Origin of the sequence: Blautia sp. HCP3S3_C12 (assembly GCF_052064155.1) — a bacterium.
GTDB lineage: Bacteria > Bacillota > Clostridia > Lachnospirales > Lachnospiraceae > Blautia_A.
The window spans coordinates 1-56849 of record NZ_JBQHWC010000022.1 but is presented as its reverse complement, the minus strand read 5'-3'; the positions used below and the strand labels follow the sequence as shown (position 1 = coordinate 56849).

The window sequence follows — 56849 nt, the reverse complement described above, 5'->3', positions numbered from 1 at the left end:
TGTACTTGGACCGAAAGGTTTAATGCCTAACCCTAAAGCTGGTACAGTAACTATGGATGTTACTAAAGCAGTTCACGATATCAAAGCTGGTAAGATTGAGTACCGTCTTGATAAAACCAACATTATTCATGTTCCGGTTGGTAAAGCATCCTTTACAGAAGAACAGTTAAGCGACAACTTCCAGACGCTGATCGATGCTATCGTTAAGGCTAGACCTAGCACACTGAAGGGCCAGTATTTAAAGAGCGTTGTTATTGCTCCTACTATGGGACCTGGTGTGAAGATCAATCCTATGAAGTTAGCACAATAAATGTATTTTGGGAAATCCCCTCGGAGTTTGAGACTCTGGGGGGATTTTTTTGGTGAAGGGGACGCGCGGGGAAATGTTTGTGTCCGGACACGGCTTCGGTGTCTGTAACTCTAAGCTTTCGGGAATTTGCTAAAAGCATGGCAGAAAAATTCAAACTCGCCTTTGGGGCTCAGACAGTGAATTTTTCTGCCATAACGCAAATTTCCGAGAGCTAAGAGTTACGACGACGCCTGCAGATATGTCCGGACACAAACATTTCCCCGCGCTGCGCGTCACAAAGGGCATGAGGGGGGAGGGCTCGGCGCAGCTTTGGCTGCGCCATCGTGAGTTTGTTGGGGCGGGTATGGGGGATGAGGGTGGATGGGATAGAGGGGAATAAGTGTGGATGGGGGGAAGTAGGAAATGGGGGATAATATAATAATGGGGTTACAGGGGGTGGGGGTGGTGTGGTATAGTTATACAAGTAAAAATTTATGCGATGAGCATAAACTCTGTGCATCGCGAAGCGCGTTGCTGGGAACGGAGTGAATAGTAACATTTGGAATGTTGGGAGGGGAGTGTGTTGGTAGTGAGAGACAGGAAGCAGAGTCGGAAGAGGAGATCTGGGAGTGGCCGGAGTCGCAGGGGGACGAATCTGGGGCGGATTGTGCTTTGTGTGTTTGTGGAGATTATTGTGATCTGTGCCATGGTGATTATGATTGGCTGGGATAAGGGTGTGAAGGAGTGGTTTGCGCAGTTTGAACAGCCGGTTTTGAGGGAGGTGGATATTACCGGGATCAATAGTCCTGATGCTGTTTTGATGCAGGCGCGGGGTGGGAAGATCCTGGGGGAGATTAATGGGGAGGAGCGGATTTATCCGGCTTCTATGACGAAGATTATGACGGTGATCCTGGGGATTGAGGAGTTGGATGATCTGGAGGAGAAGATTACGTTGACGGATGATATGTTTGCGGGTTTGTATGAGGAAGGGGCTACGCAGGCCGGGTTTCAGCCGGGGGAGGAGGTTCGGGTTATGGATCTGCTTTATGGGGCTATGCTTCCTTCTGGTGCGGAGTGCTGTATTGCGCTGGCGGATACCATCAGTGGATCGGAGGCGGATTTTGCGGAGTTGATGAATAAGAAGGCGAAGAAGCTGGGGATGGTTGATACTCATTTCTGCGATTCTACGGGGCTGCATAATCCGGATCATTACAGTACGGTGAAGGATATTGCAGTGTTGATGAAGTATTGTATTAAGAATGATACGTTCAGGGAGATTATTGAGACTGCCAGACATTCTACGGGGATTACCAATGTCCACCCTGATGGCATTACTTACTACAGTACAATGTTTAAAAATCTGTCAGATCCCACAGTTACAGGTGGAAAAATACTTGGCGGTAAGACTGGGTATACCAGTGAGGCAGGACATTGTCTGGCGAGCTTTGCGGAGATTGAGGGCAGGGAATATATTTTTGTTACTGCAGGGGCACCTGGAAGTGAAGTGAATAATATTCCTCATATTCAGGATGCGGTGACCGTTTATAACCGGGTCGGTGCGGCCATTGAGGAAAAAATGAACGACAGTAAAGAATGAGGGGATTTTGCTGGACGGATTGGGAGGACGATGGTATAATCATTTTTATACAAAAGAACGATACGGGCTATAAGGAGGTGAAAAATGGTGACAGATAGAGAAATACTGGAAGCTGTGCTGGCAGAAGTCAGAGGTCTTGGGACTCGTATGGATGGACTTGAAAGCCGTATGGATGGGCTGGATTCCCGGATGGATGGGTTGGATTCCCGGATGGAGAGAATGGAGAAGCGCCAGGAGCGGTTTGAGGAAGAGACCAGAGATAATTTTGCGGATCTCAGGCTGCATCTGGAAAACATAACAGACCGGAATCTTTCTATTCTCGCAGAGAATCATCTGAACCTTATTAATAAGATGGACGTATCGGCTACATGGATGAACAGGATAATGATCAATGAGGTCAAAATCAATGCTCTGGCAGATCAGGTTAATCGACTTCAGTTGAAACACAGTTAAGCTTCCCAAAATAAAGTACGTGCAGATAAAAAAACGGAGTCAAAGAAGGCTCCGTTTCTTTATGCAAAGAAGGATAGGATTTTATGAAGGGAAGCAAATTTTTTATAAATAACTTGATAAAAACACTCCAATATCGTATGATAACAATATCAGTAATGATTATTAATATTGAACAGGATGCTAGTACAGAGTTATCTGTTACAGTAAATAATCAGAAAGGAGGAAAATTGTGGCTACTTTGAAATACAGCCGCCAGAGAGAATCTATCAAGGAATTTCTGCAAACCAGGACAGACCATCCTACGGCTGATGTAGTTTATGAGAATATGAAGCTGATTTATCCCAATATCAGTCTGGGAACTGTGTACAGGAATCTGTCTTTGCTGGCAGATCTGGGAGAGATCAAGAAGCTGTCCTCCTTTGCCGGTGCGGATCATTTCGACGGATGTACGGAGCGGCACTGCCATTTTATGTGTACCCGCTGCAACCGGATCATGGATCTGGAAAGTGAGGGGATTCATCATATTATGGACAATGCCGGTGAGAACTTCGGAGGGAAAATCACAGACTACAGCGCCAGATTTTTTGGACTCTGTGAGGATTGTCTGAAAGAAACGCAAAAGGAAACGGCGGAAGAAAAAAATAAAAATAAAACTTGATTTTTATTATCAAGTATGTTAATCTAAGTGCGTAGAAAACAGTAACGATTACTATTATCAAAGAAAAGTAAAAATCATCTGTTTTTTATAAGGCAGAAGGCAATGCCGGAACTGGCCTGAATTTTTGGGGACAGGTTCTGAAACAATAAATATTACTGTGATCTATAAGACAGTAACCAAAACAAATTAAAATAAGAAAAGGAGATCTTAATTATGACAAAATGGGTATGTAGTGTATGTGGATATGTTTATGAAGGCGAGCAGGCTCCGGAAGCCTGTCCAGTATGTAAAGCACCGGCTTCCAAATTCGTGAAACAGGATGCTGAAATGTCATGGGCTGCAGAGCATGTAGTAGGCGTAGCTCAGGGATCCAGCGAAGACATCATGGCTGATTTAAGAGCAAACTTCCAGGGTGAATGCTCTGAAGTTGGTATGTATCTTGCAATGGCAAGAGTTGCTCACAGAGAAGGATATCCGGAAATCGGTTTATACTATGAGAAAGCAGCTTATGAAGAAGCAGAGCATGCTGCAAAATTCGCTGAATTACTTGGCGAAGTAGTTACAGACAGCACAAAGAAGAACCTGGAAATGAGAGTAGAAGCTGAGAACGGTGCAACAGCAGGAAAGACAGATCTTGCAAAACGTGCAAAAGCTGCTAACCTGGATGCAATCCACGATACAGTACACGAGATGGCTCGCGACGAAGCTAGACATGGAAAAGCATTCGCTGGTCTGCTTAAGAGATACTTCGGCTAATCTGAAGGTTATATAAAACAGTAAAAAAATGCCCTGCAGGATTTTTCCTGCAAGGGCATTTCTTTTTGCTACGTCACTGTGAATATCCGCTTGACCCGAATCAAGTAAGTCCCCTGCTTCAATTGTGAAAAGCAATAAGCAGTGGGTGGGGATGTCTAAGAGATCAGGAGAGTAAGAGCTATGAATCGAAGGGAAGCAGAAGAATATTTATATTGTGCTATGTCTATTGGTGAACAGCTGCTGGTCAGCGGCGCAGAGGTAGGAAGGGTGGAGGATACCATTCGCAGGATCTGCCTGGCATACGGGGCGGAGAGGGCAGATGTATTTTCTATTACCTCCAGTATTGTTACCACCATATATGGAGCTGATTTCGGGGTCTGCACCCAGACACGCAGGGTCTCCGGCATGGTCAATGACCTGGACAGGGTAGACCAGCTGAATCAGCTTTCCAGGGAAATCTGTCAGGAAAAGCCCACCCATGAGGAGATAAAGGAAAAGCTGATACAGATACAGAACAGACCACATTATTCCTTTGGGATGCAGCTTCTGATCTATGCCCTGGTCTCCGGTTCCTTTTCTGTGTTTTTCGGCGGAGACTGGAAGGATATGGCAGCCTCAGCGATCATCGGTGTATTGCTGAAATTTATAGAAGCTCTCGTGAAAAAAGGTTCCGTCAATTCTCTGATTACAGCCCTGATCTGCTCCACTGTGGGAGGATTTCTGGCAAATCTGGCTGTATACAGCGGAATCGGTGATCATGCAGATCTGATCAGCATAGGAAATATCATGCTTCTGATTCCCGGAATCGCCTTTACCAATTCCCTGAGGGATATGTTTTCCGGGGACACCATCACAGGACTGATACGCTTTATGGAATCTATACTGCTGGCTCTGGTGATCGCTCTGGGCTTCACCTTTGCAGGATTTATATTGGGATAAAAGAGGACTAAGAAAATGAAGGAATTTATCCAGTTAATGGCAGCACTCCTTGGTTCCCTGGGCTTTGCTGCCCTGTTTAACATCAGAGGGAAAAAATTAATATTTGCCACCATCGGCGGTTTTCTGTCATGGGCAACCTATCTGGCAGCTGCCTGTATCAATGCAAACCCCTATTTCTGCGGATTTATTTCCACGGTACTGACAACTCTCTATGCAGAAGTGATGGCCCGTATGGTCAAAACACCGGTTACTGTATTCCTGGTATCTGCCACCATCCCACTGATTCCCGGGGCTGCCCTCTACCGTGCCATGAACTGTCTCATGCACAGAAACTATGCCGGCTTTTCCAAAGAAGGAACCTATACCCTTCTCTTCGCTGCCAGCATGTCTGCCGGAATTACTTTTACCACTGTGGTTTTCCGTATGATCTGGCGCCAGCTCTACAGCAGCAGAAGCATACATATCCGCTGAAAAACTGAGGTTTACAATCTCTGCATAAACCGCTATAATACAATAAGAATGATGATTTGTAATTTGTACTGAAAATAAAGGAGAAACTGATCAATGGAAAAACAGAAATATTATATTACCACTGCCATAGCTTATACTTCCGGCAAGCCGCACATCGGAAATACCTATGAGGTTGTTCTTGCCGATGCTATTGCCCGCTATAAACGTCAGCAGGGCTATGATGTATTCTTCCAGACAGGAACTGATGAGCATGGCCAGAAAATCGAATTAAAAGCAGAAGAAGCAGGTATCACTCCAAAGGAATTTGTGGACAACGTATCTACAGAGATCAGACGGATCTGGGATCTGATGAATACTTCCTATGATAAATTCATCCGTACCACAGATGAAGACCATGAAAAACAGGTTAAGAAAATTTTCAAAAAAATGTATGCAAAGGGAGATATCTACAAGGGACATTACGAAGGTATGTACTGTACTCCCTGTGAATCCTTCTTCACAGAATCCCAGCTGGTAGACGGCAAATGTCCGGATTGTGGACGTCCCTGTGTGCCTGCAAAGGAGGAAGCATACTTCTTTAAAATGAGCAAATATGCAGACAAGCTGATCGACTATATCAACACACATCCGGATTTCATTCAGCCGGAATCCCGTAAGAACGAAATGATGAACAACTTCCTTCTCCCGGGACTTCAGGATCTCTGTGTATCCAGAACATCCTTTAAATGGGGAATCCCGGTAGATTTTGATCCGAAGCATGTGGTATATGTATGGCTGGATGCCCTTACTAACTATATTACAGGAATTGGCTATGACTGTGACGGTGAGAGCACAGAGCAGTTCAAACAGCTCTGGCCTGCAGACCTGCACCTTATTGGTAAAGATATTATCCGTTTCCATACAATTTACTGGCCGATCTTCCTTATGTCACTGGATCTGCCGCTGCCGAAACAGGTATTTGGCCATCCATGGCTGCTCCAGGGCGACGGCAAAATGAGTAAATCCAAAGGAAATGTACTTTATGCAGATGAACTGGTAGATTTCTTTGGCGTAGATGCAGTCCGCTACTTTGTGCTTCATGAAATGCCATTTGAGAATGATGGTGTGATCACCTGGGAGCTGATGGTAGAGCGTCTCAACTCTGAGCTTGCAAATACCCTTGGAAACCTTGTAAACCGTACGATTTCCATGTCCAACAAATACTTCGGCGGTGTTGTGGAGAATAAGGGTGTAGCTGAGCCAGTAGATGATGATCTTAAGAACTTCATTCTCTCCGTACCTGCAAAAGTAAACGAAAAGATGGACAAGCTTCGTGTAGCAGATGCGATGACAGAGGTATTTACAATCTTTAAACGCTGCAACAAATATATTGACGAGACAATGCCATGGGCACTTGCAAAGGATGAGGAGAAGAAAGACCGCCTTGCAACAGTTCTCTACAACCTGGTTGAGGGAATCTGCATTGGTGCAACTCTTCTGAAATCCTTTATGCCGGAAACGACAGAGAGAATCCTTGCTCAGTTAAGTGCAGAAGACAGAACTCTTGAGGATCTTAATACATTTGGTCTGTATCCGTCAGGAAACAAGGTAACTGAGAAACCTGAGATTCTTTTTGCACGTCTGGACCTGAAAGAGGTAATGGAAAAGGTAGCAGAGCTCCATCCGCCAAAAGCAGAAGAGCCAGCAGAGGAAAAAGAAGATGTGATGGATATGGAAGCAAAACCGGAGATCACATTTGATGATTTTGAAAAACTTCAGTTCCAGGTGGGCAAGATTATCTCCTGTGAGGAAGTAAAGAAATCCAAAAAACTTCTTTGCTCACAGGTACAGATCGGAAGCCAGGTACGTCAGATTGTATCAGGAATTAAAGCGCATTACAGTGCAGAGGAAATGGTTGGCAAAAGAGTAATGGTAGTGACTAACCTGAAACCTGCCAAACTTGCAGGAATCCTCAGTGAAGGAATGATCCTCTGTGCAGAAGATGCAGATGGAAATCTCTCCCTCATGGTTCCGGAGAAAGAAATGCCGGCAGGAGCAGAAATCTGCTAAAAAGCTTATCTTGTGAGGCGTATTACCGAGAACGGAGTGAACGGTAATAATTATAACGAAAATCCTCCACAATTTTCAATTATAGCTTGACAAAACTTCCCAGGCAGTCTATAGTGGAATATATAACAGGGAGTAGGTGGCAGATGTAGATTTGCAGTGTCATCAGTCTCAACGGGTAAAGATTCCATCCGTATCGTGATGAAACGGCGAGACTCTTACTACACATAGCGTGTGCGGTAAGAGTCTCGCTTTTTGCTGAAAAATGTGGACAAGCCAAAGGAGGAGTTAAAAAATGATCATAGATACCCATGCCCATTATGATGATGAGGCTTTTGACGCGGACAGGGAGGTGCTTCTTGCATCTATGCAGGAGCATGGAATCGAGAAGCTTGTAAATGTCTGTGCATCTATAGATGGCTTGCAGGATACTGTGAAGCTGATTGAAAAGTATCCGTTTATATACGGAGCTGTGGGAGTGCATCCGGATGATGCAGAGCAGATGACAGAGGAAACGCTAGCAGAGATTCGCCGTATTTCCCATATGGACAAGATGATCGCCATTGGAGAGATTGGTCTGGATTATTACTGGCATAAGGAGAAAAAGGAACATGAGATACAGCAGAAGATGTTCCGTGCCCAGATGGAGATTGCCCGGGAGGAGAAGTTTCCTTTTATGATCCACAGCCGTGATGCAGCGGAGGATACCTTGAATATTGTCAGGGAATATATGCAGGGAGGCATGTATGGAGGAATTATTCACTGTTTTTCCTATAGCCGTGAGATCGCCGCAGAATATTTGAATATGGGACTTTACCTGGGAATTGGAGGTGTAGTTACCTTTAAAAATGCAAAGAAGCTGAAGGAGGTTGTACAGTATGCACCTCTGTCACAGCTGGTGCTGGAAACAGACTGTCCGTACATGGCTCCGGAGCCCAATCGTGGTAAACGCAATTCTTCTCTGTATCTGCCCTATGTAGTTCAGGCGATTGCAGAACTAAAGCAGGTGTCTCCTGAGGAGGTTATTGAGGTCACCAGGGAAAATACACACAGATTGCTGGGAATATAAAATAATTCAATAGTTATATATCTGTAAAAATAAAAAGAAAACATCTGATTTCATAGTGCTCAGCCTGCATACACCGACAAGGTAACTGCCGGATAACACAAGTGAGTGAAATCAGATGTTTATTTCATTTCACAGATTATCAATCGTTAATAGGATTCGTCATAGGATCCGTCATCATAGGAATTGTCGTAGGATTCGTCATAGGATCCGTCATCATAGGAACTGTCATAGGATTCATCATAGGAGTCTCCGTCATCCTCGGAGGAATCTCCTGTGTCAGAAGAATCTCCTGTGCCGGAAGAATCCGAAGTATCTCCCGATGAACTCAGGTATTCCCAGGAATGGATGGATTCTGTATCCTCTACCACATTTCCTGTAGTTTTGTCGATCATGTTGCCCTGCCAGTCAAATTTTACGTTCAGCAGGTTGGTGTTGGTGGACGGCTTCACATTCATGGACATGATTTCCTTGAATTTGGCCTGGAGGTTTGCCAGGGTGAATTCATCACCGATCACATTGCGGACGCTGTGCTGGGAAGCCAGCTCCTCTGTATAATCAGAGAGCATATAGGGGCCGTATTCTCCTGCATCATGGTTGTAGTGCATAACCATAGGCTTTACTTCAGGTGAAAGAATCTCAATTGTGCTCTTGCCGTTAAGAGTTGTTTTCTGAATGGTAAAGCTTGCCATACCCTCCAGCAGTTCCGGCAGCTCCTGCTGCGTGGAAACAAAATTTCCCAGAGAATAGAATACCAGTGTGCTGTGTCCCTGGTCATCTGAGAGACGGCCATAAGGCTGAAGCACGTGAGGATGTCCGCCTATGATCACATCTACGCCCTGCTCCATAAGGAAGGCAGCCCATTGCTTCTCATATTCGTTCGGCATGGTCTCATCTTCTGTACCCCAGTGAGCAACAAAAATAAGGCAGTCACAGATGGATTTGGCTTTCTGGATCATAGTGGTGATCTTGTCCTTGTCAAAGATGTCGATCATGTATTCGTAGCCTTCCCCTGCACCTGAGTTGTTGGTGCCATATGTATAATCAAGAAAAGCAATCCTGATCCCGTTTACTTCTTTGACCTTGACGATGTCTGCGTCCTCCTGGGTGGAGTGGATACCCAGCACAGGAATTGTGGGATATTTGGAACTCCAGAAATCCAGAGTGGTTTTCAGGTAATCGTATCCATAATCATCTGCATGGTTGGTGGCAGATTCCACTACATCGAAGCCTGCCTTGATGATGGCATCTCCAACCTCCTGGGGAGTTGCAAAGGAGGGGTAGGTACTGACGGAATCATGATCCGGAGCAAAGACAGTCTCCTGGTCGATCATAGCCACATCTGCAGCCTGGATCTCATCCAGAACATTGGCATAAATATGGTCATAATTCCAGGTGCCGGAATCATACTCGCCGGATTCGTACAGCTTACTGTGATAGAGATTGTCTCCGACTGCAATCACACTTGCAGTGGTGATCTCCGGGGTTTCCGCAGCTTTTTTTGCCTCTTCTTCCTTCTTCTGTGCTTCCTGGGCGGCTTTTTCCTCAGGCTTGGTGATCAGGCCGTAGTCCAGCTGATGCATCAGGAAAACCAGTACGATCAGAACTGCCGCGGAACATAGCAGACTGATCCTTGAATTATTTTTTTCCCTGAAATTAAGGGGAATATTATTTTTTTTCATAAAATCTATCCTTTGATACCATAGATAATGGCAGAATTATTATTGTAATGATTATATCAAACTTTACTATTGAAAGAAAGAGGTATTTACCAACTGTATTTTCAGATAAAAAATGGCTAAAAATGCTTTGTAAGGCAAAGTAATATAGTGTATAATGAGAGACAAAGGTTACTGAGAACTGAGACAGTGACTGATATGTGAAAGGGGGAGGACCGGATGAACCATTATGAGGCGATCAATGATGTGCTTGTAAATTTGTTTAATGAGATTCTGGATCTGGAAGAGCGGGCGCTGATCACGCCGGAGTATAAAAATATTTCTGTAAATGATATGCACATTATGGATGCAGTGGGGATCCGGGAGCAGAAAAATATGTCCACAGTAGCCAGGGCGCTGAATGTGACTGTGGGCACCCTGACCATTGCAGTGAATAACCTGGTAAAGAAGGGATATATCCAGCGTGTGCGCAGTGAAGAGGACCGCAGAGTAGTATTGATTTCTCTCACAGAGAAGGGGGAGAAGGCTTTCTGTCATCACAGGGATTTCCATGAGAAAATGGTTCTGGCAATCCTGAAGGATCTGAATGTGGAGGAGACAGAGGCCCTGACCCGGGCCCTTACCAAGCTGCAGAAATTTTTCCGCAGCTATCAGGCATAGGAAAGGAACAGATATTTTTCCAGCACCGGGAACTGTACAGGGCCGATTTCCATGATCCGGCGGTGAAAATCCTTCAGATTAAAATCATGGCCCAGTTGTTTCCTGCAGCGTGTCTGCAGATCCTGGAAATTCAGGCTGCCCCAGTAATATTTCAGGTAATTGCCGGGAGTTTCTACGATGTACTGGTAGATTTCTTTTACTGCAGATTCCTGGGTGATGCCGAAGGCTTTGAGAAAAGCTGTGGTTCTGCCCTGATCCCAGCCCTCGTAGTGGATGCCGATGTCCAGCAGGGAATAGAGACACAGGTTGGTGCTGCGGCTGAGCCATGCCAGCTGTGTAGCATTTTGGATAAGCTTCCGGTCAGGCGCAGAGTTGAGTGTGTCATCAGAGGTGGCAGCAGCGGAATTTTTCATAATATCATAGATCAGTGAGGCTGCATATCTGTATGCGTAGCCTTCCACATAGGTTGCCCAGCCCTCTATATATCCGGGACTGGTGATCAGATAGCGGATATTGTCAGGAGCGCTTCTGGCAAAGGATACGGTCTGATACAGGTGTCCGGGAAAGCCTTCGTGGGCCAGGGTGCCAAAAAGCTCCAGGCTGGAGGTGCCTTTGGAGTTGTTGATGTAGATTACATTGGGAGTCTGGGTATCCACCGGAGGAGTCAGATAAAAGGCAGGGCTCAGGAATTTTTTCATGGAGGGATGAACCTGGCGGACTTCATAGGAGATATTTTTTAATAGGGGGAAATCCTCTTTCATCAGTCCGGGAAGTTCTTTTAGCATTTGTTCAGGAGTAAGGGAAATCTGGCCGGAATATTTCTGCAGAGAAGCAACCAGGGAGGAATCTGTCTGTATGAGAGCTTTGATCTGCCTGAAATCCGCTAGAAGCTGATCAGAGAGCCGTTTCTGGATCTGCTTTACGGGAACATAGGAGCCGGTCTGGATACGCAGAAGATACTGGTAGTATTCTCTGCCTCCGGGGAAGTATGCCAGCCCACGGCTGGTCTTGCCTGTGCCTCGCAGCTTCTCCAGTCCGTCTATCAGCTCCTGGTAAGCAGGGATCACCTGCTTTGTGATCAGTTGGTGATGGAAGGCAAGGAGATGGTTCTGCTCCTTTTCTGTCAGCTTCCCGAAGGTTTTCAGGCGCTGGGCGAAAAGCTCATCCATGTAGTTGGAATTGGGGTCACGGATAAAAGAACGGCATTGAGTCAGAATACGATCCAGGGTGGCATCACTCATAAAGAGGCCAGCCTGGGATTTTTTTTCTTCAAATTGGAGAATACTATGGAAGTAAGGCCGGATGGTGCCCAGAAGCTTCAGGTAATCGGACAGATCTCTGGTGGAGTGAAAGGCATATTCTCCCAGCAGGACAGGCAGCTGAGCCTGGATTCCCAGACTTGGCCCCAGAGGTTCCTCCAGTATGTAATTTTCTCCCAGGGAAGCGCGGGTGTGGAAATACAGAAGCAGCATATCCAGTGTAAGCTGATTGTCTCTGGACAATCTGGAGTAAGAGAAGGAACGAAGTAGGTTCTCATATTCGTTACAGAGCCGGGTTGTTTCAGAAGAATCTGTGTCCAGGGCGCCCAGGGTCATTTCTGTGGGGCGGATACCTGCCCCTGCCGGGTCTGCCAGTGTATAGTGGAGGGTCAGGGCATTGGCGGAGACTTCAGTCTGGAAAAGCTTTTCTGTGAAGGCCTGGAAACGGGAATTTTCTGTGACAGGATGTTCGGACACATACCCTGCACCTATCCCCAGGGCAAAGACCAGTGTGAGGGCAAGTATTTTTTTCAGAATTTTCATAGAAACCTCGAAGGAGGACTTTTTACTATCTTATTGGAAACAGAGGGGCAGTATGCTATTATTACTATAGCGATTCCATAAAATACGGAGGTATGAGAGATGTCAGAACTTTACGATATAGCGATTCTGGGGGCTGGTCCGGCGGGGATCAGTGCGGCAATTTATGCAGTCAGGGGCAGATTGAAGGCTTTGTGGCTGGATAATCAGTTTGTAGAGGGAGGCCAGGTGCTGAATACTTATGAGGTGGATAATTATCCGGGGCTTCCGGGAATCTCAGGGATGGATCTGGGAGAGGCTATGGGAAATCACGCGGAAAAGCTGGGAATTGCTCCTGTCAGGGGGAAAGTTCTGGCTGTGGAGAATGCCGGCAGTGAGAAGATCATCCGCACAAAAAAGCATGAATACAGAGCGAAAACTGTGGTTCTGGCCTGCGGTGCCAGCCACCGTACTCTGGATATTCCGGGGGAGGCAGAATTGTCCGGTATGGGAGTTTCTTACTGTGCAACCTGTGACGGTGCCTTTTTCAAAAATAAAAGGGCTGTGGTGATCGGCGGCGGTAATATTGCAGTGGAGGATGCCATTTTCCTGGCAAGGATCTGCGAGAAGGTGTATGTTGTCCACAGGCGGGATGAGTTCCGTGCGGACAGGATCCTGCAGGATAGCCTGAGATCCTGCGAGAATGTGGAAATCATCTGGGACAGTGTTGCTGTGGAAATACAGGGAGCAGAGCAGGTGACAGGAGTGAAGCTTTCCAATGTGAAGACAGGACAGGAATCTGTGATCCATACAGATGGCGTATTTATTGCTGTGGGGATTATTCCCAATACCCAATGGCTGGGAGAGCTGGTGCCCTTGGATGAGACCGGATATATTATTGCAGGAGAGGAAGGCATTACCGGTACGCCGGGGATTTTTGCTGCAGGAGATGTCCGTACAAAGATGCTCCGCCAGGTGGTAACTGCAGTGGCCGATGGTGCCAATGCTGTGGTCTCTGCCCAGAAATATCTTATAGAGAATGCATAAGGAGCCTATGGCTCCTTTTGTTGTATTTTTGCGCAGAACAGAGATGAAAATCGAACTTTCAACATTTTGCACAAATTTTGTCGAAAAAAGAAAAAGGTGTGGAAAACCATACACATTTTTTCCACACATGAGAATTGAGGAAAAGCCTATAAAATAGAGTTATGCACAAAGTTATCCACATTATCCACATTTTATGTGTGTGGAATACTTGATTTACATAAAAAAGAAAAAAACAAATGTTTTGTATAAAGTGATAAATCGACATAAATATTAAAAAAGATATAAGAAGTCTATTGACTTTTTTATATTCTAATAATCATAGAATATTTTGGGAAAAAGATAAAATATAGAGATATATAGGATTGATTTCAGAATATTATTGAATTTGATTTGGAATCAGGCTGAATATCGGAATGAAAGAATCTGTGAGCAGGGAAAGGGTTATGGGCGATTCAGATGGATATGAAACGCAACGTAAAATATATGTAATAAGTCTGTAATATCTAATAATCCACATAGAATATAGTCTGAAAAATACTTTTCCACATAATATGAAAACTGAATTTTGCATAATTCTACAGGTCAGCAGGCACATCAGATTACTGAGAAGGGAACAGACATTAGCAATATTTCTACAGAAAAATAAAAATTGCCAGGAAATAACTACCTGGCAATTTTTTGATTCCGGATTTGCAGCTATGCTCCCTGCTTCATCCTTTTGATTACTTTTAATCTGGTGAATTCCTCACGTTCTTTTTCTTCCAGCGCATTCTGAATATCCTTGGTCAGTGTTTCATATTTTGGTATGGTAATATTCTTCAGTGCGTTGGCACGTTTCTGCGTCTTTTTGATATTGGCCGCCAGACGGATGGCTGCGTTTTCCACCATGGAAAGGCGGATGGACAGCTCTTTTACTTTTTCAAAGGCTGCCTTAGCTTCATCCAGGGACATTTTGGTACTGTAGTAAGCGTAGGTCGGCCGGTTGGTGGTGGGCTCATATTCCACCAGAGGAATCTCTGTACCCATAACGCTTCGGGTTTTGATCCGGATGGAGTTCTCAATGGGAACTGTGCCTGCAATCTGCTGTACAAAGGCGATACCGATTTCCATATTTGCCTTCTGGAGAGCTGCATATGCAGTACGGAAGGTGACGTCGATCTGTGTCTGGATATCCTTGGCCTGATTGATCAGATCCATCATTTCACGAATCAGGATATTACGCTTTTTGTCCATCAGCTCATAGCCCTGGCGGGAGAGCTTCAGGGAGTTTTTGGCAAGTATGAGATTTCCCTTGGTGGGAAAGGTATTGGGATCCATGTAATCACCTCACTTCTCTAGCGTACTGTCTCATGGTAATACTGATCCAGGATTTTGGTATCGATTCGGTCAAGTTCTTCCCTTGGAAGCAGTCCAAGAAGCTCCCAGCCTTTATCCAGGGTCTCAGTGATACTTCGGTTTTCTGTCTCAGACTGGCCTACAAATTCACTCTCAAAGGCTTTGCCAAATACCAGATATCTTTTATCCAGTGGAGAGAGCTCGTCCTCACCGATAACAGAGGCAAGGGCTCTGGCATCTCCAACCTTGGCATAGCAGGAGAAGAGCTGGTTGGCTACATCCTGATGGTCTGCTCTTGTGTAGCCCTCACCAATGCCGTCCTTCATCAGACGGGAAAGAGAAGGCAGTACATTGATAGGCGGATAGATTGCCTGGCCATGGAGCTGGCGGTCCAGTACGATCTGGCCTTCGGTGATATATCCGGTCAGGTCAGGGATCGGATGGGTGATATCATCATTTGGCATGGTCAGGATCGGAATCTGTGTTACAGAGCCTGGTTTGCCTTTTACAATACCTGCCCGTTCATACAGGGTAGCCAGTTCACTGTACAGATAACCGGGATAGCCCTTTCTGGAAGGGATTTCTCCCTTGGAGGAGGATACCTCACGCATGGCCTCACAGAAGGAGGTAATATCTGTCAGGATGACCAGAATGTGCATGCCTTTTTCAAAGGCAAGATATTCGGCAGCAGTCAGGGCGATTTTCGGTGTAAGAAGACGCTCTACTACCGGGTCATTGGCCAGGTTCAGAAACATAACTACGTGATCGGAGGCTCCGCTTTCCTCAAAGGTGCGGCGGAAAAATTCTGCTACATCATATTTAACGCCCATTGCTGCGAAAACAATGGCAAATTTCTCATCGGAATCCTCGCCCAGAGAGGCCTGCTGTACGATCTGTGCAGCCAGCTTATCGTGGGGCAGACCATTGCCGGAAAAGATGGGCAGCTTCTGGCCACGGATCAGGGTGGTCAGTCCGTCGATGGCGGAAATACCGGTGTTAATATAGTTACGGGGATATTCACGGGCTACCGGGTTCAGAGGCAGTCCGTTGATATTTAAGTTTACCTCAGGAGTGATATCGCCCAGTCCGTCAATGGGCTGTCCGATACCGTTAAAGGTACGTCCCAGGATCTCAGGGGAAAGCCCGATCTCCATGGGATGTCCGGTCAGTCTGGTGTGGGTGTTGCTTAAGGACATGCTGTCTGTTCCTTCAAAAACCTGGATAACAGCTTTGTCCTCATAGATCTCTATGATACGGCCGATCTTACGTGTTCCGTCATCCATGTGAAATTCTACGATTTCCTCATAGGAAGCGTTTTTCACGCCTTCCAGGACAACCAGAGGGCCGTTTATTTCGCTTAGTCCTAAATATTCAATTGCCATATAAACTTCTCCTCTCTGTTATCAGCCGTTTTTCTCCATGACTTTGTCATAGAAGGTATCAATGTCTTTGTGGTATTGTTCAAATCTGTCCAGTTCATTGTTTGGTACATCATATTTAATAGAAATGATCCGCTCGAAGATATTGTCCTCCTTCAGTACGGAAACCGGCATTCCACGGTTGATCAGGGCGCGGCATTTCTCGTAGAGATAGAGAATGATCTCCATCATTTTGAATTGCTTTTCCATAGGTACGCAGGTATCCTCCTGATGGAAGGCGTTCTGCTGGAGGAAGCCCAGACGGATTACTCTGGCAATTTCCAGAGTCAGCTTCTGGTCATCCGGGAGAACATCACTTCCGATCAGCTTAACAATCTCCATGAGGGAGCTTTCCTGGTTCAGGATAGCCATGAGCTGATTTCTGTCTGCTACAAATTTGGGAGAGACATGTTCTCTGTACCAGGGGGTCAGATCTTCCAGATATTCGCTGTAGCTGGTGAGCCAGTGGATAGCAGGGAAATGGCGGGCATAAGCCAGTGCCTTGTCCAGTCCCCAGAAGCAGCGGACGAATCGCTTGGTATTCTGGGTAACAGGCTCTGAGAAGTCACCGCCCTGGGGGGAAACTGCTCCGATAATGGAAACAGAGCCTTCGGTTCCGTTTAAGTTCTGCATCATTCCTGCACGTTCATAGAAAGCGGAAAGCTTGGAGGCAAGGTATGCAGGGAAGCCTTCTTCTGCAGGCATCTCTTCCAGACGTCCGGACAGCTCACGGAGAGCTTCTGCCCAACGGGAAGTGGAGTCTGCCATGATGGCTACATCATAGCCCATATCCCGGTAATATTCAGCAAGGGTCACACCTGTATAAATAGAAGCCTCGCGAGCTGCAACAGGCATGTTGGAGGTATTGGCGATCAGGGTGGTACGGTCCATCATCAGATTGCCGGATTTGGGGTCGATCAGCTTACTGAAATCCTCCAGAACCTGGGTCATTTCATTTCCACGCTCTCCACAGCCGATATAGATGATGATATCTGCGTCAGACCACTTGGCGATCTGATGCTGGGTCATGGTCTTACCTGTACCGAAACCTCCGGGAACTGCAGCAGTACCGCCCTTTGCAATTGGGAAAAGGGTGTCCAGGATACGCTGTCCTGTAACCAGCGGTACACTTGCAGGGAAGCGCTGGTGGGTAGGTCTGGGAATACGGATTGGCCATTTCTGTGCCAGTGCCAGATCCTTGGTGGTTCCGTCTGCAAACTGGATCGTTACGATGGGTTCCAGAATTGTGTATTCTCCGTCAGCTGCCGCATGGATTACGGTAGCCTCTGTCAGATTGGGAGGAACCATGGATTTATGCAGGATGGAGTCAGTCTCCTGGGTCTCTGCGATAATGGATCCAGGTCCTACTACATCCCCTTCTTTTACTGTAATATGTGTGTTCCATTTTTTCTGTGTGTCAAGGGAGTCTACGCTGACACCACGGGAAATATATTTACCTGAGGCTTTGGCAATCTCATCCAGAGGACGCTGGATACCATCAAAAATGTTGTGGATGATTCCGGGTCCCAGAAGCACGGAGATGGCATCTCCGGTACCTGTAACTGTATCGCCAGGCTTCAGTCCTGTGGTTTCCTCGAAAACCTGTACAGTTGTCATGCCTTTTTTCAGGCCAATGATCTCACCTACCAGATTTTCAGGACCTACATAGACCATCTCGGAGATTTTGAAGCCGCTGTCACCTTTCAGATAAATGACCGGGCCGTTGACACCGTAGATAATACCTGTATTACTCATGCTTTGGCCCTCCGTCAAATTTGAATTCTTTGTATACTGCCTGGAAATTTCCTGCGAAAGAATGGTCGATCAGGATATTTTTGTGGGGGATCGTTGCCTTGATCCCTCCAAGGAAGTCTTCAGCAGAAACTGTAATGAAGGCTTTTGTGCGTTCTACCAGATCCGGAAGAAGGGCACTGTCCTCAGGAGAGATGTAGATATTAATCTTATCCTGCTCTGCGAAATCCAGGGCTTCTTTGATTTTGCTTTCCAGATAAGCCGGATAATCCGGGGTATTTCGGAAATTTTCCAGCTGTGTTTTTACTTCTGCAAAAAGCTTTTCTTTTAATTCGTTCTGTTTTTTGGTCCAGTCACGTTTGATGGTAAGCTGTTCTGCAGAAAGTGCTTTATTAATCTCGCGTCTGGCATTGGCAGTTTCTGCCTTGATCTGTACCTGGGCGTTTTCCTGGCTGTCAGCCTTGTGTTTTTCTGTCATTTGTGCCAGAGCTTTTCTGTGTTCTTCCAGGATGCCGGCTGCTTTTGCCTGGGCATCCTCTATAGTAACATCATAGAAATGGCTGAGTTTTTCATCAATTGTCATGCTAATACCTGCCTGTTGTTTTTATTCATACCTTATAGCTTCAATCCGATTGCTTCATTTACATAGGATGTGATGAAATCCGGTTTTCGTCCGGTACCATGCCGGTCCGGGATTTCGATGATCAGAGGGGTTTTGTGATGGAGCTTCACATCGTCAATGATAGAGGGGAATTCTCTGCCGAATTTCTCGGTCAGGAGGATGATCCCGATCTCTTTGTTGGAGATGGCCTTTTCCAGGGCATCCTTTAATTCATTATGTGTGTGGACAACCACACCCTCTACACCTGCCAGCCGCATCCCTGTATAGGTATCGATATTGTCGCTGATCAGAAACATCTGCATCTTATAACTGTCCCAGGATCATGAAGGAGATGATCAGTCCATAGAGGGCAACACCTTCTGCAAGACCTACGAAAATAAGGGATTTACCAAGGATACTCTGATCCTCGCTGATCGCGCCCAGGGCTGCACTTGCCGCACTGGCTACGGCAATACCACCGCCGATACAGGAAAGTCCGGTTACAAGAGCTGCTGCAATGTAGCCCATACCTGTAGCAAGTCCTGCCTCAGAGCCTGCTGCTGCCTGTACGGAGGAAGCACCTGTAAACATAACTGCGATGGCGATAAGCATGGTGCCAAAGAAGAAAAATGCGTTTACACCAATGGCGGTTTTGTAACGTCCCCGGTTTTTCTCACCGATGAGATAGTAGCCGAAGGGAAGGATAATACTGAGTACCAGTGCGATTGCTAAAATAATCTGTGCTATTGTTGTCATAATTGATCTCCTTTTTATTCGTTGATTTTTTTATTATTTTGTAGGGCGGAATGGCTCAAATTTGCGTCCTGTACCTTTGTAGAAGCGGCTGAACATTTCATAGTATTCCAGACGAAGGACCTGGATACCTACGATCAGACCCTCCATACCGCTTACAAAAAGGTTTCCCAGAATTACTACTATCCAGTTCAGATGGCCGCTTTCAAAGCCGGCAAGCATGAGCACAACCTCCATCATAGCTGCATGGCTGACTGCGAAGGCTCCGATACGGACAAAGGAAAGTGTATTGGAAAAATAGCTCAGCAGGACTTCGAACATTTCGAACAGACCCTGTACAATGAACATTCCTTTTTCCTTTGGCATAACCTCAGATTTTTTTTCCACCAGAGCTGTAAGGGGCTCCTTGAAGAAGATCAGGCTCAGTGGTATGCCAAACATGATAAAGAGCAGGATTCCTCCCGGAAGTGTATGTCCTGTGAGGATCAGTGCGATGGAAACGGTAGCAGAGCCGTAGAAGACCAGACCTGCCACAGAGTTGGTGTCGAACCAGATATGCTCTGTATCGTGTGCTTTCCATGCATTGATGATATTGAAGACCATGCACAGAAGGATAAGTCCCATACCAAAACCGATGGCAACAATAAATACCGTATTCAGTTTACCGATAAAGGGTACGGTCATCATATTATTCATCGGGCGCAGCCACAATGCCGGAAACAGGTTTTCAAAGCCGAAGAAGCTTCCAAACAGGATTCCGAAGATAGTGGAAAATACACCTGCACAGCTGATGATGCCTGCCAGTGCAATGTGTTTGAATTTGTAAAGAAGGAAACCGCCGATAAACAACAGCAGTCCCTGTCCTGCATCTCCGAACATGGCGCCGAAGATAAAGGAATAAGTGATGGCCACAAACCAGGTGGGATCCATCTCATTGTAAGCCGGAAGGCCATACATATTGATATACATTTCAAAAGGCTTGAAAAGCTTCGGATTTTTTAACTTGGTTGGCGGCTGCTGGTGAGTTTCAGGCTGGATATGCTCATCGTCCTCACCATCAATAATGCAGAAAATTTTGCTGTCATCCTTGATATCTGTCTGGAAGGAATGGGCATCCTTTTCCGTCATCCATCCACATAAGATATAGAAGATATCATTTTCGCCCTTGCCCTTGGTACAGGCTGCCAGCTTGCGAATATCAAAGTTGCCGGAAAGTCTGGCAATGGCAGCTTGGGCAGCAAGAATTTCCCGGCAGTGGGAAATGAGAAAATCATTTCTCTTCTGGCTGACAGTGTTGAAATCTGACAGGATCAGGCTTCGTTTTTGGGCAAGCTGCTCAAAAGCTTCTCTTGCAGTGCCTTCATAAGAGTCCGGCATGTAAATCTTCTCGAAGTGCATAGAGGAGTATACAGCCTTTACCTTCTGGGATTCAGGTTCCGGAACAAAGTACATTCCCCAGATATACTGGTCATCTTCGTCACATTTAATAAAGATAGTATCCAGATTATCGTAGATGTATCTTTCGAATTTCTGGTAATATTCCTTTCCTATCCTTCCGAAACGGAAACGGATAAACCGGAATTTCAGGATTGAGGAAATATCAAAGTCGAGATTACGGAAAGGCCGGATCACTCGCAGGGATTCGTCCACAGTAGTCAGCTGATTCTTCAGATCAGACCGCTTTTTGTCCAGATCCTGGTAGACTGTCTGAATGCGGCGGATAGTATCCAGTGCTGTCTCCACATCCATTGTCTGAGCTGCAGCCTGTGCTGTCTCAGCTTTTACAGTATCGGCTGTAAAGCTGTTCAGTTCCTCGCAGAACAGATTGGCTGTGTTCAGTGCCTCCTTGTAAGGGTTGATCTCCAGGAAAGGAGTCAGGTTCTGAACTGTGGTCAGCTCAGAGAGAGCATTTTCCAGATGGATCTCGTATTTGGACAGGTAGGTATTTACCACCCGGTCAATATCGGCCTTGGGCCCGGTAATGCTCAGGAATTTCATTTTCTCAATCATATTGTCACCTCCTGTTTGGTTAATTGTTCTTAATATATTCTATGGCTTCTGCGGGAGCCACACCGTAGCGAACGCACTCAATGGCGATGGTCAGACGGTTTACCTCATGTTCCTTGTGGTATAAATAGGAATAGATCATAGCCACAGAGTATGGATTCCGGTGTGCTTCCTTTTCCAGGACAGTTCGCAGAATATAGTTGTAGAATTCCTCAAGGTTGGCTATAGACAGTTTGTCATATTTGGCGCCATACCAGGTCTTCCGGAAAATCCTGCGGATTTCTTCGTCAGTGGGAGCCTCTACCAGAGCGGTAATCTCTTCCTTTTTCAGTTTGTAGTTCATTGGGATCAGCAGGGCATAAATGTCTGCCGGCTGCATACCATAACAGCGTTTGGAACGCTGGATAAACTGCAGATTCAGCATATCAAATTTCTCACCGTAGGTCCGGGTAATTTCTTCCAGGTCTTTGCCGCTGAAAAGCTTCTTTTTCAGATTCCAGATCTGTGTGAAGTAATACAGATCCAGTGCCATGCCGTAATCAAAAAGCAGGGCGTTTTCATGCTCCTGGATTTTACACAGGGGATGATAGAATTCGTTTCCTTTCAGGCTGTTGATCAGCTCCTCCATAGTGGTGCAGGTGGTGAGCCGGTCCACATCAATATTGGAGTGATGTCGGAAAAAATCCCGGTAAGGGGAGACATCTACAGGGTCCGTGGCACGGTGGTCGAAAATATTGGTCATGACCTCCTTGAGTACACGGATTTCATAACGACTGGAATACAGATCCAGGAATTTGCGCTGTTCCGGATTGGCAAAATGGTAGAGCCTGGAGAAATTCTGGAAAATAGATTTCTTTAGAAGCTTTTCAATCTGCCCTCTGTGCAGAGTGGTTTCATCCAGTGAATTCCATTTGGAGGAATATTCCGGCATTCGTTTCAGATAGGCGGCTACCTGTTGGACATCTGCCAGCTGAAGGATTTCTTCAAACTGGTCCATAGTGGTCAGCCGGCTTTGCATTGCGCGGATTTTCGTGGAAAGTCCGCTGTAGGAGAGTACACCTCCCATTTTGTGTTCACTTCCTTTCCTATTAACAGCGCTTTTTACAGTTCCAGGATCTTCTGGAAAAGTTCTTTGGAAAGGCGCACGTGATTTTCATCGTAATATGTGTCCAGAGCGGAAAAGGTTGCTTCTGTTTCTGCACGCAAGGCAGAAAGGCGTGTATCTTTTTCCTCTTCCAGTTTCTGACGGATCTGCCGGATCTGGGCAGTGGTCTGAGCTTCCAGCTGTTGGTCGTAATCCTGGCAGTTTTTTTCTGCTTCTGCAGATAGCTGCTGCTTAGTCTGATTACAGTCTTCCATGATGTGCTGGGCTGTAAGTTCGATTTCAGATAATTTGTTAAGTATCTGCTCCATCTTCAACCTCCTTTGTTGGCAAAATTTTACAAAAAAGATAGATGTACTATGTGCAAAATAGTAATATCTGTTAGATATCATACACCTATTTGGAGAAAAAAACCATCTAAATTTTGCATATGGGTAAAAATTTGATAATTATTTACCGAAGCAGCGGAGCAGTTATTTGGTTATGAGCAAGTAGGGAAGTGTATTGTGAAGAAGGGAACGAACAGTAACACAGGGGATTGGTGAGGCTGACAGCAGTGTGGATGGTGGTTGACGGGAGGGGGCGGTTATGGTACGTTATAAAGATGATGTTGGGGTTTTTATCCCCATGACGATAGAAAGGGTATCAGGAGGATTTATGAGATTAAGAAATATACCGGGAGCGCAGGATGCGATTTTGGAGAGTGCTTATGTAGTTCAGGAGCCGGAGAAGCATAAGGGAAGTTGGGGAGATGTGTTTGAGAAAAAGCAGCCCCTTCATATTGAGGTTGGTATGGGAAAAGGACGTTTTCTTATGGATCTGGCCAGGTTGCATCCGGAAATTAATTATGTAGGAATTGAGATGTACGATAGCGTGCTTCTGAGAGGGCTGCAGAAGAGGGCGGAACTGGAGCAGGAGGGGATCACTTATCCGAATCTTTATTTTATGCGGGTGGATGCCAGACTTTTGCCGGAGATTTTTGCAAAGGGTGAGGTGGATAAGATTTACCTGAATTTCTCTGATCCCTGGCCAAAGGCACGTCATGCGAAAAGACGCCTGACTTCCAGGCAGTTTCTGACACGATATGATCAGATCCTGGTGCCAGAGGGTAAGGTAGAGTTTAAGACAGATAACAGAGAGCTGTTTGAGTTTTCCCTGGAAGAGGTGAAAGATGAAGGATGGAATCTGGATGCATTTACCTTTGATCTGCATCATGATGCTCAGATGTCTGAGGGAAATGTAATGACGGAATATGAGGAGAAATTTTCCTCTATGGGAAATCCTATCTGTAAGATGGTAATCTCCAGAGGACAGAACTGAAAGATGGAGAAGAATCGTATCATGGGAGTGATACGGAGGCGTGAGAACGATATTCAGAGGACAGAAGTGAAAGATAGAGAAGAACAGAGCATAGAATAAGAATAAGAGTTTGCCAGGGCAGGTGTGCAGGCAGGAGGGCTGATCTTCAGGCTGCCTGTGCAGAATGTCCGCAGGAGTTGCCGGTGAAGCGTAAACGGAAGGGTTCTTTCCATAATAAAATGATCCAGTTCAGCTATGAGCATAGAACCATGCCAAATGCCTTTAATGAACTGCGAAAATCCGTGGAAGAAGTCAACAATATGCTGAATAAGCTGTCTGAAAAGGATAAAAAAAAGGAAAAACAAAAAAAATAAAAAAATTTTAAAATACCTATTGACATTTTCTGAGGTATTTAATATAATATCACTTGCGTTGAGGCACAATACCTCAGAAAATTAAAGATGATAAGCGCTTTTAGCTCAGCTGGTAGAGCACCTGACTCTTAATCAGGGTGTCCAGGGTTCGAGCCCCTGAAGGCGCACTAAAGACACTGTTTTTGCAGACGTAGGAGCTGCGGGGACGGTGTTTTTCTTTGTTGAGAATTCACCTTGCCTACTTGACAAAAAATATCAGTTAGTATAAGCTATCCTCAGAAATTATTATTGATAAAAAACTTCAATAATAACGGATGGCAGGAACCTGAGATAAAAGCTTCTGCTGTGAAATAGACATAATCATAAATTACTAACTATGGCAAATTAAAAAGGTGAGCGAATTACAATGACATTAAAAGATTTGGAAATCGGAAAAAGTGCTGTGATCAAAACAGTTGGTGGCAAGGGGGCTTTGCGTCAACATTTCCTGGATATGGGTATGATTCCGGGAGCAGAGGTTACAGTAGTGAAATTTGCGCCCATGGGAGACCCTATGGAACTGCAGGTACATGGGTATGAATTGACCCTGAGACTTGCAGAAGCAGAGCAGATAGAGATCGAACAGATCCCCAGGCGAAGCAACAGCCATAAGAGAATTGAGGCATTAAGTGGTGCAGCGCATCCGGGTCTGGGTGAAGAGGGAAAATATCATTCCAAGAAGGATGAACATCCACTGCCGGAGGATACTATGCTGACCTATGCTCTGGTAGGAAACCAGAACTGTGGAAAGACTACCTTGTTTAACCAGCTGACAGGCTCCAACCAGCATGTAGGAAATTTCCCGGGTGTAACTGTTGACCGTAAGACGGGTACCATTAAAGGACATCCCAATACAGAAATCACGGACTTACCTGGTATCTATTCTATGTCACCATACAGCAGCGAGGAGATTGTTTCCCGTAATTTTGTACTGGAGTCAAAGCCAAAGGCTATCATTAATATTGTAGATGCCACTAATATAGAAAGAAATCTGTATCTGACCATGCAGCTGCTGGAAATGGATATTCCTATGGTTGTAGCTCTGAATATGATGGATGAGGTAGTCGGAAACCAGGGTTCTATAGACGTGAATATGATGGAAGCTTTGCTGGGAGTGCCGGTAATCCCCATTTCTGCAGCAAAAAATGAGGGCGTGGATGAATTAGTGAAGCATGCCTTACATATTGCGAAATATCAGGAGCGCCCGCTGCGCCAGGACTTTTGTGATAAAAACGATCATGAGGGATCTGTCCACCGGTGTATTCATGCGGTCATGCATCTGATCGAGGATCATGCAGCCCAGACGGACATTCCGGCACGTTTTGCGGCAACCAAGGCGATCGAAGGGGATCCGCTGGTTCTGGAAAAGCTGAAACTTGATACAAACGAGTCGGAAATGCTGGAACATATTGTGCAGCAGATGGAGACAGAGCGTCAGGTAGATAGAAGTGCAGCCATTGCAGATATGCGGTTTGACTTTATTGAACGATTGTGTGAGCAGACAGTTGTGAAACCAAAGGAAAGTAAAGAGAGGATTCGAAGCGAGAAAATAGACCGGATTCTTACCGGAAAATATACGGCAATTCCCTGCTTTATTGGAATTATGGTTCTTGTTTTTTATCTTACCTTTAATGTGATCGGTGCCTGGCTGCAAAGTCTGCTGGAAATGGGAATTGATAAAGTGTCTGAACTGGCAGATGCAACGTTGACAGCAGCTCATGTGAACAGTGCTATGCACAGCCTGGTGATCGATGGTATTTTTACAGGAGTGGGAAGTGTACTCAGCTTTCTGCCCATTATTGTAACCCTGTTTTTCTTTTTGTCCCTGATGGAGGACAGCGGATATATTGCCCGTGTGGCATTTGTAATGGATAAGCTGTTGCGTAAGATCGGTTTATCCGGACGAAGCATTGTACCTATGTTAATCGGATTTGGATGTACAGTTCCGGCAGTTATGGCTACGCGTACTCTTACCAGTGAGCGTGACCGAAAAATGACCATACTGCTGACACCGTTTATGAGCTGTACGGCAAAGCTTCCGATATATTCCTTTTTTGTAAGTTCCTTCTTTCCGAAGAAGGGCGGACTGATCATGGCAGGACTTTATCTGTTGGGAATTTTAGTAGGAATTCTGGTAGCATTTTTGTATAACGGAACTCTTTTTAAAGGAGATCCGGTACCTTTTGTGATGGAGCTTCCTAACTATCGTCTGCCGGGAGCGAAGAATGTGACACAGCTTTTATGGGAAAAAGCGAAAGATTTTCTGCAGAGGGCATTTTCAGTAATTCTTCTGGCAACCATGGTAGTCTGGTTCCTTCAGAGCTTTGATCTGCATCTGAATTTAGTAAAGGATTCCTCTGACAGTATTCTGGCTTTAGTGGCAGGCTGTCTGGCACCTGTCTTTAAGCCCCTTGGACTGGGAGACTGGAGAATCTGTACAGCTTTAATCAGCGGATTTATGGCAAAGGAGAGCGTAGTGTCCACTCTGGAGGTCCTTTTTGCAGGAAGTATTACGTCTGTGCTTACACCACTGGCAGCAGCATCATTGCTGGCGTTCAGTCTGCTTTACACTCCATGTGTGGCAGCAATTGCATCTGTGAAACGTGAACTGGGTGGCAGATGGGCGGCATTTGTAGTTCTGTGGCAGTGTGCCATTGCGTGGATCGTTGCATGGATCGTACATTTAATAGGTGGAATATGGTAGAAAAAACAATCCCGTCAGCAACTTGTGCGTACTGCTGACGGGATTTTCACATTTTAAAAAGAAGGAGTACCGGGTCTTGCGACCCGGCAAGTATGAAAAAGAAAAAGTTTTATCAATAAAGCATTTGCTTTATCTGTTTAATACTATACAGGGAAAATGTGAGCAAAATGTGATGTGAAATTGAAAAAAATGTGATGAAATTCTAAAAAACTTATAAAATGGCCTGCAGGGATAAAAAAACAGACCCGTAAAAAGCCTGTAAAAAGAAGGAGGGCCGGATCTTTCGATCCGGCTAAGTATGAAAAAGAAAAAAGTTAAAATTTATATGATGAAAAAGCAATTGCATTTGTTCTGTAAAGCATTTGCTTTATTTGCTTATTAATATACAGGGAATTTGTGAGTAAAATGTGATGGACTGTTGAAAAAAACGTGATTAAATTCTAAAAAACTTATAAACTGGCAGGAAGAAAACACAAGGTGGAAAACTGAAAATAAGCATTGTAAAAATCCGAACTGTAATTTATAATAAAATTCCATGGTAACGGTTCAATATCTTTACAGTTACAAATAATGAGAAACAAGGAGGAAAACATGAAAAGAGAAACAGTCGTCGTACTGGATTTCGGCGGTCAGTACAATCAGCTGGTTGCCAGACGTGTGAGAGAATGTAACGTATACTGCGAAATATATTCATACAAGACCGATCTTGAGAAAATCAAGGCAATGAATCCTAAGGGAATCATCCTTACCGGTGGTCCGAACAGCTGCTATGAGGCAGATTCACCTACATGCAATAAAGAATTATTTGAGCTTGGTATTCCTGTTCTGGGACTCTGTTATGGCGCACAGCTTATGATGCATATTCTGGGCGGAAAAGTTGAGAAAGCAGATGTGAGCGAATATGGAAAGACAGAGGTTCTGGTAGATAAGACAGATTCCAAAATCTTCAAAGACGTATCTGAAAAAACAATCTGCTGGATGAGCCACACAGATTACATTTCCCAGGTTGCACCAGGATTTGAGATTGCTGCTCACACAGCAGACTGTCCGGTAGCAACTGCACAGAATGAGGAGAAGAAGCTGTATGCGATCCAGTTCCATCCGGAAGTGCTTCATACAGTAGAAGGAAAGAAGATGCTTTCCAACTTCGTACTTGGTGTCTGCGGATGTGCCGGAGACTGGAAAATGGATGCCTTTGTTGAGCACACTATCAGAGAAATCCGCGAGAAGGTCGGAGACGGAAAAGTTCTCCTTGCCCTGTCAGGTGGTGTTGACTCTTCCGTTGCAGCAGGACTTCTTTCCAGAGCAATCGGCAAGCAGCTTACCTGTGTATTTGTAGATCATGGTCTTCTTCGTAAAGATGAGGGAGATGAGGTTGAGGGTGTATTCGGACCAAACGGTCAGTTTGACCTGAACTTTATCCGCGTCAATGCACAGCAGAGATACTATGACAAGCTGGCAGGTGTTACAGAGCCTGAAGCAAAACGTAAGATCATCGGTGAAGAATTTATCCGTATTTTTGAAGAAGAGGCCAAGAAGATTGGTGCGGTAGATTTCCTGGCACAGGGAACTATTTATCCGGATGTTGTAGAGAGTGGTCTGGGCGGAGAGTCCGCAGTGATCAAATCTCACCACAATGTAGGCGGACTTCCGGATTTCGTTGATTTCAAGGAAATCATCGAACCGCTCCGCGACCTTTTCAAGGATGAGGTTCGTAAAGCAGGTCTGGAGCTTGGAATTCCGGAGAGACTGGTATTCCGTCAGCCATTCCCGGGACCGGGACTTGGAATCCGTATTATCGGTGAAGTTACTGCAGAGAAGGTTCGTATTGTACAGGATGCAGATTTCATTTATCGTGAAGAGGTAGACAATGCTGCAGCTGAGTATAAGAAAGAACATGGTGAAGATCCTTCATGGATGCCGAACCAGTACTTCGCAGCACTGACAAATATGCGAAGTGTAGGCGTTATGGGTGACTTCAGAACTTATGATTACGCTGTAGCGCTCCGCGCAGTGAAGACCATCGACTTCATGACAGCCGAGTCTGCTGAGATTCCGTATGCAGTACTGAATAAAGTTATGAACCGCATTATTAACGAAGTTAAAGGCGTTAACCGCGTATTCTATGACCTGACCAGCAAGCCACCAGGTACGATTGAGTTTGAATAATGAAAAAATTCTGGAAACCCTTATAAACAGGGCATTTCCGGGCACAAGAAGTTCTATTTGATAACAAAATGATAACACCGGATATTTAGGTAGTATTTATCAGCAATCCGGTGGTTGTCAGGTAATATGTGTGAAACCAACAAAAAAGGTCTTACTGAATTGAGTGAAATCAATTTGGTAAGGCCTTTTTTCGTTGGTTTTTATGTTGTTTTTTTCGGGTAATTGTACCGCCACTGGTCATATTCTTCTTTGGTGATCTCCCCGGATTTTAGTTTTTCTGCCTGTTCCTGCCATGCGTAGAACATATCAAACATAGAAAGGTAGGTGGTTCCTTTGGACTTATCCAGCCGGAGACAGAGTTCTCCGTCAATTTCTCCAATATGAAGTCCGTAAAGGTCTTCTAATGTAAATAAGGTGTGCATCAGCCCAACATAACTGTCAATGTCCGGTACAGCGAGTGCATGAGGGGAGACCTCAAAAATGTCAGCCAGTGCATTCAGATAGTTTTCCTTTGGACTGCGAGAGCCTTTTTCGTACTGTGCAATGCGGACATCAGCCTGTGATTCGCTGAATCCCAGCTGTTGACCTAAATATTTCTGCGTGAATCCACGCAGAAGTCGAAAATGATGAATTCTTTCTCCTATTGCCATGCTCATATCTCCTGTCTTTTACTTGATAAATTGAGTATAGCATATATGTATAGTACAGACAAGGAGAAACCATACAAAAAAGTATAGAATTTTTGTTTTGAAACACTTGACCAATACAAAAAAGTATAGTATCATACGGACTATACAGAAATGTATAGTGAGAAACGAAGGAGGGATTTTACAATGAGTAAAATGTTTATGAATGTAAAAGAGGTCATGGAAGTTCTGGAAGTATCGGAATCCTACGCTTATAAGCTGATGAAAAGGCTGAACAGGGAATTACAGGCGATGGGATGCCAGACAATTGCAGGAAAAGTTGACCGGAAGTATTTTTACGAACAGTTCTACGGAACGAGATCAAACGATGGGAGGAATTAAGAATGGCAATTTACAAGACTGAAAGCAATAACACATGGTACGTTATGGTACGGTATCAGGACTGGACCGGCGAACGTAAGCAGAAATGCAAAAGAGGATTTGCAACAAAAAGAGAAGCTGCACAGTGGGAGCAGCAGTTCATACTCCAGAAGAAAGCCAGTATGGATATGGAACTGGAGAGCTTCTGCAAATTATATGAGGAAGATGTGAGACCAAGGCTGAAAAAGAGTACCTGGCTTACAAAGGAAAATATTATCAAGTCCAAGATTTTACCCTATCTGGGAAAAAGAAAGGTGTCAGAAATCACCGCAAAGGATGTTTTGGACTGGCATAATGAGCTTCGCAAATTGACAAGCAGGAAAGGAAAACCTTTATCCCCTACTTATCTGAAAACAATCCATGGACAGTTGAGTACGATTTTCAACCATGCGATCAAGTTTTATGATCTTAGCATGAATCCGGCAAGGAAAGCTGGCACAATCGGCTCAGAAGAAAGCAAGGAAATGCTCTTCTGGACAAAGGCAGAGTATAAACAGTTTTCAGAAGAAATGATGGATAAACCACTTTCCTACTATGCGTTCCAGTTATTGTACTGGTGCGGAATCAGATCCGGGGAGCTTTTGGCTTTAACTCCTGCGGATTTCGATTTCCAGAAGAGAACGTTGCGGATCAACAAATCCTATCAGCGTTTAAAGGGAGAAGATGTGATCAGCACTCCGAAAACAAAGAACAGTGTCCGTACTGTAACTATGCCAAAGTTCTTATGTGACGAAATGCAGGATTGTTTGAAGTTATATTACAGCCTGCAGCCGGATGACCGTATTTTCCCTGTAACTAAGTATTATCTGAACCATGAAATGGAAAGAGGATGCAAAGCAAGCGGTGTGAAAAAAATCCGGGTGCATGATCTCAGACACAGCCATGTTTCACTTTCACAGGGTTATTTCTGGGACAGTCTATCTGACTGCCTCAGATAACCCTTTTTCTTTTGCCTCACGTTCCGCCTTTTCACGCTCATATTTGCGACGCATATAAGTACGGTTCCATGCACGCTTACGGCGTTTGCGGTCTTCTTCTTTTATCTGTTCAGGTGTAAGCTCCGGCATCGGAACATCCAGCTTACCCACATACTTGAGATAAATATCAATCTGCTGAATTCTGTCACCGGTTGATTTGTCTGCTTCGTGTACCACGATTTTATCAACAAACTCATGAATCATAGGAGTAGTAAGTTCTGTGAAATCTGTGTATCGGTGTACAAGTTCAATAAACTTATCTACATTATCAGCATTCTCCTGATAGTCATTAAAAGTCTTTTCTAAAGCATCTACTGATAATTCCAATTCATTTTGTTCCGTTTCGTAGTCAGCCAAAAGCATTTCAAACCGCTTGTCACTTAGCTTCCCATTTACATTGTCCTCATAGATTTTCTTAATGAGGGTATTTAATTCTTTGATACGTTTCTGCTCTCTGGAAAGACGTTTTTTCAGTGCTTTGGCTTCGCTTTCCTGTTGAAGCTCCGTAGCACTGCGAACCTTTTCGATAAACTCGGATTCATGCTCCATCACATAAGTGCTGGTAGCTTTAATAACTTCCAAAAGCAAATCCCTGATAACATCCGTGCGGACATGATGCTGTGTGCATCTGTTTTCAAACTTGCTCTTTGCCTTACTGTAGGTGGAGCAGGTGTAATTGTCCTGTGCATTGGTGTACTTTCCGGTAGGATTACCATCCTTATCCCTCTTTTCATAACCGCCGGTGCGGTGGTTGAACATCTTAGCACCGCAGTCAGCACAATATACCAGTCCGGTCAGAGGATTGATGTCACCTTTCTTGGTGGGACGGTGCTTGGTTTCACGGATTTTCTGAACAGTAAGCCATGTTTCTTCGTCCACAATCGCTTCCTGAGTATTCTCAAAGATAACCCAGTCCTCCGGTGAATTATGCACAGAATGTTTATCCTTGTAGGATTCCTTTTTGGTACGGAAATTTACTGTATGCCCCATATATTCAGGTTTTCTTACAAGGTCTGAAATCGTAGAAGCAGTCCAAGTGAATGGTCTGTTCATGTCACAGCTTCCCCGACAGGTTCCAAGTCCCTGCTTTGCAAGATAATAGGAAGGTCTTTCAACCTTTTCATCCTTCAGAATCCTTGCCACCTGCATCGGTCCGTTTCCCTCAATGATAAGCTGATAAATACGTCTTACCACTGTGGCAGCCTCTTCATCAATAATCCAATGGTCTGGGTCATCAGGGTCTTTCTTGTACCCGTAAATTGCGTTGCTTGTCAGATGTTTTCCATCCATTCCCTTATTATGAAGTACGGATTTGATTTTCCGGCTGGTATCACGTACATACCACTCATTCATAATGTTAAGAAATGGGGCAAATTCGTTACTGCCATCGTTTAGAGCACTGTCCACATTGTTGGAAATGGCAATAAATCGCACATTTTTCTTTCGAAACAGCACTTCCGTATAAAAGCCTACTTCAAGGTAATTACGTCCGATACGGCTCATATCCTTTACGATAACGCATCCTACAGTGCCATCTTCAATATCCGCAAGCATACGCTTCCAGTCAGGTCTGTCAAAATTGGTTCCCGACCAGCCATCATCCGTATAGTGACGTAGGTTGACAAATCCCTGCTCGGTTGCAAATTTCTCCAACATTTTCTTCTGATTTATAATACTGTTGCTGTCACCACTCAGTTCATCATCACGGGATAATCTCTCGTAGAGTGCAGTGATTTTGTTAAGTTCCGGTTGTTTTGTTTTCATAAGATTCTCCTTTCAAAACAAACAACCAGCTTATCTGTGGTTTTATTCTACCACGAATAAGCTGGTTTGTGTAAAAATAATTATTGTCTCACTAATAGGAGAAATCCGAAAGAAAATCGGAACTGTTTTGTAAAACTTATAAATTTTAATTCCCCCGAATTCGGGGGAATTAGAAAAATGCAATTGAATTACTTCAATACCTTTGGATTTTGTTCTTCCAAAATGGACATTTGATGTATGGCAATCTTATTTAATTTTATCAGACGTTCTTTCTGACTTAATCCGTCTTCAATCAAAACTGCATTGATATTTTCCATGTTGGAAAGACAAATCAATTCATTAATGCTAGCATAATCTCTGATATTCCCCTTTTTGTCAGGATGTTCTTCACGCCACTGCTTGGCAGTCATACCAAACAATGCCATATTTAATACATCTGCTTCGGATGCATAGATTACAGAGGTCTGCTGTGGTGTAAGCTCAGCTGGAATCAGATTTGTTTTTATGGCATCTGTATGTATTCGGTAATTGATTTTTGCCAGCTCTCTTTTCGCACTCCAGCCAAGTAAAGCTTGTTCTTTCTTTTTTAACCGTTCAAATTCCTTAATCAGATACAGCTTAAACTGAGGAGATACCCAACTTGCAAACTCAAATGCAATATCCTTGTATGCGTATGTTCCACCATATCGTCCAGCTTTAGCTATGATACCTTTTGAATTGGTTCTGGTTACCCATTGCTTAACCGACATAATGAAACGATTCAGACCAGCTTCCTGCATAATTTCTTCATATGCATGGATATCAAAATCTTCGTTATACATTTCTTCCCATATACCAAGAAATTCTATTGTATTTTTATTACGAAGCCACTTCTCAATCAATGCCGGTCCGTTATCAATTTTTCGCACCATATCTGTTAAAGAAATATAATCATCTTCTTCAATCTGTAATACCTGTATTTCAGTACCATCGACATTGAGTTTTTCCATAAATCAGCCGTCCTTTCTTTATTCTTTATCCTTCGCCCGGCTCTTATACACATTATACTGGTTCTTGCATTTGCCGCTGCAGAATACGCTGTTTGGTCTGTTGGCAATAAAAGCATTGCCACAATGCTTACATACCCGGAGTGTGGATTTTTCATCGGTAAGCATAAAGGAAAACATCATCTGCACACCAAGTAAGAGGGAGTGGAAATCCCAGACAATGGTAGGTCGGTCAAGCAGCTCTATGTGATAGGTTGGTGCAATACCGCCAAATGCCGCCATGCCCTGACGGTAAAGCTGTTTTTGCATATCATCCAGCATGTCAAAGTCCTGATAGTAGAGAAAGCTTGACATAAAGGTAAATGCCCAGTCTTTAAATAAAGTCACAAGCCAGTCATACCGTTCTGCATATTCTTTCTGGAAACTCATCATTACTGCCTGCGATTTGTTTTTCATGGTCATAATCAGTGCCATCATCTGCACATCGTCCGTACTCCATGAAGATTCCATCCCTTTTTTTACAAAATCAATCTTATCAAAGGGAAAGAAGTAAGAAAGATATTTTTCCGTAGTCATGCTTTCCTCTTTGATGAAATGGTTCTTCGGCAAATATACCGCATGGTAGGTAATAAAGTCCGGTGTGGTAGGAAGTGCTGTCATAAATCCAAGCAGTCCGTAACAGGTAACAAAATCCATAATGGCACTCTGCAAACGTTCCTGTGTATTATTTTTGTCCATGCACATCAATCCAAGGTTTACCGCCTTTAATACAATCTGCTCCGAATCCTTTAGCGGATTATAAAGAGACACTTTCGCATCCGGTGAAGGTGTGATGTACAACGTACCTTCTTTATCTTCCTTCCATTCATATTTGTCATAACGTGCCCAGTTGGAGCTGGTTCTCTTAAATAGGTTACTCATAAAAGCCTCCAATCTGTCTGCTCTAAAATGTAATCTGTATCATTGGAAAATATATTACTATCATACCAAGCATGTCCTACAAGGTCAAATGGTATTTGTGATTTCTTTCGTTTTCTTATTCTTTTTATCCGTAATCAGTGACCGATAGGTATCATAAAAAATCTGCTCCGTCTTCGTAAGGGAAATGTGATTATCCACTCTGTTTTGTAGTGCCTGCATAAAGGATTTACGAAGCTTTTTTAACATGGTGTCACGGATTTTTCGGATATTTCTGTCGGTCTGCTCTCTACATGCTGCAATTAACTGGCAGGAGTATCCCTTAATGGCAAGCTGATATAAAAGCTCCTTCTGTACATCTTTTAACGCAAAGATTGCTTTAGAAATATCCTCGTCTGTTACCAGCTCATGTATTTCAAAGGGGCAGTCATAAATGGCATCAAGGAAATCCCCTTTCAGTATCTGCTTCCAGAAAACATGCCGGATGGGAGCAGGAATTACAATCTCATCCGGTGACATTCCCCATTCAAGGGGAACATCCGATCTTCCTATTTCATGGTAGCGTTCCTTACGTTCCCGGTTGGCATCAAACCTGTTCCACCATGTAACCACATTTGCAAATTCCTCCTCGGTTCTGGCAGAATCCTCAAGACGTGTCAGTGCTTCCTGTTCCAGTTCACGTTTCAGCTTGTTTCTTGTTGATGCTTCCGGTATCCCTGATACTTTCGGCTCATTTTCCATCTCAAGTTCTATTTCAAGAATAGCGGCATTCTCCCGTTCAAGGGCATCCGTCAGGTCATCTTCCGGCATGTCTTCTTCAAAATAATCATTTGTACATTCCTTCAACAGGGATTCACCACCTTTCAAAAAATATTTTCAAAACTTTTATAAAAAACAGTTCCGTTTTGGGACTGCATTTCTCCTATAGGTGAGGAAGTAATCTTATTTATCGAAAAAAGATTACTTAATACCATAAGAAAGGAGCCGGATTTTATGAAGATTTGTCTTATCCGTTGTCGCAGTCCGTCAAAGATACTTTGATTATAGCAAACATATGTTCACATTTCAAGGAGGAGGTGAAATAATTATGGAGCAGACAGCAAGTAAAGAGCAGGCGATGTCCTCTTTTACCAAAAGAAAAGGACAGACCACCTATAAGGTAAATGTGTTTTTCGCAGAGAATACTACAGCTACCTTTGAGGATAAGCTTTTGCATCTGATGGCAAATGATATTGCCAACCGGAAGCAGGGTATACCGGATGCAGAGTAATTGTTGCACAAATCAATTGTTTTTAAGCTGATATTTCATCAGCAGGAAGGAGTTTTGTATGGGTAAATCAACCAAAACCTATGAAGAAAGAATCCAGGAGAAGGATTTAAGGATCGAGAAGCTGGCACAGGAACTGAAGCGTTATGAGGCACAAAAGAAGCAGCTGGAGAAACGAAAGAAGGAGGAAGAACGGAAAATCCGTACCCACCGTCTGATTGAAATTGGTGCGGCGGTGGAGTCAGTTCTTGGAAGATGTATTGAGCTGGAAGAAATCCCTAAGCTGATTGCATTTCTAAATAAGCAGGAAGCCAACGGGAAATTTTTCTCCAAAGCAATGCAAAAAGGTCCGGATACAGATATGAAAAAAGAGGAAGTTGGGGAGTCAGGAGTTTCCTGATTCCCTTCTCTTTTTAGGGAGAAGGGCGCACTTATAGACAGGCAGAGCCTGTCTATTGCGCGCGCTCTGCGAGGCTTATGGGAAGCATCTGGGTTTTAAAAGATAAACTTTCGGAACGGTCTGCTTCCCATAGGAAGAACCCCTCCGGCGTTCTTCCACATAAGAATATGCACTTTTAACGAAGGAGGATATGCACTATGTCAATTTATCATTGCAGTATCAAAATCATTAGCAGGAGTGATGGAAAATCGGCAGTTGCTTCTTCTGCCTACCGCTCCGGCGAAAAGCTCATGGATGACCGCACAGGTCTTGTTCATGACTTTACGAAAAAGCGTGGAGTTGTATTTACAGAAGTTGCACTTCCGGCACATGCTCCGCCGGAATATGCTGACCGGAATGTATTATGGAATGCGGTGGAAAAGGCAGAAAAGAAATCCAACGCACAGCTTGCGAGAGAGATAGAAGTGGCACTTCCAAAGGAGCTTTCAAGGGAATGTCAGATTGAAATTGTAAGAAGGTATGTGCAGGATAATTTTGTTTCCGTTGGCATGTGTGCCGACTGGGCATTGCATGATAAGGGTGATGGCAACCCCCATGCTCACATTATGCTGACCATGCGTGGCATCAAACCCGATGGCACATGGGCACAGAAGGAAAAGAAGATTTATGCCCTTGATGAAGACGGAAACCGCATTCCACTCATTGACCCTGCTACCGGAGAGCAGAAGCTTGGTAAACGGAATGAAAAGCTTTGGAAACGCATTACTGTAGAACCAAATGACTGGAACGAACACAGTAAAGCAGAAATCTGGAGAAAATCATGGGCAGATATCTGTAACGAATATCTGTCTTTGGAACAGCAGATTGACCACAGAAGTTACAAACGGCAGGAGCTGGATTTAGAGCCTACCATCCACGAAGGGTATCGTGCCCGCAAGATGGAGAAGGCAGGCTTTGTTTCTAATCGGTGCGAATACAACCGGATTGTAAAAGCTATCAATTCACTTAAGACAAAATGGTTACAGACAGTCCGTGAATTACAACAGACCATTATAGAGAAAGGACGTTTTTTATATGAACGAATTGCAGGATACCTTGGAGGAAATCATGAAGATTTTTTCCTCACAGGAAGAGATGCTGGACATCATGGAGGAACAGCAGAAGGAGTTGGATTTTCTTCGGAATACGATTCAGAAGCAGGACGAATTGCTGAAGAAATTGAACGAAGAGAATGCCAAGCTGTCGGCAGAGAATCAGGAATTAGCCGGACAGAATCTGCGATTGCAAACACAGAATCAGCAATTGCAGAAATTATGCAAAGAGTAAAAGAGAAAGCGAGGGAACGAGATGAACGAATCAGAAAACTTAAAGAACGAAGACGACTTGTTGAGTCTGTCGGAGACACTTATGGAGGAGAACGAAACTTACCGTCATCGGATAAATCAGTTGGAGAATCAGATACAGACGCATTTATCCGACAGGCAAAAGCTGAAATCGCAGATACAATCCATGCAATCAACTCTGGACGCAATAGCGCAAGAGAATCAGAACTTGAACGCTCATATCGCCAGATTAGCAGAGAGCGATTTGGTACTGGTGGAGAACGAGAAGTTGAAAAAGGAAAATCAGCAGGTGCTGGCAGAGAAAGAGAAGGCTCAGAGAATCTTCGCAGAAGCCGAGAAAAAGGCAGAGAACGCTAATGTTGTCTTAATGAAAGCGAAGGCATTGGAAGCTGATTTTAACAATCATATTTCCGTTGAAGCTAAGCATATCCGCAAGCAAGTAAAAGCAGATATGCAAATACAGTTACAGGAAAAGTTGCGAACGCAAACCGCTACACTTGGCGTATGGACATGGGTAATTGCTTTTATCAGCATTGTTCAAACTGGTTATATCTTTTTTGTCAACAAAGATGTAGTTGCCACCATACCTGATTGGTTTCTGAATCGTGGCAGGAATGTGATGAACATTTCAAATTTGCTTTGTAGGGTGTATCAGTGGTGCTATGAATATCTGGCTCAGTATGTCCATTCCTATGTGGCAGTTGGTATTATTGCTTTAGTGTCTGTTGGGATTGCGGCAGGTGTATTTGTACTTGCGAAAATAGCATTTGACAGGATTACAGAAAAGTGTGATGACCGATGGCAATATTACAAAAACACTGGTGTTGCAGAACTTAGAAAGGCTGTGTCCGTAGCACTTTGTGTTATCAGTGTTACATTGTCAATGTTATCTGTTTCACTGATTCCGGTAGATATTAATGTGCTAAGCTGGTGGCTTATTCTTTCGGCAGGTCTGAATTTTTTGTATCATGGCAGTTGTAAGGGCAGTTACCATTAATGCATAAAAGTACTCCCATGGGCAGATGAAATCTGCTCACGGGAGAGTAATACAAAGGCGGTTCAAACTGGAAGTTGTCAGTCTTTCATCTTTTTTATCACTCACTAATTAACTGTAATCCATTAGGATTTAGCTGATATATTTTATCACACACCTCTTCAATGTACTTTCTATCGTGAGAAATGCTAATGACAGCCCCTGGAAATTCTCGGAGCATTTTTCTTATTACCGGGCCGGATAATGGTGAAAAATTTCTTGTAGGCTCATCCAGAATAAGAACATTCGCACCACTTAAACTCATCCTCAAAAGAAGCACTTTCGCCTTTTGTCCACCAGACAACTCCCGAATAGGATGCTCCATTTCATCTGGCGTGTATTTAAGTGAACCTAGGTATGTTCTAATTCTTGTACGCTCTTCTTTATCTCCTGTTTTATCAAGGTAATCAACCGGTGTAACAGATAGCTCCAACAAATCTTCATAATTTTGGGGCATATATTCTGCTTTAATATCATTCCGATTCATAAGTTCTTCCGCTATCTTTTTTAGAAGAGTCGTTTTTCCTGCCCCGTTGGCTCCTATAATACAGATTTTCTCTGATCCTTTTATTTTCAAATAAATTCCTTCTGCCAAAATTCTTTCGCCTTCTGGAGTCATTAGCTTTGAAAGTTCATATTCTATGACCGTTTTCCCTGTTGGAATGTATGCGTTTTTATCTCCTAATTTAAAAAAGATTGCTTCTTCCTGCTCCGGCATTTGCGTCATATTTTCGTCTTCTCTTTCAAATCTTCGCCCCATAGCCTTAACTGTGTGCATTTTGTCCTTCAAATTCTTTGCCACCGACGGCGCTTGTCTGGAACAATTTGCTAATGCGCTTTGCACACTCTGAGACACTCTTTGATATTTCTCATCTCGAATCTTTTTTTCCCTACGGTCACATAGTGCCCTCTGTTCTTGAAGTTCAAATTTATGAAGCCGTTCCTCCACATAGTTTCTATAGGGAAGCTTGGCCACGGTATATCTCGCTTCTGTTTTTCGCTTAATCTGCTCGATATGTATTACCATGTTGGCGGTACGCTCTATCAATGTTTCATCGTGTGAAATAAAAAGCACAATATGTTTCCATTCATTTATGGTTTTTTCCAGTAATGTAAGCGTCGCAATGTCAATATCATTTGAAGGTTCGTCTAACAATAGCACAGAAACATCGCGAATAAAAAGCCGCATGAGTTGTACCTTGACTTTTTCTCCTCCTGAAAGGCTCCCCATCATCTGACTACTGTAGAAAAAATCATTTTTTATTCCAAATTTTCCTGCAGTAACAGACAGTTCTTTTGGCGTTTTCTCCCAGAATATTTCTTCCTCAGAAAAATACTCGTATACGGTTTTTTTCTTATCTTCATCGGGCATCTCTTGCGGAAGGTAACCAAAACGTTCGTTTCCCATTACTCTTTCCCCATCCGCTTCTATATAGTTTTCTATAAGCGATGGATCATATATCCACTTCATTAATGTTGATTTTCCGTTCCCTTCTTCTCCAATGATAACTGCTTTATCTCCATCATTTAGCACAAGGTTGAAATCATCAAGAATTACTCTCAGGTCTTTTTTATGTGTTAAATTTAATTTCTTTATCTGTAACATAAAGTTCCTCCTTTTCGAAACACGAGTCAATTATTTTTGTACACACAAAAACGAGCCTTTTTTGCATACGCAAAAATAGACTCGCCAAATAGACCTTTATTCCTTTCCCTAAGGAAAAGCAAAGGAAATGCCTCTTGCGATAATCCAACTTAAGCGTACACAAAAATAAACCTATTTTCTACAGGCTCAATAACTATATGTGTCTTACTTAAATTAAATTATCTATTAATCATTTCCTCACCTTACACGAAATGTGCCATCCTTTTTTCTAATGATAATACTATCATACTGTATTTATTGTGTCAACACATTCCACCTTATAGAAGCGCAAATTCAAAGTTTCCATTGCCTCATTTACATAGTCAGGCTTTTCAAAATTCTTACTTTTTGTAAATTTCAAATTTTCGTTTCCCAATGTTTTGCTTTTCTAGCCTTTCCCATTTCTCACAATTGATTTTCTGCTTTTTATCCATGCATACAGCTAAAATTGTATTTTCATGCGAAATTCTCCATAACTGTTCCAACATAGCATCCATGGAATTCTTACCTTGTTCCCATTCCACCAAATTTCCGTATGGAACATCCGTAATAATTATATCAGGCAATATTTCCGGCAAAGGCATCGTACAATCCGCTTGGAAAATCTCTGTCGATATATCATTCCCCAGCATAATGCTTAATTTATCGCAACTATCTAATGCCTCCTTATGAGATTCCTTACCATAAGAATTGTAAAGTTCCTCTATCTCTGCTTTTCTCTTTTTCAAAGCAACATCAGTAAGTAAGGATATATTTTTCTTTGCATGAGCTACCATATCTTCATCAATATCACTACCATATATTTTTCTGATATACTTATTTTGAAAATATCCAAGAATTGTAAGGGAATAGCCTCCCCCACAACAAGGGTCATATATGACTAAATCCTCTTTTTTATTCGAACGCTCCAGTGCCCGACCGTAAATTTCAAGCAACAATCGAATCGGGAAATTCGGTATTCCTTTTCCTCCATAAAGAACCCGACCACTTGCAAAATCCTGAAAATTATCATCTTTACAATATAAATATTCCATTATCTGCTTAACCTATCGCTTTCGTCCAAACTCTTGATTTCGTTTTTACACAAAAACCTTTCCATGCACCCAATTTATCACATCATCAGCCACTTCTTTGGGCGATTTCATTGATATATCCAGCAACTCGTACTTGGTATCCCCCACCTGAGTATGTTCCATAAAATAACGATTATAATCGCATGAACTATTAATCCAGTTCTCGTCCGTTATTCCTCTGCCCTCTTGCATACGTTGTCTCAAAGAATCTTCATCCGTAACTAACGCCAAACAAATAATCTCACTAAAATACCGACTGTTGTATACTTTCGGAAAACGGTCAAGGCATCCCGCCATCGTCCACAAAACCAGTGTCCCTGACTGTATAATATCCTTTGAAATATTAGCAATAATTTCAACCCATTTATTACAGGATTCCTCATCATCCCAGTTTATAAAGCCTGTGAAAATATCAGCATCCAATACTACAAAATCAACTTTTCTCCTCATAATCTCAATCGCCGTAGTAGTTTTGCCTACTCCGCTGCACCCTGTCAGAATAAGTAACGGCAAGGATTTAAACTCCCATTCCGCACCGCATTTCGGGCAACGAAGTTTATTTTCAATTATTTCTTTGTCCCATTCGTAATTCCCACAATTTGAACATATCTCAATCATCCTTACACATCTCCAACTTCAAAGTTACTTTTCCTATAAATTGAACTTTAGCGTATACAAGCATTTACGAATTTCATTGGTACATCCATTCTTTCTGCCACTTGCTCTGGTGTCATGCCACTATCCAAGAAACGTTTACAAACTACTTTTATGTTCTCGCCAACCTCAATAATATGTTTATCAGGGTCATAAATTCTAACCACTCGCTGTCCCCATGAATGTTCCTTGATAGGATGGACGTATTCCACATCATACTTTTTCAGTCTATCAGCAAATTTGTCAAAGTTATCCTCTTCAAAATATACTTCAGAACTATTACTACCGAATGAAACGTTGTCTGTACCAATAAATTCATTCCAAGTTTCAAGTGTTTGCAGTGCCAAACCACCTGTCAAAGTCTTATTTGCACCAAAATCCATAATTACATGAAGCCCCAAAACTTTTATATAAAATTCCAATGACTTATTAATATCCGTTACTACCAACATAGGGTTTTTTATTTTCATCTACTATACCTCCGTCAAATTCAAATCTTCTGTTACTTTCAATCTCTCCACAAGACTGCAAGTTAATTTACAGTTCCGTATGAGCAATTTCCGTTCCTTTCTTAAATCGATTCTTCAAGGGCAGATAGTATATCAACATCATGAAAAGCGGTTGCTGCCACGACAAGCCTATGACACACCCAATCAGTTTTATGTTCGCAGACAAAATGCCGACTATAAAGGCAAGAACAGAAGAAACAATAATTAACCATTTGGTAAATATTATCTCAGATTCCGTAACTATGTCTTGCTTTCTGATTGTTGTTACCCTAAGCAATATTGCGAAAATCAGAATAAATATCGTCGCAAACAATACAGCTGAGCCTATCACAAGAAAAATCGTCAATCCGTTTACTCCCGCAACTGTAAGGTTAGCTAATGGTGTAAAATCAGAACCGTCAATATTTATGTTGTCCACATATTTGATTAAATTTTTGCCCAACATTACATTATATATTTCTCTTATATATCCTATTGAAAATATCCAATTAAGTATTGATGCTGCAACCAGCAGAACTCGTCTGACTAAACCTCTGCCCATTGTAATTCCCCCACTAACTTCAAATTTCACTTCCTATTGTACCACGCACATCTCTTACATTCCACTTATATTTTTGTAAAGATTTTGAAAAAGGCGGACTGCTAATCTATAGCAATCCGCCCGAAAAATTACCACACTTCTAAACTATCTTCTGCATCAATCCAAGCTTGCATTTCTCCATCCAACACTAAGCGTGCATACTCCATAGGTTCATCAATCGCAAGAGCATTTAATGCGCACTGTGAATTTGGTGTGATCTTCAATCCTTCCTCCGCCTTACTACAATCTATGCGAAGAAGCATATTATCAAAAGTGGTTATATCTATACTATTGCAGTACTGGTTATATGTAGCATATATAAGTTTCATAGCTTTTCGTCCTTTCGTTTTTATTACAGATAAGCCGGTTGTATTGGTAAATTGTTGTGTGTCCTAGAATTATCCTTTAGAACATGATACACATGTCTCTTTGCTGATTAACATGGGCTATACAGCACTGGCAATCGGAAAAAGGGTTGGTCATTCAGCAGAAAAGATCACTTACCGATATGCGCATCTGTTCCCGTCCGTACAGCAGGATATGGCAGACCAGTTGGATGCAGAAAACATGAATGAAGAACCAAATGATAGGGAAGGAGGACTTGCGTATGTCAGCTAAATGTTTGGATAGACAGGGGCGTTGGAGAAATAAAACGGTAGCTTTTCGGGTATCACCGGAGGAGGATGAACTTCTGGAAACAGCGGTTAAATTGTCCGGTCTGACTAAACAGGATTATATTATCCGAAGATTGCAGGAAAAAGAGGTTGTAGTGACAGGAAATCCGAGAGTGTATAAGGCGTTGAAAAATGAACTGGCAAAGGTTCTGAATGAACTGAAACGTTTGAAAAAGGGTGATGATGTGCCGGAGGATTTACTGGAAGTAATCCGGCTGATCACAGTGACGATGGATGGCATGAAGGAAGAATAGAAAATGCCTTTAAGTGTCGGCAAACACCTAAAGGCAGAGATTTGGTAGAATACTCACCAAAAACTTTCTACGAGTATTCTATCAAAATCTCCACTTCCTTTCAACGGGAAAATAAGGAGGAACGATGGAAACGAACAGAGTAGAGACAAAGAAAACAGAAATAAAAAGGACGGAGTCGGATCTGAAGCTGATAAATATGGAATCAGTGGAAGTAGAGCAGATTGAATGGCTGTTCTATCCGTTTATTCCTTTTGGAAAAGTAACGATTATTCAGGGAGATCCGGGAGAAGGAAAGACTACGATGGTACTTCAGATTATTGCGAAGTTGACCAAAGGCGAAAAAATTCTTCCAGAGCAACAACAGGCAACAGACGAGAAGGATAGAGCAGAAAAGAACGTTGACTCTGATGCGAATCCAGTGGAAAGCCCGATAGAACCTGTGAATGTTATTTATCAGACTGCAGAAGATGGATTGGGCGATACTATCAAGCCTCGACTTCTTGCAGCTGGTGCAGATTGTTCCAGAGTGATGGTAATTGATGATAACGATCGGGCATTGACCATGATGGATGCCAGATTGGAAGAAGCTATCATACAGACAAAAGCCCGTCTGGTAGTTTTAGATCCAATACAGGGATTTCTTGGAGCAGAGGTGGATATGCACCGGGCAAATGAAATCCGTCCGTTAATGAAGCGTGTGGCAGTGCTTGCAGAGAAATACCACTGTGCAATCATTCTGATCGGGCATATGAACAAAAACAGTAACGGAAAATCTTCTTACCGTGGATTGGGTTCGATTGATTTTCAGGCGGCAGCCAGAAGTGTGCTGATTGTTGGGCGGATTAAAGATGAACCGGAAATCCGTGTGGTATGCCATGTGAAAAGTTCCCTTGCACCGGAAGGGAAATCAATTGCATTCCGATTAGATAAGGATACTGGATTCGAGTGGATCGGGGAATACGACATTAGTGCGGATGATCTGCTCAGTGGTGACAGCAGAGGTCAGAAAAGCCGGAAGGCAAAGGAGTTTCTGTTGGAAATATTGGCTGATGGTGGCATGGCACAGAAAAAGATTGAAGAAGAAGCGGAAAAACGAGGAATTAAGAAGAAAACCCTACGGAACGCAAAACTGGAACTGGAGATTGATTCGGTGAAACGTGGAAATCAATGGTTCTGGATGCTTCCAGAATAAAAGGAAGATGGCAAGATGACTATTTCTTAAGAACAGGGCATCTTGCCACCTTGAAAGGAGACAACATGGAAATAAAAAATGTACAGATACCATTTGCCTTGTTTAGACAGCTGGTTTCCTATCATTTGATGGAAGATCAAAGCTGTTCGGAGGAAATTTGCAAAGGGCTTATGGAGAAAGTGGAGCGTATGGCAAACCGGCAGTTATATACACAGTCGAAAACTGCTCCGACAGAGGAAGAACGGGAAAAGTCCCGTCAGGAATATCTGGACAGGCGGGGAATACCGGAAAGCTTTCGATGGTAACAGTTCTTGTTGTCTGTCCTATGACAGGAGCGTGTCACGCACCTGTAGATAGCAGACAAGGAGAAAGCTGGTAAGATGCAAGACGGAAGGTTGTGGATAAAACGACAGTGCGTTGGTGGTTTGATGGCTGTGAAGGATGCCCTGAAACGGGGCTCCCTATGGAAAACGATAAATGAAGGGAGAGTGACACAATGAGAGAAGGAAGATTAGGTTATAACAGCAATAACGGAAGATACGGTTTATTATCATCAGATTTATGGATTGACACAGGATTTCACTGCGGAGAAGGGCTGGAAGTGCTGGTTGACGATCAGTGGGTCAAGACCAGAATGGAAATGAATCCGGCAAGGGAATGGTATCTGGTGGGGACACCATACTGCGGAGATTTGGAATATGTCCGGGCGAGAATAACGGGATAAGTCAGTCATACAAGTAACGCAGGAGTAAACCGACCAACGGGAGGAATAGGTCTTCGCTCCGATTCGGTCGGTGCATAACAGACGTCCCCGGACGTCTTGCCCCCGGCAGGGCGCAAGGGGACTTTTGATGGACGGTACGGCTGTCGAAAGTGATTTTGCGTTACTTTTGACAAAAGTAACAAAACCGCCGTATCCGGCGAAGAGTTCTTTTTATCGCCATAACTGGCGAAGATACAAATTTATGTGCCATGTCTGGCACTGGTTTCAGAAGGGGAGGTGAGAAGCATGACCATGAAAAGAACAATTAGCGGTATGATCGGAGCTGGTTCTCTGGCTCATAACAGAAGGGATTTCATAGCAGAAAATGTAGATCCGGACAGAGTACACTTGAATATTTGTTACCAGAATGAAAATCTGAAAGATGTTTATAAAGAGTTGTTTGATGATTCTGTGGAGCGATACAATGTGGGGAAAAGAAAAGACCGTCAGATTACAAATTATTATGAAAAAATCCGGCAGGGAAAACAGGAAAAACTATTCCATGAGGTCATTTTCCAGATTGGAAATTGTGAAGACATGGCTGTAGGGACAGTAGAAGGAGAACTGGCAGTGAAGGTGTTGAATGAATATATGCAGGATTTTCAGAAAAGGAATCCAACTCTCCGGGTATTTTGCTGTTATCTTCATCAGGATGAAGCTACACCACATCTGCATATTGATTTTGTTCCCTATGTGACTGGTTGGAAAGGAAAAGGGATGGATATCAGAGTTTCACTGAAGCAGGCATTAAAAAGTTTGGGATTTCAAGGTGGAAATAAACATGACACAGAATTAAATCAGTGGATAAACCACGAAAAAGAAGTGCTGGCAGATATTGCAAAGCAGTATGGGATTGAATGGGAACAGAAAGGTACCCATGAGGAACATCTGGATGTTTATAATTTCAAGAAAAAAGAACGAAAGAAGGAAGTTCAGGCTCTGGAGCAGGAAAAAGAGTATCTGACAGCAGAGAATGAGGGACTGACTGCACAGATTGCAGAATCCAAGGCAGATATTCAGCTTTTGAAAGAAGATAAGGAACAGGCGGTCAGGGATAAAGAAGCTGCAGAAAAGCGGGCAGAGAAAGCAGAAATAGAATTAAAAAGCCTAGAAGAACGTCGGGAGCAGTTACAGCCGATCATAGATAATGTCAGTAAGGAAATAAAAGAATATGGGACGGTTAAAACGCTTCTACCGGAAGCAGGAGCATTGGAACGTGCAGGAACCTATCGGGATAAAAAAGTTAAACCATTATTTATTCAAATGAAGAATAAGATTGCTGCAATGGCTGCCCAGGTAAAAGAACTTACGAAAGAAGTGGAGAAATGGAAAAATAAATACCAGAAGACAAAACAGGCATATAACAGTGTTCAGAAAGAGTTGGATGATATGCGTAAAGACAATCAGAAATTATTAGAAGAAAAGAATATGTTGCAAAGTGTTTCTGATAGATATGATCGTGTTGTGCGTGTCATGGGAATAGACACTGTGGAGGCTGCGGTACTGCAGGATATTCATAATCAGAAAGCACTGGAAGAAAAACGACGGATGGAACAAATGCCAAAAGGAAGCATTTACGAAAGATTAGCATGGGGTGCGAAAAAGAGCGAGATGGAGAATCAGCAGCGTAAGAAAAATAAAACAAAGAACAGAGGAATGGAGATATAAGTGCATGAAAAAACACATTTATGATGAAAAGAACGGATTAAGCTATACCTTGCATGGAGATTACTATTTGCCGGGTCTGGTGCTGAATGAGGAAGAACCGACATATGGGAAATATGGAATGTTGCGGAAACAATATCTGAAAGAGTATAGACCAGCAAGATATCAGTGCCTGTTATTGACTGGAAAGCTGACTGAACATCTGAATCAGATTGATCGGGATGCAAGAGAGCAGGTCGAAATGTTAATGAAGCAGATGGCAGAAGAACAGAGTGTGACAGAAACATTGAAGATACGGGATCAGATGAAGTGGGTCGGGTTGATGAATAATATCAGAACAAGTGCTGAAAAAATTGTACTGAAAGAGATCGTTTATATATAAGTTAAGAGGGCTGCCGAAAGGCGACTCTTTGTAAATGTAAGAGTGGAATTTCAGAATAGAACATGATAGAATGCTAAAAGATAAATCCGGATTTGCAGGGATAGATAATCAGAAGGAAATACTGAAAAAACAAGCATTTACGGGTATGATACGAATCGTATCACGTATGTGACCGAGCGATTCTATCATCATTTTATGTTTTTTGATAAGGTGAATGTGTCGAAAAGACAAACCCATATAGAAAGGACGTAGAATGATGAAAAAGAACGGAATGAAGAATTTACTATTTGGAGGAATATTCATTGCAACTTTTGTATTATGGACAGTTTTGATCCAGATGGTAGATGTGCAGCCTCATGGTCAAAACGGAACGAATATTGGATTTGCAACACTCAATTGCTGGTTTCACCGCTTCACAGGCGTACACATGATGATTTATTCGATTACTGATTGGATGGGGCTGGTGCCTGTCGTAGTATGCCTGATCTTTGCAGGTGTGGGACTAGTTCAGTTGATTAAGAAAAGAAGTCTTTTCAAGGTGGATCCGGATATCATTATTCTGGGTATTTATTATATTGTCGTGATCCTGGCATATATATTTTTTGAGATGATTCCAATCAATTACAGACCTATTTTAATTAACGGAGTAATGGAGGCATCTTATCCATCATCAACTACACTATTGGTATTGTGTGTGATGCCGACTTTGATCGAACAGACTCAGCGCAGGCTGTCAAGCATTGCAGTCAAAAAAGTGATAACGATTGTAACAATCGCTTTTTCGGCATTCATGGTTATTGGCAGATTGATTTCGGGAGTACATTGGCTCACGGATATTGTAGGTGGCGTATTGTTAAGCATTGGATTATTTTCTATTTATCAGGGAGCGGTTATACTGTCAATAAAGAATAAATAAAACGAGCAAGGGGTGGAGGTTTTGGAATTTCATGAAAAACTTCAGGAATTAAGAAAAAGCCGGGGAATGACACAAGAAGAACTGGCTGCGGCATTATTTGTATCTAGAACTGCAATTTCAAAATGGGAATCCGGAAGAGGATATCCGAGCATAGATTCATTAAAGGAAATATCTCGATATTTTTCTGTGTCGATTGATGATCTGTTATCTGGAGAACAGTTGATTTTGATTGCAGAAAAAGAAAACAAATCAAATCTCAATAGTGTATGTGACTTATTATGGGGATTTGTTGACTTGCTTTCTTTGATGCTTATTTTTCTTCCGCTGTATCCCAAGCCGGTCAATGGTTATATCTATTCGGTAAATCTTTTTGAGTATGTAGATAATAATAAATGGATTATTACCATTTATTGGATAATGTTCATCACTTTAACGATTATCGGGATTGTGAAAATATTGATGGTCTATTTCAAATTTGAAAAAGGCAAAAAGGTGATTACTGCATTGTCTATAGGATGCAGTGTTATCGATGTTTTGTTTTTGGCAATGATGAAAGAACCATATGCAATAATAGTTGCTTTTCTGCTATTACTGATCAAAAGTGGTCTCCTTTATAAACAAGCCAAGGCAGGCTGATCAGGTATTGTCCCCTACAACTTCAAGTTTGTCGAATTAAAAAATAGGAATAGTTATAATAGAAAGCTGTAAAAATTCACGTTGAATTTTACAGCTTTTTGTGTATAATATAAGTAGCAGAAACAATATAAAATCAAGGAAGGAGCTGAAAGAATATGGCAAGTATTTTACCAGTATCTGATTTGAGAAATTATAACGAAGTCCTGAAGAACTGCCATAAAGGCGAGCCTGTATATCTTACCAAGAATGGTAGAGGACGTTTTGTGGTTATGGATTTTGAAGATTATGAACGTGATCGTGCGGAAAAGAAGCTTTTAATGAAGCTGCAGGAAGCCGAAGAAGCAGTGAAAGACGGCGAGGGATGGCTGGAGTTAGATGAACTGAAGGCACTTGTGGGGGAATAAGATGTTAAAATTACGGATTAACCCGATTGTTGCAAAGGACCTGAAGAATATCCGGGATTACATCGCTGAAGATAGTGAAGAATATGCCGCAAAGACTATAAAGGAAATTTATGGTAAATTTGAGAATCTCCAGATGTTTCCGGGAATGGGTTCAGACCTTTCAAAGCGAGTCAGCTTTCGGACAGACTATAAATATGCGATATGGGAAGATTATGTGATTATCTACAAGGTAAGCAACGAGTATGTAGAAATTTATCGTGTCATCAATCGGTATCAGGATATTACAAGAATTTTTGATTGATAACAGAAATATGATAACAAATTGATAACACCGTTCAGTACAGTCCGTGGACTAAGGATAGTGGAACACATATAAAACCAGATAGAACCATAACGCCTATACAAAATTGTATAGTGACAAAAACTCATTTGCGAGTTTGAGTAGCTTGAAATGTTCAGATGCAGGTTCTTTTGCCACTTTTTATGCGATTTCTTTTGATGATTTCCGGCACCCGAAGTGTAACGGGGAAGCGGGAAAAAATGGAAACAGAGCGTAAGTAAGACAAAAAGAAAGATAGAAAAAAGAAATTAAAAATACCATAAAACCACCAGAAACCTTGTTTCAGGGGATTCCCCTGAGATGAGGTTTTTTTGTCTTAAAGAATTAAAAAAAGAATAAAAAGAATCAAAAGAATCAGCAATAGGATGCCTTGCAGTAACCTGAAAGCCGCGAAAACAGGCGGTTGAGGGACTTGAAAAGAAAAATAAAAATCGCAAAGAACGTGGCAAAAGTGCCTGAAAGAAGAACGAAAATGAGAAGGAAAAAAAGAGAGAAAAGAAGTTCGGGCAGGTGGTTTTGCAGACGGGAAATTTTCATTTTCGGATGGGGCGTGTGTGTGGTGCATGTGGCTATCCGATTTGGGGAGCGGTTTTGGAAAGATAGTAAAGTGTCAAACGGATTTACAAAAAAAGTGTCAAATGGAGTTGCACAATGACATGGAGAAAAGTGAAAATCACGTTTCTGGGAAGCGTTTTTGGGAGGGTTCATTTTTGGGAAGCCGCATAAACAGGGCATTCTCGCTTCCTAAAAATGATTTTTGGGAAAACGTTTTGACGGGCATTTTGGGAAAAATCTTGGGAAAATTCTTTTCGGGAAACTGGAAATCTGTTTTTGGGGAAACTTTTGGGAGAACAGAAAGGACTGTAGAGGATGATAAAAAAGAATTTCAAGGGTCGTTGCCGTAAATGGAAATTGAAAAAATGCAAGGATGTGATGAGGGCATACAGTGACATTCAGGCGGCATATGCTGAGAGGCTGGAAAAGGAGGATGAAGTGAAGGAATTTCAGTGCAATGTTCTGCTGGATGGTCTGGAAGAGGGAGAATATACCTCTGATTTTCTGTGTGTGAAGGCTGACGGGGATTTCATGGTTCGGGAATGTGTGGAGAGAAAATTTCTGATGAAACCAAGGACAGTAAAACTTCTGGATGCGTCAAGAGATTACTGGCTGAGACATGGCGTGACAGATTGGGGGTTGGTGATTGATGCAGAAAAATGATGTATACAAGACTGAGATATTAAAAAAAGATGCGGAGATTCTGAGAGTTTTAAAGATAAAAGAGGGGAAGGCTCTGGTGGTGGATTGTGTAAAAAGCAGGATGCCTTGGTGGATAAGTCAGTCAGATTTGAATGACGCTGTGGAAATTTCGGAAGATGATTTATTGGAAGAGACAGGGATGTGTTTGTCGGAAGACATCTCTGCGGCAGCAAATAGAGTGATGCATAAGAGATTCCATATGATTGCCGGGATATTACCATTTGTGGATGATAAAAAGAAAAGGAGTTTTTTGATAGACGAGGCGGTCAGGACGTATGAGGTCAGCATCAATACTGTGAAGAACTATCTGATTTCATATCTGGTCTATCAGAATATTCTGGTGTTGGCACCAAAGGAAAAGAAGGCAGAGAAAAAGGAACTGACGCAGGATGAAAAAAATATGCGCTGGGCGTTGAACAAATATTACTATACTCAGAAGAAACAGAGTATTTCTACCGCATATACACAGATGGTAAAAGAAAAATACTGTGACAGGGAAGGACGGTTGCAGGGGCATTATCCATCTATCCATCAATTTCGTTATTTCTACCGGAAAAACCGGAAGATGCAGACGTATTATATTTCAAGGAATGGTCTGAAAGATTATCAGAGGAATTACAGACCACTTGTGGGTGATGGAGTGCAGGAAGAATATGCCGCTGTGGGTGTCGGGATGCTGGATTCAACTATCTGTGACATCTATTTGGTGGATGATTCCGGGAATCTGGTTGGGAGACCGATTCTGGTGGCGTGTGTGGATGCATACAGTTCATTCTGTTATGGGTACAGTCTGCTTTGGGAAGGCGGCGTTTATTCACTCAGGAATCTGATGTTGAATGTGGTTGCGGATAAAAAGAAATGGTGCAGGAAATTTGGTGTCCTGATAGAAAAAGACCAGTGGGACTGTGACTGTCTGCCCGGTGTGATGGTAACGGACATGGGAACAGAATATATGTCGGGAAATTTTGAACAGATAACAGAACTGGGAGTATCGGTCATAAACCTGCCAGCATACCGCCCGGAGTTGAAAGGAAGAGTAGAGAAATTTTTTGACCTGATACAGTCAGAATATAAGAAATATTTAAAGGGAAAAGGTGTGATAGAGTCGGATTATCAGGAGCGTGGCGCGCATGATTACAGGAAGGATGCTTGTTTGACTATGCGTGACTTTGAAACTATCATCCTCAGATGCATCCTTTATTATAACTCTCAGAGGATTGTAGGGAATTTCCCTTATACAGAGACAATGATGGAGGACGGTGTGAGACCATATGCAGCATCTATTTTTGCATGGGGACGGAAACAGCCGGGAGCTGATTTGATTGATGTGTCCAGAGAGAAAATGGTGCAGATACTCTTACCGAGAACAGAGGGCAGATTTAGTCGTTATGGATTGAAGGTCAACGGTATGAGATACCATGCAGAGGGTTATACAGAAGAATATTTGAAGGGTGGTGTCGTAACGGTGGCTTATAATCCTGAGAATGTGAGTCAGGTCTGGCTGCTGAAAGATGGGGGATTCCATCCTTTTGAATTGATTGAGAGCCGATTTCGGGAGAGGACATTGGAGGATGTGGAAGGATTGAAGGAAGGATGCAGTGAGATGATAAAGGATGCTGCCGCAGATAATCTACAGGCAAAGATAGACCTTGCAAAACACATTCAGGATATCTCAGGAAGAGCAGGAAAAAGTGAAGACACCAAGATTAAGGATATCAGAACAACAAGACGGCGAGAACAGAGAAAGAGACACATGGATTTTGTGAAGGGAGATGTAGGTAATGAATGAGATAATTAAACTGATTCCAGAGATGAAGACAGGACAGGAATTAATGGAATGTATGGGGGAATATCCAGATTATCTCCCGGAGGTCAGGGAAAAAAGCAGTGCAGAGCGTCTGATTGCACTGTCAGACATTTATGATATCTATATTCCGTCTCAGATGTCAGTAGAAATCTACCATAAACTGTATATGGGATTGATGCGGTCATTGCAGAAAAAAAGCAGTATACAGGCTGTACATCAGCAATATGAAAATTGTAAAGGCGTGAGAGGAAGAAAATATCAGGGCGGTATTTTAGGAGGTTCGGATTCATTCAGCATAATCGGTGCATCTGGAATCGGGAAAAGTTCGACTGTGTTTCGGGCAGTCAGATTGATAGTAGAAAAGGAAGTTATCGAGATGGAGAATCCATATCTGAAGATTGCCCCCTGTATTGTGGTACAGTGTCCATTTGATTCCTCTGTAAAAGGATTGTTATGGGAGATATTGAGAAAAGTGGATGAAGTGCTGGGGAGCCGATATTATCATAATGCGGTGCGTGCAAGAGCCACAACCGATATGCTGATTGGCAATGTAAGCCAGGTAGCGTTACAGCATATCGGGTTATTAGTAGTGGATGAGATACAGAATGTGGTGAATAGCCGGAATGGAAGACAACTGGTTGGGATGTTGACGCAGTTAATCAATAATTCTGGTATCAGTATCTGCATGGTTGGAACACCGGAGAGTATTGTATTTTTTGAACAGGCAATGCAGTTGGCAAGGCGTTCGCTTGGGTTACAGTATGAGGCAATGGAGTTTGATAAAGATTTTATTGTAATCTGTAAAGTTCTGTGGGGGTATCTATATACAAAAAGCGGCGTAGCGTTGACTGATGGAATCATAGAATGGCTCTATGAACATAGTGGAGGGAACATTTCCATACTGGTCGCCCTTATCCATGATGCACAGGAGATTTCTATATTGGAAGGAAGAGATGTCTTGGATATGACAGCATTGGAACAGGCATATCAGAAAAGGATGGCAATGCTGCATGATTATCTGGAACCATCTGTCAGAAGGAAAAAGCAGACCTCTGCGAAGAAAAAGAAAGGATTGATAACAGAGAAAACAGAGATGGCGGATATGGAAGATGTGGGAAATCAGGAGAAAACAGGAAGAACAGGTGATTCAGACAGTATGAGAATGGATATGGACGGGCAGGAAATAAGCCTTGAAGAACTGGTGGCTGATGCAAAGATAAGAAATTTAAATATAGTGGAGATATTCCAGAAACATTTTGCTGTTGAGGAGGTGGAGATATGATTGCGTTTCTTCCAGAATTATATTCAGATGAATTGGTATATAGTTGGTTATCACGCTATTATGTGAAGTCAGGTTATTTATCCTTTGCGTATGTGGTGGAAGACCTGTATGTGCATCAATATACCAGACCAGATACAGAATTTCTCAATGAAATGAAGCCGGATGTGATGGAGATGATAGACCGATACTGTAACATAGAACAACTGGTTCAGGAACATACCATGTTTTCCTCATATGGAAGGTTTTTGCCATTAGAAAGAAAACAGGAGGCATATGAGGCACTGCTTAGAATGCATGGAAACTTTAACAATCTGTTATCCATTCCAAAAAATCAACGGGGGACGGGGCGGTTTCTGCGGTATTGTCCGATTTGCGCGAGAGAGGACAGGGAGCAGCATGGCGAGACATATTGGCATAGGATTCATCAGATAGAAGGGATACAGATATGCAGGAGGCATGGCTGCTATTTATGTGAAAGTAACGTATCTATGGACAGGCAGAAAAAAGCAGGGTTCTGGGATGCGGAAACGTTAATTCCACAGAGTGAGACAATACAGATATGCCGGGATAGAAGGAAGATTGCTTTTACAGAATATATCAGTCAGGTGTTTGAGGCGGCAATGGACTTTCAGGGGAAGATATCAGTGGCAGATTTTTTAAAATTGAGGCTGGCGAGATATGCCCGTACAGATTCAGGGGCAAGCCTTAGTCTGGATAATCTGTATATGGATTATCAGGAGTTCTTTGGGGAGGATGCTTGTATGACCAAAGGGCAGATGCAAAAAATCCTTCTTGGTGTGAGATATCATTTCTCTGATATCTGTAAACTGGCTATGTTTGCAGGGATATCAGTAGAGGAACTGACCGTTATTCCTGATACAGTCAAAGATTCTCTCAGGGAGCCTGTATATCAGCAGGTGGCGGAAGAGTTGCAGGTAGATTATGACTTGGTATGTAAGATTGGAGAGGCTGTATTAAAACGCTATGAAAGAAAGGAACGGGTAGTTCAGAGACGGAAAAGGACATTTGCATGGGAGAAGATGGATGCGGAAATGCTGCCGAGTGTAAGAAAGACCGTTGAACACTTATATCAGACAGGGGACGAACGACCCCGGAGGATTACAGTTTTCCTTGTACAAAAAGAGATGGGATTTCCAGATAAGAGATTTGACAAACTGCCGAAATGCAAGGCAGAAATCTTGAAATATCAGGAGACGCAGAAAGAATACTGGGCGCGTCAGGCAGTATGGGCGTATCGGAAACTGTTGCGAGAGGGGCAGCCTGTGAACTGGACAAAAATACGGAGGCTGACCAATATGAGAAATGTGGATTTTCAGGGATGCAAGGCATTTTTGGATAATTATGGAACAAGTGAGGAAGTGAAACATTTGCAGGGATTGATATAAAAGGTTCTATTTCTTACAAATTACAATGTAAATTTGCGAAAGTCATATATGATTAGAAGATTTTAACATCCATTAGGGGTAAAAAAATAATCTCTATGCAGTATACTGTATATGTAATAATGTAAGTTTGTAAGAAATAGAAGTAATATGTCTGCCCCATTGCCCCTCTGCTTTTCATTGAAGTGTCTGCATATATTTAGAAATAGAATAGTTTTTATTATTGACTGTAGGGATATATAAAGATGCGAAATAGTTGTGGGGCAGTGGGGCTTATAATAGATATATAGATAATAAAATCATTATAATGCTATATATAGATAATGATTTACTTGATGTATACCATATATAGTGTGAGCTTCCAAAAAGAAATGCCCCTTATAGTGTTCCTGTTTTGAAACAAAAGGGGCTTATATCGGTCAAATGCTTCTATGTCGTTGACCGTCAACCTGTTCTTCACTCATTTCTTCTAATTGTCCTATTATATAAGCTGTCTGGCTGGCAAGATAAAATGTTTTGTTTAATCGGTAATCTGTCTCGCGGAGGATACGGGAAAATGTTTTCATGTGGATGCATCGGTAGTGTAAAATAGTTTGTGTTTTTGGTAAAAAATAACTCCTTTTTGGTAAGAATTCAGATATGACAATTCTTATCGAAAAGGAGTAT

The 56849-nt window shown here is 42.9% G+C and carries 59 protein-coding genes, 1 tRNA gene and 2 pseudogenes (1 of these 62 running past the window's edge); 39 read left to right on the top strand and 23 right to left on the bottom strand.

What is annotated here, in order from left to right:
- The 9 genes from rplA to ACTNDS_RS14460 form a co-directional block, all read left to right on the top strand.
- Positions 1 to 310, top strand: the 3' portion of a protein-coding gene (gene rplA / locus ACTNDS_RS14500) for a 50S ribosomal protein L1 (RefSeq protein WP_173743148.1). Its footprint begins 386 nt before the window's first position; 310 of the gene's 696 nt are visible here — the last part of the coding sequence; the start codon falls outside the window, past its left edge; it ends in the stop codon at positions 308 to 310.
- 559 nt (positions 311 to 869) lie between these two features.
- On the top strand, positions 870 to 1886 hold the full coding sequence (locus ACTNDS_RS14495) for a D-alanyl-D-alanine carboxypeptidase family protein (RefSeq protein WP_441036568.1): 1017 nt from the start codon (positions 870 to 872) through the stop codon (positions 1884 to 1886).
- An 84-nt stretch (positions 1887 to 1970) separates the two neighbouring features.
- Positions 1971 to 2339: a hypothetical protein gene (locus ACTNDS_RS14490; RefSeq protein ID WP_441036566.1), complete on the top strand. Its 369-nt coding sequence runs from the start codon at positions 1971 to 1973 to the stop codon at positions 2337 to 2339.
- A gap of 229 nt (positions 2340 to 2568) precedes the next feature.
- Positions 2569 to 2997 carry a Fur family transcriptional regulator gene (locus ACTNDS_RS14485; protein ID WP_441036564.1) on the top strand — a complete coding sequence of 143 codons (429 nt, stop codon included), beginning with the start codon at positions 2569 to 2571 and terminating at the stop codon, positions 2995 to 2997.
- 213 nt (positions 2998 to 3210) lie between these two features.
- Complete coding sequence (locus ACTNDS_RS14480; protein WP_173743152.1) at positions 3211 to 3753, top strand: NADH peroxidase; 543 nt, start codon at positions 3211 to 3213, stop codon at positions 3751 to 3753.
- A 180-nt stretch (positions 3754 to 3933) separates the two neighbouring features.
- Positions 3934 to 4692, top strand: coding sequence for a threonine/serine exporter family protein (locus ACTNDS_RS14475; protein WP_441036562.1), 759 nt, complete (start codon positions 3934 to 3936; stop codon positions 4690 to 4692).
- A 15-nt stretch (positions 4693 to 4707) separates the two neighbouring features.
- A complete protein-coding gene (locus tag ACTNDS_RS14470) occupies positions 4708 to 5163 on the top strand; it encodes a threonine/serine exporter family protein (protein ID WP_433844751.1) in 456 nt (151 codons plus the stop codon).
- Between the two features lie 93 nt (positions 5164 to 5256).
- On the top strand, positions 5257 to 7212 hold the full coding sequence (gene metG, locus ACTNDS_RS14465; RefSeq protein ID WP_441036560.1) for a methionine--tRNA ligase: 1956 nt from the start codon (positions 5257 to 5259) through the stop codon (positions 7210 to 7212).
- A gap of 292 nt (positions 7213 to 7504) precedes the next feature.
- Complete coding sequence (locus tag ACTNDS_RS14460) at positions 7505 to 8278, top strand: TatD family hydrolase (protein ID WP_441036558.1); 774 nt, start codon at positions 7505 to 7507, stop codon at positions 8276 to 8278.
- Positions 8279 to 8424: 146 nt separating this feature from the next.
- Here the strand turns inward: ACTNDS_RS14460 and ACTNDS_RS14455 are convergent, their stop codons facing one another.
- Positions 8425 to 9957 carry a CapA family protein gene (locus tag ACTNDS_RS14455; RefSeq protein WP_441036556.1) on the bottom strand — a complete coding sequence of 511 codons (1533 nt, stop codon included), beginning with the start codon at positions 9955 to 9957 and terminating at the stop codon, positions 8425 to 8427.
- Positions 9958 to 10173: 216 nt separating this feature from the next.
- Here ACTNDS_RS14455 and ACTNDS_RS14450 point away from each other — a divergent pair, with 216 nt between their 5' ends.
- Entirely contained in the window at positions 10174 to 10614 is a 441-nt protein-coding gene (locus ACTNDS_RS14450; protein ID WP_019163233.1) for a MarR family winged helix-turn-helix transcriptional regulator, read from the top strand.
- On the opposite strand, the gene ACTNDS_RS14445 is transcribed toward ACTNDS_RS14450, so the two are convergent.
- A complete protein-coding gene (locus tag ACTNDS_RS14445; protein WP_441036554.1) occupies positions 10605 to 12416 on the bottom strand; it encodes a DUF885 domain-containing protein in 1812 nt (603 codons plus the stop codon). The genes ACTNDS_RS14450 and ACTNDS_RS14445 overlap by 10 nt on opposite strands.
- A 99-nt stretch (positions 12417 to 12515) precedes the next feature.
- Here ACTNDS_RS14445 and trxB point away from each other — a divergent pair, with 99 nt between their 5' ends.
- On the top strand, positions 12516 to 13439 hold the full coding sequence (gene trxB / locus ACTNDS_RS14440) for a thioredoxin-disulfide reductase (RefSeq protein WP_441036552.1): 924 nt from the start codon (positions 12516 to 12518) through the stop codon (positions 13437 to 13439).
- Positions 13440 to 14135: 696 nt separating this feature from the next.
- Here trxB and ACTNDS_RS14435 read toward each other — a convergent pair.
- The 9 genes from ACTNDS_RS14435 to ACTNDS_RS14395 are packed head-to-tail and all read right to left on the bottom strand — an operon-like array spanning position 14136 to position 22718.
- Positions 14136 to 14756, bottom strand: a complete 621-nt coding sequence (locus tag ACTNDS_RS14435; RefSeq protein WP_019163230.1) for a V-type ATP synthase subunit D — start codon at positions 14754 to 14756, stop codon at positions 14136 to 14138.
- A gap of 17 nt (positions 14757 to 14773) precedes the next feature.
- Positions 14774 to 16156: a V-type ATP synthase subunit B gene (locus ACTNDS_RS14430; protein ID WP_186994336.1), complete on the bottom strand. Its 1383-nt coding sequence runs from the start codon at positions 16154 to 16156 to the stop codon at positions 14774 to 14776.
- 21 nt (positions 16157 to 16177) lie between these two features.
- On the bottom strand, positions 16178 to 17947 hold the full coding sequence (locus tag ACTNDS_RS14425) for a V-type ATP synthase subunit A (RefSeq protein WP_441036549.1): 1770 nt from the start codon (positions 17945 to 17947) through the stop codon (positions 16178 to 16180).
- Positions 17940 to 18527, bottom strand: coding sequence for a V-type ATP synthase subunit E (locus tag ACTNDS_RS14420; RefSeq protein ID WP_173743062.1), 588 nt, complete (start codon positions 18525 to 18527; stop codon positions 17940 to 17942). Before ACTNDS_RS14420 ends, ACTNDS_RS14425 begins: the two co-directional genes overlap by 8 nt.
- Before the next feature lie 32 nt (positions 18528 to 18559).
- Positions 18560 to 18868: a V-type ATP synthase subunit F gene (locus ACTNDS_RS14415; protein WP_019163226.1), complete on the bottom strand. Its 309-nt coding sequence runs from the start codon at positions 18866 to 18868 to the stop codon at positions 18560 to 18562.
- Position 18869: 1 nt separating this feature from the next.
- Positions 18870 to 19301: an ATP synthase subunit C gene (locus tag ACTNDS_RS14410; protein ID WP_019163225.1), complete on the bottom strand. Its 432-nt coding sequence runs from the start codon at positions 19299 to 19301 to the stop codon at positions 18870 to 18872.
- A gap of 33 nt (positions 19302 to 19334) precedes the next feature.
- Positions 19335 to 21308 (bottom strand): V-type ATP synthase subunit I, encoded by a 1974-nt coding sequence (locus ACTNDS_RS14405; protein ID WP_441036546.1) that lies wholly within the window; start codon positions 21306 to 21308, stop codon positions 19335 to 19337.
- Between the two features lie 19 nt (positions 21309 to 21327).
- Positions 21328 to 22371 carry a V0D/AC39 family V-type ATPase subunit gene (locus ACTNDS_RS14400; protein ID WP_441036544.1) on the bottom strand — a complete coding sequence of 348 codons (1044 nt, stop codon included), beginning with the start codon at positions 22369 to 22371 and terminating at the stop codon, positions 21328 to 21330.
- A gap of 35 nt (positions 22372 to 22406) precedes the next feature.
- A complete protein-coding gene (locus ACTNDS_RS14395) occupies positions 22407 to 22718 on the bottom strand; it encodes a hypothetical protein (protein WP_019163222.1) in 312 nt (103 codons plus the stop codon).
- A 346-nt stretch (positions 22719 to 23064) separates the two neighbouring features.
- On the opposite strand from ACTNDS_RS14395, the gene trmB reads away from it, so the two are divergent.
- The 5 genes from trmB to guaA all read left to right on the top strand — a co-directional run bounded on the left by trmB (position 23065) and on the right by guaA (position 28992).
- Complete coding sequence (gene trmB / locus ACTNDS_RS14390; RefSeq protein WP_441036574.1) at positions 23065 to 23727, top strand: tRNA (guanosine(46)-N7)-methyltransferase TrmB; 663 nt, start codon at positions 23065 to 23067, stop codon at positions 23725 to 23727.
- Positions 23728 to 23909: 182 nt separating this feature from the next.
- Positions 23910 to 24080, top strand: a complete 171-nt coding sequence (locus ACTNDS_RS14385) for a hypothetical protein (RefSeq protein ID WP_441036542.1) — start codon at positions 23910 to 23912, stop codon at positions 24078 to 24080.
- Positions 24081 to 24174: 94 nt separating this feature from the next.
- Positions 24175 to 24247, top strand: a tRNA-Lys gene (locus tag ACTNDS_RS14380).
- 239 nt (positions 24248 to 24486) lie between these two features.
- Positions 24487 to 26823, top strand: coding sequence for a ferrous iron transport protein B (gene feoB / locus ACTNDS_RS14375; RefSeq protein ID WP_441036540.1), 2337 nt, complete (start codon positions 24487 to 24489; stop codon positions 26821 to 26823).
- A 591-nt stretch (positions 26824 to 27414) separates the two neighbouring features.
- Positions 27415 to 28992, top strand: coding sequence for a glutamine-hydrolyzing GMP synthase (gene guaA, locus ACTNDS_RS14370; protein WP_441036538.1), 1578 nt, complete (start codon positions 27415 to 27417; stop codon positions 28990 to 28992).
- Between the two features lie 203 nt (positions 28993 to 29195).
- Here guaA and ACTNDS_RS14365 read toward each other — a convergent pair.
- A pseudogene (locus ACTNDS_RS14365) lies at positions 29196 to 29642 on the bottom strand (helix-turn-helix domain-containing protein); the annotation flags it as partial.
- Between the two features lie 183 nt (positions 29643 to 29825).
- On the opposite strand from ACTNDS_RS14365, the gene ACTNDS_RS14360 reads away from it, so the two are divergent.
- Together ACTNDS_RS14360 and ACTNDS_RS14355 are read left to right on the top strand one after the other, a co-directional pair.
- Complete coding sequence (locus ACTNDS_RS14360) at positions 29826 to 30020, top strand: hypothetical protein (RefSeq protein ID WP_005611072.1); 195 nt, start codon at positions 29826 to 29828, stop codon at positions 30018 to 30020.
- A gap of 2 nt (positions 30021 to 30022) precedes the next feature.
- The gene (locus ACTNDS_RS14355) at positions 30023 to 30997 is read left to right on the top strand and encodes an Arm DNA-binding domain-containing protein (RefSeq protein WP_441036536.1); all 975 of its coding nucleotides are present in this window, start codon (positions 30023 to 30025) and stop codon (positions 30995 to 30997) included.
- Here the strand turns inward: ACTNDS_RS14355 and ACTNDS_RS14350 are convergent.
- The 4 genes from ACTNDS_RS14350 to ACTNDS_RS14335 all read right to left on the bottom strand — a co-directional run bounded on the left by ACTNDS_RS14350 (position 30977) and on the right by ACTNDS_RS14335 (position 35550).
- Positions 30977 to 32800, bottom strand: coding sequence for a recombinase family protein (locus ACTNDS_RS14350; RefSeq protein ID WP_238297847.1), 1824 nt, complete (start codon positions 32798 to 32800; stop codon positions 30977 to 30979). The genes ACTNDS_RS14355 and ACTNDS_RS14350 overlap by 21 nt on opposite strands.
- 188 nt (positions 32801 to 32988) lie before the next feature.
- On the bottom strand, positions 32989 to 33789 hold the full coding sequence (locus ACTNDS_RS14345; protein ID WP_238297848.1) for a KilA-N domain-containing protein: 801 nt from the start codon (positions 33787 to 33789) through the stop codon (positions 32989 to 32991).
- 18 nt (positions 33790 to 33807) lie between these two features.
- Positions 33808 to 34707, bottom strand: a complete 900-nt coding sequence (locus ACTNDS_RS14340) for a hypothetical protein (protein ID WP_238297849.1) — start codon at positions 34705 to 34707, stop codon at positions 33808 to 33810.
- 84 nt (positions 34708 to 34791) lie between these two features.
- A complete protein-coding gene (locus ACTNDS_RS14335; RefSeq protein ID WP_346793721.1) occupies positions 34792 to 35550 on the bottom strand; it encodes a hypothetical protein in 759 nt (252 codons plus the stop codon).
- A gap of 241 nt (positions 35551 to 35791) precedes the next feature.
- Here ACTNDS_RS14335 and ACTNDS_RS14330 point away from each other — a divergent pair, with 241 nt between their 5' ends.
- From ACTNDS_RS14330 to ACTNDS_RS14315, 4 genes are all read left to right on the top strand, one after another.
- Entirely contained in the window at positions 35792 to 35974 is a 183-nt protein-coding gene (locus ACTNDS_RS14330) for a transposon-encoded TnpW family protein (protein WP_238297851.1), read from the top strand.
- A 58-nt stretch (positions 35975 to 36032) separates the two neighbouring features.
- Positions 36033 to 36371: a DUF3847 domain-containing protein gene (locus ACTNDS_RS14325; protein WP_238297852.1), complete on the top strand. Its 339-nt coding sequence runs from the start codon at positions 36033 to 36035 to the stop codon at positions 36369 to 36371.
- Between the two features lie 197 nt (positions 36372 to 36568).
- Complete coding sequence (gene mobQ, locus ACTNDS_RS14320) at positions 36569 to 38071, top strand: MobQ family relaxase (protein WP_238297853.1); 1503 nt, start codon at positions 36569 to 36571, stop codon at positions 38069 to 38071.
- Complete coding sequence (locus ACTNDS_RS14315) at positions 37983 to 38711, top strand: hypothetical protein (protein WP_238297854.1); 729 nt, start codon at positions 37983 to 37985, stop codon at positions 38709 to 38711. The genes mobQ and ACTNDS_RS14315 overlap by 89 nt, the downstream gene beginning before the upstream one ends.
- Positions 38712 to 38808: 97 nt before the next feature.
- Here ACTNDS_RS14315 and ACTNDS_RS14310 read toward each other — a convergent pair whose 3' ends face one another.
- The 6 genes from ACTNDS_RS14310 to ACTNDS_RS14285 all read right to left on the bottom strand — a co-directional run bounded on the left by ACTNDS_RS14310 (position 38809) and on the right by ACTNDS_RS14285 (position 43537).
- Complete coding sequence (locus ACTNDS_RS14310) at positions 38809 to 40353, bottom strand: ATP-binding cassette domain-containing protein (protein ID WP_346793722.1); 1545 nt, start codon at positions 40351 to 40353, stop codon at positions 38809 to 38811.
- A 380-nt stretch (positions 40354 to 40733) separates the two neighbouring features.
- Complete coding sequence (locus ACTNDS_RS14305; RefSeq protein ID WP_118408998.1) at positions 40734 to 41426, bottom strand: hypothetical protein; 693 nt, start codon at positions 41424 to 41426, stop codon at positions 40734 to 40736.
- A gap of 45 nt (positions 41427 to 41471) precedes the next feature.
- Positions 41472 to 42083 (bottom strand): hypothetical protein, encoded by a 612-nt coding sequence (locus ACTNDS_RS14300; RefSeq protein ID WP_235359923.1) that lies wholly within the window; start codon positions 42081 to 42083, stop codon positions 41472 to 41474.
- 47 nt (positions 42084 to 42130) lie between these two features.
- Positions 42131 to 42589 (bottom strand): VOC family protein, encoded by a 459-nt coding sequence (locus tag ACTNDS_RS14295; RefSeq protein WP_118408994.1) that lies wholly within the window; start codon positions 42587 to 42589, stop codon positions 42131 to 42133.
- A gap of 67 nt (positions 42590 to 42656) precedes the next feature.
- Positions 42657 to 43169, bottom strand: coding sequence for a hypothetical protein (locus ACTNDS_RS14290; protein WP_346793724.1), 513 nt, complete (start codon positions 43167 to 43169; stop codon positions 42657 to 42659).
- 128 nt (positions 43170 to 43297) lie between these two features.
- Positions 43298 to 43537, bottom strand: coding sequence for a DUF6061 family protein (locus ACTNDS_RS14285; RefSeq protein WP_119202560.1), 240 nt, complete (start codon positions 43535 to 43537; stop codon positions 43298 to 43300).
- 88 nt (positions 43538 to 43625) lie between these two features.
- On the opposite strand from ACTNDS_RS14285, the pseudogene ACTNDS_RS14280 reads away from it, so the two are divergent.
- The 17 genes and pseudogenes from ACTNDS_RS14280 to ACTNDS_RS14200 all read left to right on the top strand — a co-directional run.
- Positions 43626 to 43826, top strand: a pseudogene (locus ACTNDS_RS14280) (site-specific integrase); the annotation flags it as partial.
- Positions 43816 to 44136: a plasmid mobilization protein gene (locus tag ACTNDS_RS14275; RefSeq protein WP_022092899.1), complete on the top strand. Its 321-nt coding sequence runs from the start codon at positions 43816 to 43818 to the stop codon at positions 44134 to 44136. The pseudogene ACTNDS_RS14280 and the gene ACTNDS_RS14275, both read left to right, overlap by 11 nt.
- Positions 44137 to 44260: 124 nt before the next feature.
- Positions 44261 to 45328, top strand: a complete 1068-nt coding sequence (locus tag ACTNDS_RS14270; protein WP_022092900.1) for an AAA family ATPase — start codon at positions 44261 to 44263, stop codon at positions 45326 to 45328.
- A 71-nt stretch (positions 45329 to 45399) separates the two neighbouring features.
- Entirely contained in the window at positions 45400 to 45633 is a 234-nt protein-coding gene (locus tag ACTNDS_RS14265; protein ID WP_427786934.1) for a complexin-2, read from the top strand.
- A gap of 191 nt (positions 45634 to 45824) precedes the next feature.
- On the top strand, positions 45825 to 46052 hold the full coding sequence (locus ACTNDS_RS14260) for a DUF5348 domain-containing protein (RefSeq protein WP_022092901.1): 228 nt from the start codon (positions 45825 to 45827) through the stop codon (positions 46050 to 46052).
- A gap of 285 nt (positions 46053 to 46337) precedes the next feature.
- Positions 46338 to 47759, top strand: a complete 1422-nt coding sequence (locus ACTNDS_RS14255) for a plasmid recombination protein (RefSeq protein WP_055261451.1) — start codon at positions 46338 to 46340, stop codon at positions 47757 to 47759.
- Between the two features lie 4 nt (positions 47760 to 47763).
- The gene (locus ACTNDS_RS14250) at positions 47764 to 48138 is read left to right on the top strand and encodes a TnpV protein (protein ID WP_055261448.1); all 375 of its coding nucleotides are present in this window, start codon (positions 47764 to 47766) and stop codon (positions 48136 to 48138) included.
- A 253-nt stretch (positions 48139 to 48391) separates the two neighbouring features.
- Positions 48392 to 49054, top strand: a complete 663-nt coding sequence (locus ACTNDS_RS14245) for a phosphatase PAP2 family protein (protein WP_055261446.1) — start codon at positions 48392 to 48394, stop codon at positions 49052 to 49054.
- 21 nt (positions 49055 to 49075) lie between these two features.
- The gene (locus ACTNDS_RS14240) at positions 49076 to 49690 is read left to right on the top strand and encodes a helix-turn-helix domain-containing protein (protein ID WP_055261444.1); all 615 of its coding nucleotides are present in this window, start codon (positions 49076 to 49078) and stop codon (positions 49688 to 49690) included.
- 155 nt (positions 49691 to 49845) lie between these two features.
- Complete coding sequence (locus ACTNDS_RS14235; protein WP_055262131.1) at positions 49846 to 50094, top strand: type II toxin-antitoxin system prevent-host-death family antitoxin; 249 nt, start codon at positions 49846 to 49848, stop codon at positions 50092 to 50094.
- 1 nt (position 50095) lies between these two features.
- On the top strand, positions 50096 to 50395 hold the full coding sequence (locus tag ACTNDS_RS14230) for a type II toxin-antitoxin system RelE/ParE family toxin (RefSeq protein WP_055262129.1): 300 nt from the start codon (positions 50096 to 50098) through the stop codon (positions 50393 to 50395).
- Between the two features lie 451 nt (positions 50396 to 50846).
- Positions 50847 to 51089, top strand: a complete 243-nt coding sequence (locus ACTNDS_RS14225) for a hypothetical protein (RefSeq protein ID WP_441036530.1) — start codon at positions 50847 to 50849, stop codon at positions 51087 to 51089.
- Between the two features lies 1 nt (position 51090).
- Positions 51091 to 51339, top strand: a complete 249-nt coding sequence (locus ACTNDS_RS14220; RefSeq protein ID WP_441036528.1) for a hypothetical protein — start codon at positions 51091 to 51093, stop codon at positions 51337 to 51339.
- Positions 51305 to 51652, top strand: a complete 348-nt coding sequence (locus tag ACTNDS_RS14215; protein WP_441036526.1) for a hypothetical protein — start codon at positions 51305 to 51307, stop codon at positions 51650 to 51652. Before ACTNDS_RS14220 ends, ACTNDS_RS14215 begins: the two co-directional genes overlap by 35 nt.
- Positions 51639 to 53480: a Mu transposase C-terminal domain-containing protein gene (locus ACTNDS_RS14210; RefSeq protein WP_441036524.1), complete on the top strand. Its 1842-nt coding sequence runs from the start codon at positions 51639 to 51641 to the stop codon at positions 53478 to 53480. The genes ACTNDS_RS14215 and ACTNDS_RS14210 overlap by 14 nt, the downstream gene beginning before the upstream one ends.
- Complete coding sequence (locus ACTNDS_RS14205; RefSeq protein WP_441036522.1) at positions 53473 to 54780, top strand: TniB family NTP-binding protein; 1308 nt, start codon at positions 53473 to 53475, stop codon at positions 54778 to 54780. The genes ACTNDS_RS14210 and ACTNDS_RS14205 overlap by 8 nt, the downstream gene beginning before the upstream one ends.
- Positions 54777 to 56186, top strand: a complete 1410-nt coding sequence (locus tag ACTNDS_RS14200) for a TniQ family protein (protein WP_441036520.1) — start codon at positions 54777 to 54779, stop codon at positions 56184 to 56186. Before ACTNDS_RS14205 ends, ACTNDS_RS14200 begins: the two co-directional genes overlap by 4 nt.
- A 416-nt stretch (positions 56187 to 56602) precedes the next feature.
- Here the strand turns inward: ACTNDS_RS14200 and ACTNDS_RS14195 are convergent.
- A partial coding sequence (locus ACTNDS_RS14195) for a hypothetical protein (protein WP_441036518.1) occupies positions 56603 to 56849 on the bottom strand: 247 nt, incomplete at its 5' end.

Excerpts from the sequence above, each read along its gene's own strand:
- mobQ (WP_238297853.1), top strand. The coding sequence starts at position 36,569 with ATGTCAATTTATCATTGCAGTATCAAAATCATTAGCAGGAGTGATGGA.
- ACTNDS_RS14300 (WP_235359923.1), bottom strand. The coding sequence starts at position 42,083 with ATGATTGAGATATGTTCAAATTGTGGGAATTACGAATGGGACAAAGAA.
- ACTNDS_RS14450 (WP_019163233.1), top strand. The coding sequence starts at position 10,174 with ATGAACCATTATGAGGCGATCAATGATGTGCTTGTAAATTTGTTTAAT.
- ACTNDS_RS14445 (WP_441036554.1), bottom strand. The coding sequence starts at position 12,416 with ATGAAAATTCTGAAAAAAATACTTGCCCTCACACTGGTCTTTGCCCTG.
- guaA (WP_441036538.1), top strand. The coding sequence starts at position 27,415 with ATGAAAAGAGAAACAGTCGTCGTACTGGATTTCGGCGGTCAGTACAAT.
- ACTNDS_RS14305 (WP_118408998.1), bottom strand. The coding sequence starts at position 41,426 with ATGGAATATTTATATTGTAAAGATGATAATTTTCAGGATTTTGCAAGT.
- ACTNDS_RS14350 (WP_238297847.1), bottom strand. The coding sequence starts at position 32,800 with ATGAAAACAAAACAACCGGAACTTAACAAAATCACTGCACTCTACGAG.
- ACTNDS_RS14405 (WP_441036546.1), bottom strand. The coding sequence starts at position 21,308 with ATGATTGAGAAAATGAAATTCCTGAGCATTACCGGGCCCAAGGCCGAT.
- ACTNDS_RS14480 (WP_173743152.1), top strand. The coding sequence starts at position 3,211 with ATGACAAAATGGGTATGTAGTGTATGTGGATATGTTTATGAAGGCGAG.
- ACTNDS_RS14340 (WP_238297849.1), bottom strand. The coding sequence starts at position 34,707 with ATGAGTAACCTATTTAAGAGAACCAGCTCCAACTGGGCACGTTATGAC.
- feoB (WP_441036540.1), top strand. The coding sequence starts at position 24,487 with ATGACATTAAAAGATTTGGAAATCGGAAAAAGTGCTGTGATCAAAACA.
- ACTNDS_RS14290 (WP_346793724.1), bottom strand. The coding sequence starts at position 43,169 with ATGGGCAGAGGTTTAGTCAGACGAGTTCTGCTGGTTGCAGCATCAATA.
- ACTNDS_RS14460 (WP_441036558.1), top strand. The coding sequence starts at position 7,505 with ATGATCATAGATACCCATGCCCATTATGATGATGAGGCTTTTGACGCG.
- ACTNDS_RS14410 (WP_019163225.1), bottom strand. The coding sequence starts at position 19,301 with ATGACAACAATAGCACAGATTATTTTAGCAATCGCACTGGTACTCAGT.
- ACTNDS_RS14270 (WP_022092900.1), top strand. The coding sequence starts at position 44,261 with ATGGAAACGAACAGAGTAGAGACAAAGAAAACAGAAATAAAAAGGACG.
- ACTNDS_RS14395 (WP_019163222.1), bottom strand. The coding sequence starts at position 22,718 with ATGGAGCAGATACTTAACAAATTATCTGAAATCGAACTTACAGCCCAG.
- ACTNDS_RS14490 (WP_441036566.1), top strand. The coding sequence starts at position 1,971 with ATGGTGACAGATAGAGAAATACTGGAAGCTGTGCTGGCAGAAGTCAGA.
- ACTNDS_RS14345 (WP_238297848.1), bottom strand. The coding sequence starts at position 33,789 with ATGGAAAAACTCAATGTCGATGGTACTGAAATACAGGTATTACAGATT.
- ACTNDS_RS14245 (WP_055261446.1), top strand. The coding sequence starts at position 48,392 with ATGATGAAAAAGAACGGAATGAAGAATTTACTATTTGGAGGAATATTC.
- trxB (WP_441036552.1), top strand. The coding sequence starts at position 12,516 with ATGTCAGAACTTTACGATATAGCGATTCTGGGGGCTGGTCCGGCGGGG.
- ACTNDS_RS14215 (WP_441036526.1), top strand. The coding sequence starts at position 51,305 with ATGATAAAAAAGAATTTCAAGGGTCGTTGCCGTAAATGGAAATTGAAA.
- ACTNDS_RS14285 (WP_119202560.1), bottom strand. The coding sequence starts at position 43,537 with ATGAAACTTATATATGCTACATATAACCAGTACTGCAATAGTATAGAT.
- ACTNDS_RS14455 (WP_441036556.1), bottom strand. The coding sequence starts at position 9,957 with ATGAAAAAAAATAATATTCCCCTTAATTTCAGGGAAAAAAATAATTCA.
- ACTNDS_RS14260 (WP_022092901.1), top strand. The coding sequence starts at position 45,825 with ATGAGAGAAGGAAGATTAGGTTATAACAGCAATAACGGAAGATACGGT.
- ACTNDS_RS14355 (WP_441036536.1), top strand. The coding sequence starts at position 30,023 with ATGGCAATTTACAAGACTGAAAGCAATAACACATGGTACGTTATGGTA.
- trmB (WP_441036574.1), top strand. The coding sequence starts at position 23,065 with ATGAGATTAAGAAATATACCGGGAGCGCAGGATGCGATTTTGGAGAGT.
- ACTNDS_RS14310 (WP_346793722.1), bottom strand. The coding sequence starts at position 40,353 with ATGTTACAGATAAAGAAATTAAATTTAACACATAAAAAAGACCTGAGA.
- ACTNDS_RS14250 (WP_055261448.1), top strand. The coding sequence starts at position 47,764 with ATGAAAAAACACATTTATGATGAAAAGAACGGATTAAGCTATACCTTG.
- ACTNDS_RS14210 (WP_441036524.1), top strand. The coding sequence starts at position 51,639 with ATGCAGAAAAATGATGTATACAAGACTGAGATATTAAAAAAAGATGCG.
- ACTNDS_RS14330 (WP_238297851.1), top strand. The coding sequence starts at position 35,792 with ATGGAGCAGACAGCAAGTAAAGAGCAGGCGATGTCCTCTTTTACCAAA.
- ACTNDS_RS14295 (WP_118408994.1), bottom strand. The coding sequence starts at position 42,589 with ATGAAAATAAAAAACCCTATGTTGGTAGTAACGGATATTAATAAGTCA.
- ACTNDS_RS14400 (WP_441036544.1), bottom strand. The coding sequence starts at position 22,371 with ATGGGAGGTGTACTCTCCTACAGCGGACTTTCCACGAAAATCCGCGCA.
- metG (WP_441036560.1), top strand. The coding sequence starts at position 5,257 with ATGGAAAAACAGAAATATTATATTACCACTGCCATAGCTTATACTTCC.
- ACTNDS_RS14360 (WP_005611072.1), top strand. The coding sequence starts at position 29,826 with ATGAGTAAAATGTTTATGAATGTAAAAGAGGTCATGGAAGTTCTGGAA.
- ACTNDS_RS14230 (WP_055262129.1), top strand. The coding sequence starts at position 50,096 with ATGTTAAAATTACGGATTAACCCGATTGTTGCAAAGGACCTGAAGAAT.
- ACTNDS_RS14415 (WP_019163226.1), bottom strand. The coding sequence starts at position 18,868 with ATGCAGATGTTTCTGATCAGCGACAATATCGATACCTATACAGGGATG.
- ACTNDS_RS14420 (WP_173743062.1), bottom strand. The coding sequence starts at position 18,527 with ATGACAATTGATGAAAAACTCAGCCATTTCTATGATGTTACTATAGAG.
- ACTNDS_RS14430 (WP_186994336.1), bottom strand. The coding sequence starts at position 16,156 with ATGGCAATTGAATATTTAGGACTAAGCGAAATAAACGGCCCTCTGGTT.
- ACTNDS_RS14475 (WP_441036562.1), top strand. The coding sequence starts at position 3,934 with ATGAATCGAAGGGAAGCAGAAGAATATTTATATTGTGCTATGTCTATT.
- ACTNDS_RS14235 (WP_055262131.1), top strand. The coding sequence starts at position 49,846 with ATGGCAAGTATTTTACCAGTATCTGATTTGAGAAATTATAACGAAGTC.
- ACTNDS_RS14425 (WP_441036549.1), bottom strand. The coding sequence starts at position 17,947 with ATGAGTAATACAGGTATTATCTACGGTGTCAACGGCCCGGTCATTTAT.
- ACTNDS_RS14220 (WP_441036528.1), top strand. The coding sequence starts at position 51,091 with ATGGAGAAAAGTGAAAATCACGTTTCTGGGAAGCGTTTTTGGGAGGGT.
- ACTNDS_RS14470 (WP_433844751.1), top strand. The coding sequence starts at position 4,708 with ATGAAGGAATTTATCCAGTTAATGGCAGCACTCCTTGGTTCCCTGGGC.
- ACTNDS_RS14275 (WP_022092899.1), top strand. The coding sequence starts at position 43,816 with ATGTCAGCTAAATGTTTGGATAGACAGGGGCGTTGGAGAAATAAAACG.
- ACTNDS_RS14205 (WP_441036522.1), top strand. The coding sequence starts at position 53,473 with ATGAATGAGATAATTAAACTGATTCCAGAGATGAAGACAGGACAGGAA.
- ACTNDS_RS14435 (WP_019163230.1), bottom strand. The coding sequence starts at position 14,756 with ATGGATCCCAATACCTTTCCCACCAAGGGAAATCTCATACTTGCCAAA.
- ACTNDS_RS14200 (WP_441036520.1), top strand. The coding sequence starts at position 54,777 with ATGATTGCGTTTCTTCCAGAATTATATTCAGATGAATTGGTATATAGT.
- ACTNDS_RS14325 (WP_238297852.1), top strand. The coding sequence starts at position 36,033 with ATGGGTAAATCAACCAAAACCTATGAAGAAAGAATCCAGGAGAAGGAT.
- ACTNDS_RS14255 (WP_055261451.1), top strand. The coding sequence starts at position 46,338 with ATGACCATGAAAAGAACAATTAGCGGTATGATCGGAGCTGGTTCTCTG.